The following is a 57,671-nucleotide window of genomic DNA, read 5'->3' as shown; positions in this document are numbered from 1 at the left end:
ATGGATCCAGCTTGGTTTACATCATCTCCCAAAGTAATGGATACGCCGGCCGCCGGATTGATACCAGGAGTTAATGGACTGCAAATAGGAGTTGTACAACCACTAGAAAAGGATCCAGATAATTTACATCGTATTAAGGTTAGTATCCCCGCTTTTGGAGAAGAACAAACCATTTGGGCACGGTTAACAACATTGGATGCCGGAGAAAACAGAGGTACTTTTTTTATCCCACAATCTGGTGATGAGGTAATTGTTGGTTTTTTAAATGATGACCCTAGACACGCAATTATTATGGGTTCTGTATATAGTCCTGTTAACAAACCACCAATTCCTATCGCTACCAACCCTCAATCAAAAGGAATTTTTACCCAATCAAAATATCAGGTGTTTTTAGACGAAAAAGAACAATGTATCACCATTGCTACTTCTGATAGAAATCGAATCACAATCGATGAAAAAAAAGAATCTATAGCGTTGTCAGATAGTCACGGCAATCAGATCGAATTGAGTAAGCAAGGAATAAACATACTAAGTGCAAAAGATTGTCAGATCCAATCCAAAGGCAATTTAAAAATTGAAGCTAATGGATCGGTAGAAATTAAGGGAAAGACAGTAGATATAATTTAAATACACTAAAGAGATAAGATATCATGATAGATGACAATAAATTTTTGGGTAGCGGTTGGTCGTTTCCACCGCAATTTTATAAAGGTGGGAATCAAGTTGTCGTGGTTAATGGTGAGAAGGATATAGAACAAAGCTTGTATATACTATTAACTACTTCGTTAAATGAGCGGGTCATGGAATCTGATTATGGCTGTTCGCTTAAAGAGTATGTTTTTGAGAGCATAAATCAAGGGCTTCTTACCAATATTAAGAATACAATTTCTGATGCTATTCTTAAACAAGAACCCAGAGTTAGTGTAGATGAGGTAACGTTAGACAATACAGATCCGCAAAATGGAGTAATTCATATTAAAGTGACCTATACCGTACGTATGACTAATAACAGGTTTAATATGGTATTTCCATTTTATATCAATGAAGCATTTAATTAATCATTAAAAATAAATTATATGGCTTCCGACACAATCATATTAGACGGCGATAAAGTAATATTCGACCCTATATATGGTGTAGCATCAGTAGTGGTGAAACCCGGAAAAATAAAGGCTTCAGGAAGATCTACCGTGCAAGGCAAAAAAATAGCAGTAGCGGGAGATGAAGGTAAGGTGGTAGTGTCTGGATGTACCTATATGAGTGCTGCTTTTCCGGTACCAGGAACCGGTACTTTAAAAATAGCCGCTTTAGGAGCAGATCAGTTGACAAAGAAAACAAAGAGCGGGAATAAATCAATAATGCTAAAGGGAAGTGTTTTTATAGCAAAATTCGAGGTCCAATCTCCGGCTAAATTCATTCCTCCTGCAAGTGCTCCAGTATCAGATCCCACTCCTTTTTATATGGGAACAGGAAAATTATTACCAAGTAAGGATAACGTAAAAGCAACATAGTATAACAAGTTGTAAAGAGACATGAGAAATACGATAAACACCCACCAACTCCTTTTTAGAGATGGTGCCAGCAAGCAAAATGATACAACAGAAAGATTGGATGCTTCCTATGTTCAGGTAGAAAACCGAAATATGGAGCAGTTGATTCAGGAAGCCCAACGTCTGGCTCAAGCGTTGGTTTTTGTGGATAAAAATAATCAGGCTACAGAAACCTGGGAGTCCTTTTTGATCGAAGATCCGACTATTTATTTTAAAGAGCCAGAAATCAACAAGGCTTCCTTACGAAAAAGTTGGGCGAGTCAATTAGCTGCCTATGTGGAGAACCCAGATCGTTTTCTAAAAGATCAGAAAACTCAACAAAAAGTAACAAGTCCGCATACCGTGCTTTTTTTGACTTTTTTAAAGTTGTTGCAGCATATCAAGGAACAAATCAATGGCTTAACCCAAAAACATTTAGACTTTTATTATCAAAAACGGTTGGGGTTATCTCCAAAACAAGCAGTGCCGGATATGGTCAATATTTTAATTGAACTAGCAGAGGAAGACGCACAATTGGAATTAAAAAAAGGAACCGTTTTTCTGGCTGGAGAAGATGAAGAAGGAAATGAATTACAATACACTACTACTGAAGATACTTTTATCAATCAGGCAAAGATTACACAAATAAAGAATGTGTTTGTTGACAAGCAAACATTTACAATCAAGCAGACTCATCTACATAATTTAGATACCCCAGACAAGGGGGTTTCCGTAATGATGCACATGGCATTGGGAACTCCCAATCCTGGGGATACTTTACCTGATCTCCCAGATGGATTTGAGGAAATTTCACAATTATTTCAGGAGTTGGATCAGAATGAATCAGCACAGCGCTATGTGACTGAGCAATTATTTTTGAGTATTGAAGAGTTTGAACTTATTTTTCAGAAACAAGCGCAAGATCAAAACGGAGCCCTTGTAAATTGGCAACCAGTATATACTATTTTAGAAGAAGCATATCGTCGTAAAAGTCGATCCATAAGGAGAAATCAACTTATTAAAATACATCAAGAAGAAGGTTTTGCTATAGTACTCAAAGAAGTATACGGAGATCCTAATTCTGGTGATCGTTTGCCTAGTTATCGCGGACAGGAAGCTTCTTTTGAGCGCATTTTTGAAGATTTTAAAAACGGTGATCCTGCTATAGAGCAAGGAGCTTCAGAATTTATTGAAGAAACCCTAAAACTAAAAATATCGGATTTTGCATTTATTGTAGATAAGAGTAAACAAGATATAACAAATGAAGCCTGGGAAGAAGTATATCGTCTTTTGGAGAATGCTGAAAGACAAGTACGTCAAATTGTAATCCATCCACCTTCTCAAGAAAAAATAATCAATATTTATGCTGCAGAAGCTGCAGAAGCTCTTGCTTTTAGTCAGTATAATGATAAAGAAGAAAGTAAACGATTCAAAACATTTGGTAATGCGCCACAGGAAGTAATAAATACCTTAAAATCCGCTAACCTTGGTTTTGCGGTTACCACTCCCGTACTTTTACTAAAAGAGGGCCACAGAACCATTACTCTTTTTCAACAGTTAGCAGTTGATGAGGAGCGTTTTGCCAAACTTAAAAAGCTATTTGATAAAGGTGTCATAAGCATATATTTAAGTAATAAGGATCAATGGTTTACTCCTAGGCAAGTGACTATAGAGTTAGGAGATTTTCTAAAATCACCATTGGGACAACCTTTATCCGAAGTAACTATTGAAGGTAATACGTTAACCATTACAAGCAATGCTGATGACCTTTTTGAAGATATTCAAAAAGATAAAATGGTTGTTGACACCGATGGCATTATCTATCGAATACTATCGGATATTGTAGATAAATCGATGCCATTACGCAAGATAGGTACATTAGCAGACACACCAAAATCAATAACCTTATATGAGGCATCACAAGTATTTGTAAATGCGATCAAGACAAAAATACAACTCACTCCCGAAGATCATGCAGTCACAGGGATAGAAGCAAAAGACACTACAGATTTTATTAATACTAAAACACCATCTATAGTGATGATGGTCAATCCAGAAGTTGTACATCAATTACATAAACAAACTGATACGTCTGTATATGATTGTCTAATGGATTTGGCAATCCAAAAGATAGGACTAACAGTTTCGGTTACTGGATTACAAAATATTATACTACAAAATGATCAGTCTACATTAAATCCAAAAAAGCCTTTTGAGCCTTTTGGATTTGAACCTGAAGTAAGAGATGGGCTGTACTTTACAAATGAAGAAATTGCTCAAAAAGCAATCACCAACCTACAGGTACATCCAGAATGGATCAATAAGCCTGATGACTTCGTAGCACATTATGATAACTATTGGAAAGTTGAGCAGGATACCCTCACACCTAAAAATGAACATAAAAAGGTAAAAAGTAATCTTGATTTTACCACAGATGTATTCATATATCACAACTTTAATGAACTTCCTGTAAAAGAACAGCTACCATTGTTTCCAGAAGGAGAGCTCATAAATATTGATAATATACCAGCTTTTTTACAAAAAACGCGACCAGGCTATCAATATAAACCTATTGAAATACTAGATACCGATCAACGTGAGGTTACCGATTGGCAACGCTATTTTAAAATAGAGTTAAGTGGAATTAATTTTCAACATACACTTTACAACGATTTATTTGTGAAGCAGGCCTTAACCACCACAGAAGGTATTAAAAAACTAAAGGTGACAGCACCCTATCAACCAAAGCTAAAAAGCCTAAAACTTAGTTATACAGCAGAAACTGACATCGTATTAGAAGACGGCACCACCGCTGATGATCAACAGGTATTTCATATACATCCTTTTGGATATCGAGCACAACAAGTTGATACAGGTGTAACCCTGTTACCAAAATATCAAGACAATGGTTCGCTTTTTATAGGGATTTCGCAGTGCGCTCCTCCACAAGTGATGAACATCCTCTTTCAATTAGCAGAAGGGACTGCAGATGCAGATGTTACAAAACCCACTGTTGTATGGAGTTATCTTAAAAATAATGAATGGATTACAATGGATCCTTCTACGATTATTTCGGATACTACCAATGGGTTACAGAATAGTGGAATTGTTCGTATCCGTATGCCAGAAGATGCCACCAAAGGAGGTACGATGCTTTCTGATCAATTGCATTGGTTTAAAATTAGTGTACCGAAAGATATTCAGGGTATTGCGGATACTATAGCGATAAAAACGCAGGCAGTACAAGCAGTACTTACTAGTGATCAAGTTGCTATAACACATTTTACGACTCCATTAAAAGAAGAAAGTGTCACAGAACCGCAGGAATTTATCCCGCAAATAAAATCAGTATCCCAACCCTTTACCTCTTCTCAAGGGAAACCGGCAGAAGAAGGTCCTCATTTCAACCAGCGTATCAGCCAACGGTTGCGACATAAAAATAGAGCTTTGACTATGTGGGATTATGAACATTTGGTATTGGATGCTTTCCCTGAAGTATATAAGGTAAAATGTTTACCAGCTATCAAAGAATTGGGAAAAGTTACCATTACTGTAGTTCCTGATATTAGAAAAAGTCTGCCATTTCGCCCTTTTGGTCCTAAAGTAGCTGCTAATACCTTAGCTCGGATCCAACAGTTTCTGAATAAACGTGCTCCGGATGTGGTAGAGGTGTCTGTGAGTAACCCTGTTTATTTACAAGTAGTTACTCGTTGTACAGTAAAGTTTAACTCTGGTTCGGATACGGTTTTTTATAAGGCTAAGTTAATTGAAGAGATCAAAAGATTTTTATCGCCCTGGGCATTTGATGACCCACAAGATATCCATTTGGGAGGAACCCTGGATGCTGGAGTATTGGTCAATTTCATAGCCGAAAGATCCTATGTTGATTTTGTAGCAAATCTCAAACTTTTTCAGAGTACTAGTGGTAAAGACTTTACCGATGTCACGTCTTTACCCCACCAAAAAAATGCAGTCATCCCCAATGAACCCAATATGGTTATTGTATCTGCCGCCAATCACTTTATAGATATCGCAGATGAAAATACGTATGATGAAGATGCACAAAAAGGAATCAATCATATGATTGTAGAAACAGACTTTGAAGTAGAAAAAGATTTTTAATAACAAAATAAATAACTAGGATACGGAAGTTTAAAATAAAATAGTATGGACATTAATAAAAGAAATAGAACCGAACTAAAAGAATTTTTTAACGAAGGAGACAAACCAACGGAAAAGCAATTTTCGGAATTGATCGATGCGAATATCAATCAGATGGAAGATGGTATTGCCAAAGTACCCGGTAATCCCTTGGCGATTATGGCCGAAGGGGACACAGCCGGAACACAGGAGTTATTACACTTATACACGGATTTTAAAGAAGATGCCCCTCATTGGTCAGTAAATATGCATCCAAGGATAAATCCTGAAGCACCTGATACGGCAATCCCAGGATTAAATATCAAGGATGCAGCGGGAAAAAGCAGACTCTTTATACAATCTAATAAAGGGCACTTGGGTTTAGGGACTCTGGAACCCGAATCTAAACTTACTATCCAGGGCGATAACGACACTTCTTTATTATCTGTAATTGATGCCACTCAGCAGCGTGCTAAAATTTTTGAAGTGAGCCAAAAAGAAGGAAATGGTTTAGTATCTGTACGCAATGGAAAAGCAGATGAGTCTGTACATATACAGGGTAATGATATTTCTTTTGAAGATAAAAGAGATACAGCCAATGTAAAATCCGCCAAGATCGCTTCTGAAGAGGATACCCTTAAAATTTATGGAAAATCATCAAATCAAGGAGGTACTAACAGAACTGTAGAAATTGTTGCCGATGAGATAAATATTACCGGAAATGTGTCTATGAACAATTTATCAGCTAATCCTAATTTACAAGACGATACTGAAGCTAGTGATCGTACCATTGCATCACAACGAGCAGTAAAAACATATGTAGATACGCGGTTGCCAAAAGGGCTTATATCCATGTGGTCTGGAAATGAAATTCCTGTTGGTTGGGCATTGTGTGATGGGGCGAATGGAACACCAGATCTCAAAGGAAGATTTATTGTAGGATTAAACAAAAACAGCAACGATTACAATAAAATTGGTAATACTGGAGGTGAAGAGCAGGTAATATTAACCGCAGAACAATTACCTGCTCATAAACACTCAGGAAAAACAAATAGTGCAGGTAATCATCGTCACAGGTTCACAGGTGCTGCAAAAAGGGGTGACGGAGGTGGAACCGGAAGTTCAAATGATTATTACAAGGCCTTCACCAGAGACACACAATTTGCAGGTGAACATACACATGCTTTCGAAACCAATGCTACCGGAGGAAATAAAGCTCACGAAAATAGACCCCCATATTTCGTGTTGGCTTATATCATGAAATTGTAAAGCGTATCTAAGTAAAAATATAGAAGAATTATGTCAAAACCAATCACTATACCTAAGGAAATACCACAAAACTCTGCGTTGAGCTATGATTTTTTGAGAGGAGAAGGGATCAAAACGATCCAGCAGTTAGCAGGAGATAGCTGGACGGATCATAATACACACGATCCAGGAATCACGATTCTGGAACAACTATGCTATACGATTACCGATTTGGCATATCGTTTAGACTATGATATCCAGGATATATTAGGAAATAATCATACTGCACATCAAGAGTTATATAGTCCTGCAACAATACTTAGTAATAGTGCTGTTACCTGGTCAGATCTTCGAAAAGTGATGATTGATATTAAAGGAGTCAAAAATGCCTGGATAGAAAAAATCACTCCCGAAAACGAAGCAACTATAGTTCCTAAAGGACTGTACAGTGTCATTGTCGAAAAAGATGATTTAGTAACCGTAACGAGCGATTTAAGCCAAAGGATTAAGGAACGCTTATTAGCTAGTAGAAATCTATGTGAAGATTTTGAAGACATTAGTGTATTCGACAAACAAAAAATTCAATTAACAGGTACCATCGAAATTTCAGATCAGACCGATGATATCCACAAGGTAGCAGCAGATATTTTATATAAAATACAAACAAACTTATCGCCGACAATTACCTTTTATACAATGCAAGAACTATTGGATCAAGGAAAACGTATGGATGAAATTTTTGACGGCCCTCTTCTGGAACATGGTTTTGTCAATGATGATGAGCTAGAAAAACACGGCAGAAAACTAGAAATTCATGCGTCAGATTTAATTAAGGAAATGATGGATGTACCAGGAGTGGTTACGGTTCAGGAGTTATTGATTCAATCGGGAACAAAGGACGGAAAAAATTGGGTGTTTTATCTGGATCCAACGAAAACTCCTACCCTTAACCTTCAGGACACTTTACAAAGTCTTCAATTTGTGATACGAGGACTTAAAGCTACAATTGATATTACAAAAGTAGTAGCATTGTATCATCAAAAACTAGTCGCCTCCAGAACCAAAAAGAAGTTGCAACCCGTAGAAAAAGACATTCTATTATCGGTGGGTAAAGACAGAGCACTTGCTTCTTATTATAGTTTACAAAACCAATTTCCTGTCAACTATGGGATCGGTGATTCAGGTTTACCGGATTCAGCTCCTGATCTCAGAAAATCACAGGCCAAACAACTTACTGCATATCTCACGCTTTTTGATCAGTTATTAGCCAATAATTTTGCACAGCTGGCAGAATTTCATAAGCTGATTGGATTTGGTAGTAGTGTCCATACTACCTATGCCACACAATCTTTGCTAGGTGTGGTCCCGAATTTGGAAGATGTTTTAGTGAGTAAAGAAAGTTATAAAACCTATTTGGATACCACAGCAACAGATACGGAAGAAGGTGCGCAACGTAAAAATAAATTTTTAAATCATCTGTTGGCTCGTTTTGGTGAAACTTTTAAGACTTATACGCTAGGAGAACAAAAAGAACGAAGTGAAACTAAAAATGATCAACAAAAGCTTATCGAGGATAAAGCAAAATTTTTACAAGCATATCCTGTGGTGAGTGCCGAACGAGGAAAAGGATTTGATTACAGTAAATCACATACGAAAGATGAAAATTATGCAGGACTAAAAAAACGCATTGCTCTAAAACTTGGTATTGCAGAGACAGAACGGTTTTTTATGGTAGAGCATCTGCTCTTACGTCCAAAGGCTAAAGAGAAGCATAGTTTAACAACCTATTTTCAGATTAGGAAGATTAGCAGTTTTGAAGCTGCTGATCTGGAAACGAATACCAAATGTGTTATTTCTGAACATAATTTGGTAGTGGGAGAACAAATACGAATAGCACAAAATGAAACCTATACAGGTGTTTTTACTGTGCAAAGTATAAGTGAAACAAGTTTTGAGATTAATACTCCTTTTCAAGAAACAGGAACTAATGATACCGCCAATTGGCAGCGAACTCAGCCGGATCTAAGACATCATCTTTTTTCAAAACCAATTACTGTATTTGAAGCGTCACCTAATTCAGAACATACTTTCTGCAATGTATCACATATTTTTCAAATAGGGGAAACCATCACGATTGTAGGAGCTCAGGAATATGATGGAACTCATATAGTAACGAATATCACCGATAAAGGTTTTGAAATTGCAGTGCCTTTTGATCAAAACTATTCGTCCGGACGTTTTATGCAAATAGATGAAACCGAAGATATATACTCCCTACAACTAAGTTTTGTTTTTCCCGAAGAAAAAGGAAGATATCAGGATCCGGTATTTCAAAACCATGTTGAAAATACTGTTCGAGAAGAGACACCGGTACATATTACTACCCATATACATTGGGGAACTAACCAGGAAATAGAGGCATTTACCAAAGCTTATCAGAATTTTACGACAGGTATGCAAAAACGTTAATTTATAAGTTTATGAGTCATCTCTCACATATCATCAATAAGCAAATTATCGAAATAGAAGTTTCAGATCAGACGACTACTTTATCTACACAACAAAAGATTAGCCAGTTACATACCAGCCAGCTGCTTCCAATGTTGGGCCGTATGTTTGATGTCCATTTTGGCGCTGATGATACCCATTACCAGATTGATAGATTGACAATTGATTTAGGACAAGTAGCGCTAGCGTCCATACCGAAGGTTTTTGACAAAGAATTAGCAAATGCATTGACATCCATACGAGGTACAAGTCAGATTTCAGTAACCAAAACAGTACCGATTACACCATCTGATATTACAGAAGAAAGAACACCATTTAGAGTAGTAGCCCATTATTTGGATACAGGAAGATTACCTTGGTGGTCAGCTACTCAAAAGAAATCATATTTACAAGAACAGTGGGAGCTGTTGATGCAAAACCCAACTCAGAATTTTAAGAAATTACTCTCACAGTTACATCTTAACGACACACATTTGGATCGGTATCTACACGTATTTTCTGAAGAACAGGTACTACAAACAGCACAATGGATCACAGGTGTATCAGAAAAAGAACTTTACATACTAAAAAATAAGGTAGAAGAGGAAGTTCATAAAATTGGTAAACACAATAGATCTTCTCTGTGGAAAACCGCTTTTTTACGAATCATATATAGTCCCAAATCTGCTCAGGAAACAAAATCAGAGCACTATTATATTCAGAAAACATTACAGGCATTGGGAATTAAAAGTAATAGTAACTCCAATACACCACAATACAAGTTGCTACAAAAGATACAATCCTTGCTAGAAAAGTATCAACAAATAGCACCTCATCATCAAATGCTGAAAGAGGTTACGAAACAATGTAAGAAATTATTACAAACTTCTGCGATCCATAGTGTTCCTGTTAATTTGCTTCGCAAAATCGCTGTTGTATTAGAAGGGTTACAAGAAGAAATTAAAACGTCAGGACCTCATTTCAGTGCTCAGACTGTTAGTTCAAAACTTTGGGTGTCTTTAACAACCCATATAAATACCTTAGATAAAATAGTACAACAAACAAAACCCAAGAACGATACAATACCCATTACAAAGTTACAATCTCAGTTTGAGGATACTGACTTCATCACGATCGATAATGCTGGTTTAGTCTTGTTTTGGCCGTTTTTACCACGATTTTTCGAGAATCTTGGTCTTTTAGCAGATAAAAACTTTGTAGATGAGTCAGCAAAGCATAAAGCGATTTGTGCCTTGCAATATCTATGCAATCCGGATGAATCTGAACTATTTGAAGGATCATTATCATTGCCTAAAATACTATGTGGTGTTCCCTTAACGGAGCCTGTACCACCCATTTTGTTAACTGAAGAAGAAAAACAAATCGCTGATGGTTTGTTAAAGGCTGTGATGCAACAAGGACCATATTGGAAGAATTTATCCATTACAGGATTTAGGACATCTTATCTATGTAGACAAGCTTCCTTTCGTACTCGCGATGATCATTGGTTATTACAGGTACAGAAGGAAACATATGATATCACTTTACAAAAACTCCAGTGGAGTATACAAGCCGTAAAACTTCCGTGGATGGAACGTGCCCTAATGGTAGAGTGGTTGTAAGAGTTTGTTTTTCAGGTGTTAGCATCTAGTAGAAGATTTTGAAAAAAGAATAAAACAGCATTAAGTTCATTGCTGTATGAAGAAAAAAGAATTTTTAAGAAAGTTAAGATAACCAATAAAAGCATATGGAAGTCAGTGTACTAAAAAATGAAAAAAAACCAGAAGTATCGAATGCGATAGTTTTGGAGCAGAACACCAAAGTATTAGAGGCAGAACTTTCTTGGCTCAGTCTCGTACTTCAAACCCGTTTGGAACTGCACTTTCAGCAAGAAACAGCGTATACATCAATTGAGGAATTAGTGCCGCAGAATGTATCAGATAAAGAAGGAAGCTACGCTAGTTTTATACAACAACACAAATTCAACTTCGCAGAACGATTGCTATTGGTTCTGGCTTTGGTTCCTCATATCAAGCCAGAAGTTCTGGACATATTGCTTACCAAAAATAAAGACTACGATCGCCGATATAGTGAATTTGGAGGATTGTTGTTAGAAGGGCATATAGGATTGATCCCAACAGCAGAAACAGCCATGTTCTTACTAGCTGGAGATGATCTTAACAAGCGTCTACAATACCATAGGTTGATTACCGAAGACTTTTTACCAATAGGACTAGGGATGATCAATGTGTTTCGAATTAAAGGAAATAGCCCATTACTGAGTAATATTTGGATGATCACTAATGAATATGTGGCTACTATATTAACCGGCACACCCTATCAAGCAGTTTACAGTCCTGATTTTCCTGCGCAACAGATTCATACCGAGCTATCGTGGCAGGATCTCATCGTCTCTAGATCTACAGCCCGTAGCTTGCAGGAAGTCAGGGATTGGGTGAAGTACGGGCAAACTGTTTTAGAAGCGTTAGAACTTGGTAAACGACTGAAACCAGGATATAAAAGTTTGTTTTTTGGCCCTCCAGGAACCGGTAAAAGTATGGCTGCCGCCTTATTGGGTAAAAGTACAGGCAAGCAAGTCTATAAAATTGATCTGAGTATGACCGTTTCTAAATACATTGGCGAAACCGAAAAAAACCTGGCTAAAGTATTTGATCAAGCACAACAGCACGATTGGATCTTATTTTTTGATGAGGCAGACTCCTTATTTGGGCAACGTACTCAGGTAAGCAGTGCTAACGATCGCTATGGTAATCAAGAAATAGGGTATTTATTACAGCGTATTGAGGATTTTCCTGGAGTAGTGATCTTGGCAAGTAATCTAAAAGACAATATAGATGACGCTTTTACGCGAAGATTTCAATCGATAATAGAATTTGCCATGCCAGGGGTTGAAGAACGCCATCAATTATGGCAACAATCTTTTGCCGAGAAATTACCACTGGATGCAGCAGCAGATCTATGGCATATCGCAGAAAACTATAGCATCTCTGGTGGATTGATGATGAATGTAATACGTAAATGCACACTACAGGCAGTGACTAACAAAGAAGAAACCATCACTCAACTAAGTCTGGAAACCGCCATAAGACAGGAGTTGCAAAAGGAAGGTATTTTATTGAGCTAAGTAAAAAATATAGAACCAAAAAGAAAGGATTAATATGCCACCTGAAAAAGCACCAAAAGAGTTAAAGCCAAAAAACAACAATGCACAAGAAAGTGAAGTACTCGTGGCAGAAGAAGCTGGCGAAGGAAAGGAAACGGCAAGTTTTCAGGATAATCGAGAGCAAAACAAGGTAACACTTCAAATTAAAAAAGGGATAGAAAATGGAAAGAAAAATTCTAGGTTTAAATTTTCGTCTTTCGTAGGAAGAAATAAAACAAAACAGAATAAAGAAGATGCGCCTTATTTTTATACCTGGGACGAAAAAGAAAAAAAGTTTACTCCTTCAAACAAAAAAGTAATAGATGGGAGTGAAATAGTTTTTGCAACAAAAGTAACAAGTAATAAGGATTTTGCACGAATTGGTATAAAAAATGAAGAAGAACACTTTAAATTCGGATATGTGCGTATTGCCGATTTTTCTAATACAAATTTATGGCCATGGTCTTTTGGAGAAACAGGTTTATTAAAACCAATAAACAATGAAGAACTTGAGAATTCTAAAACATACCACAAAGCTAACCACGATTGGTATCTGAATTTTGCAATATTATATGATACTTATAAATCTTTAGATAAAATAGTAGAAGGGAAAGATCAGGTGAAAGCCCAAAAAGCAAAAGAAACACAACACAGAATAGCATTAACTATCCTACAAAATTATGCTAAAACAGCTGGAGAAGGAGGAGCTACGAATAGCCGAGGTAAACAAATAACTGCTTTTAATGAAGGTCATTATTATCATAGAAATGACGGAGGAGGATTGACTAGTAAAATTAATGAGCTTTTAAAAGATAAAATAAAAATAGATAATCCCATACGAGTAATAAGCGACCCTTTTGTTAGAGAAGCGATTGCAAGAAACTTCCCAGTTCTATATACTGAAGAGTCAGCAAATTTGGAAGAAGTCAATACAACTATAGATTCTATCGATAGTTTTAAAGCCTCAATGAAAAATTTGTGTAATAATCACGCAAACAATTTTGTACTCAAAGATGACTTTGTTTTTAATTTCACTAAATACTATGAAAATATAAAAAATAATAACAATTCAGAACAAGAAGCCATAGTTGAAATTCAAGAAAGAATAGCAGAAGCTATAGAAAAATCCATTGAAGAAAATTCATATGTTAAAGAAAATTTATATAAAGATGTAAAGTATAAAAAAGAATTAATTGATGAAGTCGTAAAAAAAATTAAGTATGTAATAGTTACAGAATATGAAGGTATTCACTACCTGGTAGTACTTAAGCCAATATTTAAAGAAAAAGAGCTTTATAAAGAAATTTCACCTGACATTGGCTCTATAAAATGGATGTTAAATCATTCAGGAATGGTAATAGATCCTCTCAGTGCAAAAGAGGCTCTTTTAAAGTTAAGCTCCTTAGAAGAGGTACTTCAAGGCAATACTAATGAGAATGGAAGTAAAGCAACATTACCATTACTAACGTTAGCAACAAAAAATAGTAGTAAAGGTTCTAAACCTAAAACAGCAGAAGACACAACAAAAAAAGTAGCTCCATTTACGTTCAATGATTTTCTAAAACATACCGTATTAAAAAAGTTTAAAGCATTAGAAGAAGAGAAAGATACACTTCCCTATGTGCAAATATATGTACCTGCAACTATTGATTTATTGAATGGACTGAAGGAAAAAATAAATATCGATAAAGAATTCGCGGAAAGAGGTATCAGTAATTTATTAAAGGCTTCTTGCTTCCGAATGCTACTTGCAATGACAGATGCAATTCGTTTTAGCGATAATATGGTTCGTTTTTTAAATCATATTGAAGTAATACATAATCAGATACAAATGATATTAGCTATTACGGAGCCTTATGAGCAGAATGAAGATTTCACCGAAGCCATTCAAGGTATATTAACAGGTTTTTATATGCCAGAAGTGGATGAAGAGGAAGAGAAAGTTGTTGTAGACAAAGAAAAGAAAATAGAAGAAACGCAGCCAGAAAAAACGCAACCAGAAAAAAAACCAAAGAGAAGGGGACCTAAATTTTTTAGACAACTAGATCTAAAACTATTTTCTTCATTTTTTAAACCAAAAAAAGAGAAGCCAAAAGACATACCCAATGAAAATAATCTAATAGTAGTAGAATCGCTACCAAAAGAAAAACCAGTTAAAAAACAAAAAATAACTTTAGGAAATTTATTAAAGCAAGCAGAAATTCAGCACAAGGCTTCTGCGATGCATGCCACATCCAGTGCATTAGCAGCAGCTGAAAAAGAAAAAGGAACGAATCGCCTTAATGTGTTACTATTAGAAGGTAATTATTATGAAGCCGTTGGATATGTTGAGGATAAGGCTAAGAAAGATTTAGGTCTTGTAAAAGAAGCAAAAACATACAAGGTATCTGTTTTAAAGGGAAAAAAACTTGATAAAGTAGGAGCATCATTAGACGAAGCTATAGATGGTGAGGTTAAGGAAAAGTTTGATGTTTTTCTTTGTGATTTTCATCATAATATTTCAACAACTTTACAAGAATATAAGACCGAAAACCTCATCGCTCATGTCCGAAAATTGTTTGAAGAAGATAAAGTAGCACCTAGATTTACGGTAGCTATCGATAGCACCATAGATTTTATACGCTCTAATGATATAAAAGAATTTTTAGCAGCATTCGAAGGAGAAATTACATCCGGAAAATTAAATGTAGTGATTTACAGAAGTGCACAAAAGTTTGATATGCTGGGTTTAGATAATTACTACGGGGGGTATTCTATAACGATAAACAATCGTGAATCATATAAAGAATTTAATGAACGTATTTCAGATCTTCAAGATAATGTTCAAGGATTGGCGCATCAAGGGCTCACGCATTTAAATACGCATGCTAGTGATCATTTAGATGATTATCGCAGAGCCATTATTAAAAATAATAAAATGTTTTACGATAAATTGATGGACGCTGGTTTGGGAGAAGAAGCCAAAGATCATTTTTATATAGTTAAAAACAGTGATCCTAATATGGTTTTTATACATGTAGGAGGAGCATATGCCGATAGAATGTGTAAACGTTTGTTATCTGAATTCAAATCTGTAACTGCCCGTTCTAGTTTTGGATTTGCTACAACTAATTATTCATTTATACCTGGAGATAGAGCACGTATTACAGTAGGTTTAGATAGTGAAGAAACCATTGATCAGTATGTTGACTGTTTTGAGCTTTGGCATAAAATTGGAAAAGAATTTGAATTTTACCTTAAGTATAAAGAAAAAGTACATAAAGAATATTCTACAAGAAAAGAAGCTAGAGCAAAAAAAGCAAGTATTAGCAGGCTATCTTTTGGGAAGGTATTTTCTATTAAAGATTTAAGTGATTATCGTATAGGTCAAATATTGACGATGTTACGAGGTGAGATGAAATATAAAGTTCGTCACATAGAAGAAAAAGATAAACGTATTATAGAAAAAGCAATCACTTATGGGGACAAAGAAGTTTTGAAAACGTATAAAATAGAAAGATGCAAAAAGGGATTTATTATTAGAAAAATTAGTGACAAACATTTGATAGACAAGCATACTCCTAAAACTAGTAAGGAACCTGCTAACAACCCGAATGATGAAAAAGTTTTGGAGATACATAGATATCCGGAAGACTTCGATATTATAGGAGAATTTTATGTATCAGAAGAAACAGAAAATAGTGATTCAATTTCAGAATCTGAATTAGATAAAAACGACGTGTTTACATCAAAAGAACACAAGAAAATAGACAAAACTACCACGAGTGAACCAAAAGAATTAGACAATTTAAAAAATAATAATGCCAACGGAAAGGAAGAGATTAAAGATTTAGTGGAAAAACCGCTAACTAATAAACAAATAGCAAAAAAAATCAAAGCATATCTAAATAGTGCTAACAAAATTAAAGGTCTTTCGGAAAAAGATAAAGAAATGATTCAAAAGGTATTGAACGAGCCTCTATCACCAGAAAAAGAAGATAATAAGCAAGATTCTATTGCTAAAGAAGATGCTATAAAAAGAAAGAATAGAATTGCATATATTCAGGAGGAAAATTGGATGATTAAGGACTATGGAGCTGGTGGAGATTGTTTGTTTTTGGCTATGAATAAGTCAAAAAATACCAAAGCTGCTTTTGAACTACGCAAACGTATTACGGATTATCAGAAAGAACATGGTTTAATAAAACAAGGAGTTGTTGATGCTGAATTAACCCAAATGTTAAGGAGTAGTAGTAATCCGGATATTAAAGGATTATCTAATTTGGCAGAGAAAAGAGAAAATATACCATTAGATGCTTATTATTTGGTAGCTGCTCTACCTGGGATCTGGGCCGGAAGATCAGAGATCAGTGCATATACACTAATGGAAAATAAATCGGTAGTTTATGTAATAGAGTCAGAAGGACTGATTACTGAGTATAAAAACGGAAAAGGAAATAGTAATATAGATAGACTTCCAGATCATGTTTTCAATGATCCTAATACTATGGTGCTTTACAAAACACCTAATCATTGGCAAAGAGTTGAAGGGATAAAAAAAGGCAAAGGAAGTGATACCTATGAGTCTTTAACAACTGAGTCAATTCCTCAATCTAGTAAAGACTTAAGTAATGTCAAAACTCCTCAAATCCGTGATTATGATATTAAGTATATTGAAGATGAACTAAGGAAAGAGTTAAGAAAGGAAGAAAGTAATGTTTCAGTAGGTAATTTGGATGTGAAAAAAATCATTCAAAGCTTGAAGCTTAAAAACTTTGAAGAAAATTACGAAATTGCATGGACTGGTAATGATCGTGCTGGTAAACCTCAATACCATATTGAACGAAAATAAACAACGAAACCAACTCCAGCGCTACGAAGTTGTAAACTTCGTAGCGATAACACTGAGAAAATAAAAGTTTTTATACAGCTTAGTTAATAAGGAAGTAAGTAGCTGCGAAGTCACAGATGTTCGCAAGCGGTCTCCAAAGTCTAGACCTGTCAGGTTTTGAAAACCTGACAGGTCTAGATCATTAGTTTGTCGTAAATTTCCCTTAATTCGCCGTTTTTGTCATATCCATAAGATACGTTCTCTTTTTACATTTGAAAAAAGTAGAAATAACACAATTATGGAAGATAAAAAATCAATGTATTCGCTTAGAAAAACGATTGGAGTCCTGGGGTTAGCATTACCGATATTACTGTTAGTAGCCCATCAGGAATTACTGTCCAGCATGAGTCATTATTATTACACAGCAGGAGGCGTGTTTTTTATTTTAATACTATCCGCTTTTGGCTTGATCTTGATAAATTATAGGGGGTATCCAAAAAAAGAAGGAGAATTGTTGAGTGATCGTTTGATCACTACGATTGCAGGAATATGTATTTTGATTACTGTACTGGTTCCTACCAAATCAGAAAATCCATTAGGAACTTTATTTTTTACAGATGCTCCGTATCTATTTGGTCATCAATCTAACGGTTTGCTGGGAGCAATTCATCTACTAAGTGCAGCTTCATTTTTCTTTTTGTTAGGATATATGAGTTTTTACAAATTTGTTTTAAATCACGAAGCATCTTCGGCAAGAAACAGATTGTTCAGAAGGAGTGGTATGATCGTTTGGGCATCTGTAGCTGCGCTTATCGTGATTTTTGCCATCGAGAAATTGCTAAAAATAAATATGGATGAGATCCTTCCTGCCTATACCTTTTGGTTAGAGTGGGTAGCTGTATATGCATTTGCAGTTGCATGGTTGGTAAAAGGAAAAATTCAGAAGGATATACACGGCGTTATGAAAAAATTGACTATTCGGGATGTATAATGAAACCTTTTTAGGTTTTTAAAACGTAACAGATCTAGACCCTGAATTTGTCGCAATTTTCCCTCTATTTGGCGGTTTCGGGATAGTTTGCAGACATTCATGTTAATACCTTTGATACAATCATAATCATAAATTTAATTAGGTATGAAAGCCACTAGTATAGCTAATCACGAGAAAACTTTTTTTGACACCGGTCGGGATTCAGCTGGCAAGGAATTTGTATTAACTCCTAGTACGGTTCCAATCAAAGGAACTAATGAGACGATGCCTTATATAAGTTGTAGGCAAAAAAATGGAGATACTTCATTTTATGAGCAAGAGAAAAACACAAAAACACAGATTGTACTGCATTATACTGCTGGCTATTTAAAAGGAGATGTGGCGGCTTTGTCTAAACCGAATTATCGGGTGTCGGTACCTTTTATAATTGCTAGAAATGGTTCGATTCTTAATATGTGGTCTTCTGCGTATTGGGCATACCACTTAGGTTCTGGTGCGGTAGGAGGAAATACTAATGGTGCCAAGAGGACTATAGCGATAGAAATGTCTAACATCGGATTTTTAAAACGAATTGGAGATCAATTAGTAACCGTATATAATGATACCGATGTGTACTGTCATATCAATGAAAAACAGTTTTATACAAAACTAGATATACCATATAGGGGAGAACAATATTTTGCTACACATACCACTAAACAATATAAAAGTTTGATTCTTCTGCTACGGTATTTAACCGCTGCATATAATATACCCAAAGCAATCCTGCCAGAAGGTAAGCGGTATGATGTGTTAGCAGGAAACGAGTTGGTTAATTTTAAGGGGATTACGTCTCACGTAAACTATCGATCTTCAGGTAAATGGGATATAGGACCGGCTTTTGACTGGGAAAAAGTAATGCAAGGGCTTATATAAATTAATGAAGTCCAGTCGGAAAATTACCCTTATGTGTCGGATTTGTAATAGTAAATTATGCACCGATCGACGTAATTTTATAAACAAATGATCAAACTAATTGAAATCTATTAAAGAAATAAAAGCACAGATATGAAAAATTTACATAAGGGTATTCTTTCGTTATATATTTTCGTTTTTGTTGGCGGTTGCGGAATTTATGCGCCTAAAAATAAAGAGTTGACTTTGGTTTTATCTCAAACACAACAAACGATCACCAGTCTTGAAGAAAAGATCATCGCCTCTGAAGAAGAAACGCTAAAAGAAGCCTATAAGAAGTTGAGTGCAAAGAGTGCCGTGTTATTTCCTGTTTTAGAGAACTGTAATGATAAGTATGGACTTGCTCCAGAATACGTCACTACTTTACAAGAGACGGAAAAAACACTACGCCGTTTGGTGAAAGAATATGCGACTATGCCTAATAAAGCTTTTGTACTTGATGCTGTATACCAGGATTATGAAGCCAAGTTACAGACCATTAATAATACTGCAAAAAACGATGCAACTACAAAGATTAAGGTGATCGTTAATTCTAGTGAGGACGAAGGATTTTTCGTTTTCGGAAAGTTATCCTACGAGCAAGGACAGCGTATTAAACGTTTCCGGTTTAACCAACCTACCCAAAACGCTGTTCAGGATTTTGTACCTGGGTATTATTTGTTTTGGTTAGAAAAAGGAGATCGTGTAGGAGAGCCCGAACTCCATTTAATTATGAGTAGTAGCGGCGAAGAAGAAAAACAACTGGTATTAAAAACACCAAAATAAAGAAACAATGTTAGTTAATAAATTTAAAGAAGTCTGGAAAGAATTTACACTACTTAGTACTTGGATAGCTTCTGTAGCGGGTGCTTTTATTATACCATTGCCTTCTTGGCATGCTTCAGATGAAAACACCGCTTTTTTAATGAAATTCGGAGTGTTTATTGCAACTGCTTTAGCCGGATTTCTGATTTTATATTCATTAAAGAATAAAGTAATCAGAACCTGGATGCGATTGTCTGTAGAATTCATTATCCTTTTTATTGGTTCGTATGCAACCTACCATTTTGCAAGAGACGCTAAAACATTACCCTACCTAGAAAAAGACATTGTCATAGGACAAGAAATGATACAGGACAATCCGTTTGAAGCATTTGAAATGTCGCACGGATTTTTGCCTGCTAAGAATGAACAGATGATGATCCTACTGGGTGATCCCGAAAAAGCCTGGACTCAGGAGAGTATTATGTGGAATCGAGTAATACTTATGGTACTCTTGTTTCTATGTTACCTATTTTCAGCCGGATTTATTATTTCTTTTTGTAACTTGATGATGCTCTACAAGGATAAGTATACTATCAAAGTAGAAAAATAATAATATGAAATTGGTTATGATCTACACTTATTTTTAACCAAAATTGATCAACCTGTTTGTCAACATACTATGTAGATATCAACAATAGAAATGTCGGTTAAAAAAGTATTCTACATATCCATGTTGTCGGTAGAGAAATAAGTGTTTTTTCTTTTTTTCGTAAAAACACAATGTTTTACGATAGTAAAAATTTTCTTGTCGATTTGTAGAGAATCTCCTATCCTTCAATTGAAATATTACGATCAGTAAGAATATTGTAATAACATTTTTTTAAGCTATTCAAATGCGCAACATGTTTGTGTAAGGTTGCGTGGTCTTTATATATAGGAACAAATGCCATTGAATATTCCTAAAGCGTTCTTTTGGTTCAGCTATAACAAAAATTCTTAGACGATTATATTTTTGACTAAGAAATTAAAGATGCGGTTTTATTTGTGTTTTAATAGTAAAAATTAGCATTCTTTTGATCGCTGATTTTTCACTTTCAAGGCTTTCTCCTCCTCTTTAGGAGATTTGTTTTGCCAGGCATCTCTTACCCAGACTACTTTAGCCTAAAAAACATAAACCTCTAAATCTTTACTCATGAAAAACGATTTTAAAATTAAAAATACTTTTTTACAACTGCTATCACCTTTATAAAAGAATTACCAACTGGAGCGAGTTACATGAAACACAGATAAATGAAACTCAAAAAAGTAAATTCCCGAAATGGATTGAAAATATGATTTCAAATTATGTGCAAGAGGTCATAGCAATTTAAACAAACATGTCGGTTTTTTACCAACATTTTACGGTTTTGGCATAGTTAGTTTGTGGTGTTGCTAATACTTTTGACCTTTTAAAAAAAAGGATTTTAAAATTTTTAAGAGGTTTTGATGAACCTAAAATTCAATCCTATGTATAGAGTAAAACAACAAATGTTATGAAAACAAGACTACTTATTATCTTTACTGTACTAATTACTACAGTAAGCTTTTCACAGACCTTCACAATTGATAATCTAAATTATGAAGTAATTGATCCTAATCTAAATACTGTAAGTGTAATAGGAGGGTCTAATCTGCCTAACGATTTAGTAATTCCTGAGACTGTGATTGATCCGGCGACAAGCATTTCTTATACGGTTACTACTATTGGTAGAGAAGCTTTTAGAAATAAGGGGTTAACTAGTGTTACCCTACCTCCAACCCTTACTACTCTAGAATTTCGAGCATTTAGAGATAATAGGGGAATCAACAGTATTACAATACCAGCAAATGTAATTTCTATTGGTAACGAATCTTTTTTTAATAATTCGTTAATCCTGGTAATTTCTGAAAACAGTATTCCTCCTTCAATTGCAGGTGGTACTTTTGGAGATAGAAGCCAAATTAGCCTATTTGTTCCTTTGGGTACCGAAATTGATTATAGTAACGCTTCGTGGACCGGTTTCTCTCAAGTAAATGGTCAGCTTCCTGTTAATAGTAGTTTTATTGTAAACAATTTAAATTATAAGATAACTTCTTCAAACCCAAATACTGTAGAAGTAATTGGGGGGAGTGTTACAGGGGAGTTAATAATTCCTGATAGTGTAGTAGCTCCAGATGGTTTTAGTTATACTATTACATCTGTTGGTAACCGTGCATTCGAAAACCAAGGTATTACAGGTTTGAGTATTCCAAATACAGTAACCGAGATAAAATCTTTGGCATTTCATGAAAATCAAATTACAGAAACTACTCTTCCTAACAGTGTTACTTCAATTGGATTCAGAGCTTTTCGATTTAATCAATTGAGCAATATAAATATTCCTGATAGTGTTACCTCAATAGGTAATGGAGCTTTTGAAGGCAATCAATTAATTAATGTAGCAATTCCTGAAGGAGTTACCACCATCGAACAACATTCTTTTAGAAGCAACCAACTACAAACTGTTATTATACCCAGTACAGTCACTTCGATAGGAAATAGTGCTTTTAGAAATAATCAATTGACCATAATAACGTTGCCAGGTAACATCTTATCAATAGAAAGTTTTGCCTTCAGAGAAAATCCAAGTCTGGAGAGTATAGTTTCAGAAGCTTCTGTTCCACCAGTTATCGCAGGTGATGCGTTTGAGAATAGAAATACTATAGATCTATTTATTCCGGATAATACAGCTGGTGCTTACGAAAGTGGAGGATGGACCGGTTTTAGATCTATCAATGGATTTTTTCCTACATTACTTTGCCAAGATATCACAGTTCCATTAGGCGCTGATGGCGGGGTAACAATAATTGAGTCAGAAATAAATTTAGAATTCGAAAATAATGCCCCAACGAACGCTGCTGTATTTTCTCAGGATATTTTTGATTGTTCTAATGTAGGAGATAATGAAATAACTTTGACGGTAACCAATGTGCTTGGAAACTCTAGTAGTTGCACCGTGATAGTTACTGTTGAAGATAGGATAAATCCAACAGTAGAGTGTCGTGATATTACTATACAATTAGATAGCAATGACCAGGTATCAATATCGGTTGCGGATATAGAGTTTGAAAGCTTTGATAACTGTAACATAGATAATAAAAATATTAGTAAGGAGAGCTTTGGTATCGCAGATATAGGAGAAAATGAGGTGATTCTAACCATTACCGATCAAGTCGGAAATTCCTCTAGTTGTATTGCTTTAGTTACTGTAGTAGCGAATGATTTTCCGGTAGCAAACTGTAAGGATATTACAGTACAACTAGATGCTACTGGCCAAACCAAAATAACAAGTGCAGATATAGAGGCAGGCTCTACAGATACTGTAGGTATAGCATCAATTACGGTATCTCCAGAAACCTTCGATTGTTCGAATCTAGGTGATAACGAAGTTACACTAACGGTTACTAACACCCGCGGAAATTCCTCTACCTGTACAGCTATTGTTACCGTAGAAGATACAACCGCACCAACGATCACTTGTCCGGCAGATGTTATACAGGATTGTGCTGGCTTTATCACATATCCGTTACCTGACTTCTCAGAAGATATATGCGGATTTCTTGACGTACCTACAACAGTTGATGGTTTTAGTTTGTTAGGGAATTTTGGTAATAGCACTTATTTTATTTCGAATGTACCAATTAGCGGTACACAAGCTTTTGCAGAAGTTCAGCAAAACGGATATGAAATTATTACAATAAATAATAAAGAAGAAAATGATTTCATAAGAGCTCAAGTTTCAGCTTTGGGAGTTCAGAATGTACTTATAGGATACAATGATCTTACTACCGAAGGTGTATTCGAATGGCAAAGTGGTCAACCGGCAACCTTTACTAATTTTAATCAGGGAGAACCAAATGGTGATAACGGCCAGGATATGGTAGTACTAATTTCAAACACGGGATTATGGAATGACATACCACGCGAGGATAGCAGACCTTATATTATAGAGTATCATGACTATACTTCTGGTGAGCCCATACTGATTTCCGGAATTCCTTCGGGAGGTTTTTTTGCAGGTACCACCGTAAATACATTCTACGTAGAGGACAAAGCAGGAAATAGTACCACCTGCTCGTTTAATGTAACTATAAATGATGTAACAGGTCCAAGCCTTACTTGTAATGAGAATATTGTAGTAGAGGCAGAGTCCGATACCTGCGAAGCCAATGTAATTGTACCAATACCAACCTTTAATGATGATTGTGGAGGAATTTTGATTCCTGATACGTTTAATGTGTCGTATATCTTCAGTACGTCTTCAGAAGAGTTAGAGGACACACCAAGTACTTTACAAAATGTAATACAAAGTGATAAAGATGTGTTATTAGAGCTTACTTTTAGCGGAGATCACGATAACTCTTCAGAAAACTTTGTTTTACTAGGTCCTGATAACACGATCATTTTTGATGAAACAAATTTTAGCCCTGTGTGTGTAGTAACCGTTAAAAATATTAGAGTACCGCAAAACACTTGGAATAGTTGGGTCACTACCTTTGGGAATAATCTTGATTTTATACTTCAAAACAATTCTGTAGTTGATAAGGATCAATGTGATGATGGAAATGAAAATTTTTACAGACTACGTTTACCGGAATTTGGAAACATTTCTCTTTCAAACGACTTTACACAAACAAGGGATGCCAGTGCTTTCTATCCTGTAGGAACCACAACCGTTACCTGGACTGCTAAGGATAAATCAGGTAATAGTGCCACCTGTACACAGACCATTACAGTAAATGACACTGAAGTGCCAAACGCAGTTTGCCAGGATATAACAGCACGTTTAGATGATACCGGACAAGTGATTATCACAGCCGAAGATATTGATGCCGGAAGTACAGATAATTGTAGCATCAATTCAATATCAGTTACTCCTGATACTTTTACAAGTGACAACTTAGGTGATAATGAAGTAACTTTAACAGTCGTTGATCAAAGCGGTAATGAAGCAACTTGTACTGCTATCTTAACAGTAATAGATGATGATTTTCCAGTGGCGGTTTGCCAAAATATTACCATACAACTAGACGAAAACGGCACTGCTAGTATCACTGCACAGGATGTTGATGGAGGATCTTCTGATGCAACCGGAATAGATACATTAACAATTAGTCAAAGCAGTTTTGATTGTTCTGACATAGGTGAAAATACAGTTACCTTAACAGTGACCAATACCTTAGGCAACTCATTAAGTTGTGAGGCTATTGTGATAGTAGAAGACAGTATAGCACCGGTTATTACATGTCCGGCAGATATTATGGTTTCTAACGAAGCTAACTTGTGCGAAACTGAAATTGTGATACCTCTGTTAACAGATATCATTGATAATTGCGGTACCGCAATTATACCGGATACAGGAGTTGTATCTTATCTTTTTGATGAAGAGGACAATTTACAAGATACATCGAGTACTTTAGTTGGTGTAAGCACTACAACAGAAGATGTAGTTTTGAAGTTAAATTTTAGTGGAGATCACAATAGTTCCTCAGAAGTGTTTACGTTAGCTGGTCCTGATAATAGTATTCTTTTTAGTGATTCTGATATAGATCCGGTTTGTATAACAACAGAAGAATTTATTCTAATACCACAAGCTACCTGGAATGATTGGATCACTAATTTTGGAAGCGATCTGAGTTTTACACTTCAAAAGAATATACAAGTTGATAATGATCAATGTGATAGTAATTCAGTCAACTTCTATAGGCTTCGATTACCTCAGTTTGGAGATGTAAGTGTTATTAATGATTATACAGGTACTATTGATGCATCTGGTATCTATCCGACAGGAACCACTGAAGTTACCTGGACTGTTGAAGATATCAGTGGAAATAGCACTTCTTGTATACAAAGAGTTATTTTGGAAGCTGAAACCATTGCTCCAGAAGCTATATGTAAAGATCTCATTGTGCAGTTAGATGAAAATGATACAATAACGATAACAGCAGCAGATGTTGATAACGGGAGTACCGATAATTGCAGTGTCGCAACTATCGAGGTAACACCAAATACTTTTGGACTAACAGAAATAGGAGAAAACACAGTTGTACTTACCGTAACAGATCAAAGCGGAAATGTAGCTACTTGTAGCAGTATTGTCACTGTAGTTCCTAATGATTTTGTGGAAGCAGTTTGTAAGGATATTACCATAAGTTTGGATCAAAACGGGCAGGCGACTATTGCAGGTCAAGATGTTTTTGGTGGTAGTATTGATAGTTCGAATACGGCTGTATTTGATGTTGTACCGAACAGTTTTGATAGTTCTAATATTGGTATAAACTCCGTTATACTTACAGTAACTAATACCGACGGTAGCACTTCTACTTGTAATGCTACCGTAACGGTAATCGACGCAGCTGCTCCTACGGTAGTATGTCAGGATATCACGGTACAGCTCAATGCTAATGGACAAGTTGTAGTGCAGGCATCAGAGATCGATGGTGGATCCTCTGATGTATTTGGGATTGCCTCATTATCAATAGGGTCAGCAGTGGTAGAACCGGCAACACTACCCGGACTATATGCATTGGATCCATTTTCAACTATCAATTTGGCTCGTTATGAGTATGACCCAGTTACCGATGCAATCACGATAGCAGATAATCCTTATGGTGAGACTTCGCTAGAAACTACGGTTTCAATGGATTTTAATCCGATTGATGGTCAGGTATATCTAATCGCAGACTCTCCGACAACGGCCAATAGAGCTCTATTCTTTTATGACTTGGGGACTAACACGCTAGTAAGTGAACTTGGAGACATCAACGCAGCAAATGGAAATTCTAAAGCAAATTCGATGGTATTTGCACCGGATGGTACACTATATGTTTCTTTTGGAAATGGTGACATCAATATCTTGAACATAAATACAATGACTACAACTGCGCTTGCTTCTGCCCCAAAAAATGGTGGTGGTATTGGTTTGGGCTATGATAATGATACGGAACGTTTGATCTATACAAGTCTTAATGAAGACGAATCAGCAGTAGATATCTACGAAATTGATACTACTAGTGGTGATGTGATCTTGTTGTTTTCCTTTATTCAAGGAATTACAGGTTGCGAAGGAACCGCGCAAGCTTTAGAGTATGTTGGAAATGGAAAATTTGTAGCAAGTACGACACAAGGATGTTCAGAAATCTATACAATAGATATAAATACGCAATCTGTCGCTCCATTGTTGAGCCCGGATAGGTTTAATGGGGATATAAAAGCACTATTATACGTATCAGGAAAAGAATCGTCGACACCTGGAGCGTCCATAATATTTGATTGTACTGATATAGGTGTTAATGAAGTTGCTTTAGCAGTGACTGATAGTAATGGCAATACTGCTTCTTGTTTCACGACAGTGACCGTAGAAGATATTTCAGCTCCGCAAATAACCTGCCCTGCAGCTCAAAGCGTAGCAACAGACGAAGGGAGTACATCGTACACTTTACCCGATTATTTCGCTACTGGAGAAACTTTGGCAACTGGTACTTGTGCCAATCCACTGGTTACCTTTACTCAAGATCCAGCACCAGGCACCTTGCTAAGTGAAGGAACTACACTGGTAACGCTTTGCGCTGCAGATGCTCTTGGGGATAAGGTTTGTTGTAGTTTCGAACTTACGATAGATCCTACATTAAGTATTGATGACCTCGAGCTATTTGGAAGTATATCGATGTACCCTAACCCAGCAAATAACATAGTTCATATTTCTAACCCAAGTGAAGTAATATTGAATTCGATAACGATTTATGACGTAAATGGAAGGTTAATCATTTCTGATCAAAACAGTATATCAGACAGTGATATATCTATAAATATATCTAGATTAGAAAGTGGGCCTTATTTCGTAATTATTAAAGGAACACAAGCAAACGTTACTAAACAATTGATAAAAAAATAGAAAGTACTTATTTCTTAGATGATATGAATTAGTCGAATAAGTTATGAATTGACAATCAAGTAGATTTTGATTGAAATTGGGGATGAAGTCCTGAGTGTAATACTCAGGACTTTTTTGTTTTTATGACGATAACTGAGAAATTCATAGTCGTTGGCAATAGCGGTCATGAACAAGAATTATAACTATTAATTGTCGGGTTTTTATCAGTCTTATTCGGATTTGTAATAGTAGAATTAGCAAACCAAACATAATTTTGATAAAAAAAGAAAAGAGATTTTAATAGTCTTTTCTAGAAAAGGAATTTACCTATGAAAAGTGTTATAAAAGTTTGTGAGATAATCTCTAATAGTCCTGAAGAACTAAAGAAATATTCTATACTAACAATTTTAAGAGGCTTTATGTTTTTTAGAATAAAATAAGATTTGGACTCATGAAAAATATAAATATGAGTACGGTGTTGCAGATAGTTGCATTAGCTTTTCTAATTATCATCGGTTATATGACCTTTACTACCAGTGAGAACTGGAAAATTATTACATCAGAACTAGAGAAAGTAAATAAAGAACTTGAGATATCAAAGGATACGCTGGCTATCACAAAAAAACGGTTAGAAAGTACGCGACTGGAGTTCATACAAATGAAAGCTCAAAAGGATCTAATTATCCATAAAAGGGATTCATTACTTTTTGCATTCAAAAGAAAAAATGCCAAAGATTGGGACGAATTACAAAACATCAAAGATTCTATTGAGGTTACCAATAATGAACTAGCAAAAGATCGTCTGTTACTAGATGACCTTTTTGGCCTGAATTAATAAATGATAAGTTGTAGTTAAGATAAAATTAAAAAAAATGAAAAACATAATAATTGTAGTTTTTACATTCTTGGGTTGCGAGCTTTATTGTCAGGAAATAGATTCATTGAAAGTAATCGAAATACCAGAAAATTATGCTGATCGTAACGGAGCACCTTTTGTTGTCAAAAAAGATAGTTTATATGTGTTTAGAACACCAGATGTGTTTTTAGTCAATAAAAAATCATTTTTGGCAATTAAGAATGTATATCAAAGTACAATCAATCAGGATAGGATGACCAAAGAATTGGTAGAAAAGTACACACAGACATTACGAAGAAATATCGATTTGGAAAAGAGATTAAATATCAATTTTACTAAAAGCGACAGTTTAGACCAGATTGTATATCAAAAAACTCAAATTACCCTAAACCACACTCAAAAAGCCTTGGATTATACCATAAATAGTCTGGACAAAGCTTCGAATAGTTTAGAGTTGGTGGAGAAAGCTAGTAAACGACAGAGAAGAAAGAATGTTTTCGAAAAAGTATTGATTGGCGTTGCTGGAGTTGGAGCAGGAATTTTGGTTGGGTTTTCACTTTAAATTGTAGAAAATTGTCTATTTATTTTTCATAAATAAAAGACGGATAAATTAAAAATTATTCAAAATCCTAAGTTAAGCTGGGTTTTTAACATTTATTACTGGTTGGATTAAAAAAATGATGAGTAGTTTTATCACTGTAAAAGTCAGTTTTTAACATTACTTTTCCCTGTAATCCTAGTTTTAATGAATTTTTTTGAAGTTTCTTTTCATCTATCGTATCGACATTTATCTACCAAGAGATCAATGATTTGTGTTGTTGTGGGTGTTCTTTTCTTTATCAGTAAATCTTTTTCATATCAGAAAATAAAAAAGATTGATAGCTTAGAATTGGTTCTGGAGAGCTATACATCAAAAGATACTATACAGATAAACCTTTTGAATACAATAGGGTATGAATATTGGATTGTGGATGCCAATAAATCCATTTTTTTTGGGACAAAAGCGTTACAATTATCTAAAGAACTAGCATATATAAAAGGAGTGGCTAGAGCCAATCGTATTGTGGGTGTTGCCTACTGGGCACAAGGAAACTTAACGACAGCGTTACAATATCTCAATGATGCATATAAAGCATATCAAAGTATACAAAATAAAAAAGGACTGGCTAATACACGGTTAAATATAGGGATGATATATGCAGATCTTCAGGAATATCAGAAGGCAATGCATTATTATGAGCAAGCTATCAACGAATTTACCGCATTGGGTTTAAAAGGTAGAATTGCCACCACATTTACCAAAATCGGTACAATGCTCATTGAGCAACATAAAGATGATGAAGCGTTACAATATTTAACGGATGCATTGCAGATGCATAATGATAATGGTTTTATTTATGGTATTGCTGAAGCACATAGTAAACTGGGTACATTATATCTTCATAAAAATGAAGTAGAGCAAGCGTATTATCATATTAAAAAATCGAAAGAATTAGGTAGTAAAGTCAATGATATTGATGGATTAACTAATAACCTTATCATCCTGGGAAAAATTCTAAGGTTATCGGGTAAACTCGATGAAGCTGCCATAGAAATAAATAAAGGGCTGAAACTTGCCAAAGAAAATAACCAGAAGAAATACGAATTATTTGCTTACGAAGAATTAAAAGAATTAAAAAAACAACAATCTAAACCAGAAGAGGCTTATATTTTTTATGATAAATATATTTCCCTTAGAGACTCCCTTTTCAATCTCGAAAAATCAAAGCAAATAGCATATCTAGAATTTGAAAATGAGCTGGAAAAAAAGGATAAAGAATTGATAATGCTTAAAGCACAAGAAAAAAAAGATGATCTGATTCAACTTATTTTAATTCTTAGTGTGGCCATGTTGTTTATCTGTGGGTGCCTGATTTATATTGTTTCCAGACAACGGGCCAAAAAGAGTAATCAATTGGCTTCAAAAACACAGGAGCTATTAGCATCTGCTCACGCCCTTACACAAAAAGAATTAGAGAATTCTGAACTAAAGCAAAGAGAACTACAACAACAATTGGATTTTAAGAATAAAGAACTAAGCTCCTATACACTTAATTTTATAAAAAAGAATGAGGTCGTACAACAATTACAAAAAACAATAAAAGATATTCAAAAATCTTCTACACTAAAAAAAGATCAATTGGTAACTGACCTTAATAAGATTATTCGAAAAAATTTAAGAATTGATAAGGATTGGGAAGACTTTAGTAGATTTTTCGAAGATGCTCATCAGGGATTTTACACCAAATTGAAATCAAAGCACAATGAACTCAGCACAAATGATTTAAAAATTTGTTCTTTGGTTAGACTGAACCTTAATGTTAAAGAGATGGCCAGTATTCTTGGAATTTCTCCAGATAGCGCAAGAACTGCCAGATACCGTCTTCGTAAAAAGTTAAAACTAACTCCGGAACAGGAAATTTTCACATATCTCGCTCATCTAGAGCAGGAAAAGGAGATAGCATAAATAGAATCTTATTTTACGAAACAAAAATTTATTAAGTTGCTGGAATTTAGTATTTTATAATTTTATTGTCTACAGGTTGTTTATCCTTTTTAACAGTTTATTTTTTGTAGTATACATATTGTAGGTGTCATTTTTATGGAGATAATGTGGGCTTTATCTAATTTTACATTTGTTAGGCTTCTCTAGCATTTTGTAACACTTTTTCAACTTAAATGATATGACAAAACCAAAGACTACATATACCAAGTGCGGTGATATCAATATAGCATATCAGGTATTTGGTTCAGGATCCGTAGACCTTGTATACATTCCGGGATGGGTATCCAATATCGACTACATGTGGTCGTGCCCGGAGTTAGTAAGTTTTTTTGAAGAACTAAGTAAATTTGCAAGGGTAATTCTTTTTGATAAACGCGGAACCGGACTTTCTGATCGTGTTGTAGAGTTCGCTACGCTCGAAGAAAGAATGGAAGATATAACAGCCGTTATGGATGCTGCCGATTCCGAAAGAGCGGTACTTTTTGGGCATTCTGAGGGAGGTAGCGTATCCGCTTTGTTTAGCGCCACATATCCGGATCGTGTTATTTCTTTACTCACTTTTGGTGTTTTTGCAAGAAGGCGATATTCTGAAGATTATCCTTGGGCACCGACGGATCAAGAGCGTAAAGAGGTGTATGATATGATTGAGGATAACTGGGGTGGTGGAGAGATGAATTTAGAATCGCTTGCACCTACAAAGGCTGATGATAAAACTTTTATGGATTGGTTAGCGAGTTATTTCCGTTCTGGTGCAAGCCCAAAAGCAGCTTTGAATCTGACAAAAATGAATACGCAAGTAGACATCGTAGATATTTTAGGATCCATAAAAGTTCCAACGTTATTATTGCAACGCACAGATGATATCGATGTAAGAATCGAAGAAGGACGATTTATAGCAGCACGTATTCCGGGATCAAAACTTGTGGAACTTGAAGGTGATGATCATTTGTTTTGGGTAGGAGATACTGATGTTATTTTAGAAGAAATAAAGGCCTTTATACATACAATAAAGCCAGCACCTGTTTATGAGAAAAAACTGTTTACTGTGATGGTTGGACATATTATTTCTTCTAGTAATCATTGTTCAAAAAATCAAGAACTCATCAAAAAAAATGTACTCCAGTATCACGGAAATATTATAGAACATACCTCAGAAACCTTTATTGCTACCTTTGAAGGGCCTAGTAAGGCGGTAAATTGTGGGTCTGATTTGGTAAAAAGAATGAGAGTCAATGACACCACAATATCCATTGGTATAGATATCAAAGAATGTTATGTGGAGCATTGTATTTGCGAGCAAACTGAAGATTTTGAAATGACAATATTCCAAAGACCAGTCCCTTACCAAATTATTCTTACACAAACTGTAAAAAATTTATTGCTGGGATCTGGAGTATCTCTGGCTCCTCATAAAACCAGGTTCAAGACTGAATCCGGCGAATCGATATCGCTGTACACCGTGGTTGAAAACATAGAGCCAAATACACTTCAAAATTCAGATCAACGTAGCCTGTCGAAACATAATTCCTTTCTAGAAAAAGTACTTCAAAATATTTACAACCATTTGAGCAATGACTGCTTTAGTGTGAATACTCTCTGTAGTGAAATCGGTGTAAGTGAGCGCCAATTACAGCGAAAACTTAAAGTGATTACCAACAAATCTCCTAATCAACTGATTTCTTCTGTTCGTTTACATCACGCGAAAGAATTACTCTTAGACCAACAAAATACTGTGGCAGAAATAGCTTTTCAAACGGGATTTTCCAGTCCTTCTTATTTTTCTAAATGCTTTAAAAAAGAATTTGCAATGAGTCCTTCAGAACTTGTGGGTTAGCAATTAAATAGTATGTGTGATAGGCAATTCAATTTATAATTATTGAATTAGCTTCATAAGCATTAATAAATACCCTTGTATTGGACTTGATCCTTGATCCCTTGATCCTTGATCCTGTATTGTCTAAAGCAATTCAAGGAATGATTGTTTACTAAAAAAAGCCTCTCCATTTTCAGGAAAAGCTTCTCATTGGTTTACTACTAAACCACCCACGCAACAGGCGTGGGACAACACAACTTCGTTCATTGCAAAAAAAAGCTTCAATGTTAGTTGAAGCTTTAGCAATTTTGCGGTCTGGACGGGACTCGAACCTTGCTCAACGAGCCCAGTCGCTGTGGCATTTCTGCCAAATATCTTCTTGAACGTTGACGATTTGTGAACTAATTACCAAAAGTTATAGCTTCATTTGTTTCGTCTTGTGCAAAAATAGTAATTCTTTCCAATTATTAACATCTAATAGCAATAAAAATTAAAAAAATAGAGGAGTTTATTATCATACAATATGACCGCAGTTTAAACTCGTAAAATACTTCCATCAAAAGACTACGGCATAAAGCCAACGCTTCTTCCCCTACTCATTTATTCCGTTTCCTTTTGAGCCAAGATTTTATCTTCCGTTTAGTTTCTGCTTAAATATTGTTTAATCAAAAATTTAAGTATTATGACAACAAAAGCGAGTACCACAAAAAAGCTTAGCAGAACTAAAGTAGCTACAAAAGAAGTAAATGGAAAGAAAGTCCTAACACTTCAAGTTCAGAATTTGCCAATTAGCAAAATTAAGGCTGACCCAAAACAGCCAAGAAAGACATTTGACGAAAGTCATCTAAATCAACTTGCTGAAAGCATCAAAGAACACGGCGTATTACAGCCCATAACAGTCCGAAAGTCTGGAAATGATTTTATCATCGTGATGGGCGAACGCAGGTATCGAGCAAGCAAAATAGCGGGCAAGAAAACGATACCCTGTATTGTGAAAACGTACAAGAACAATGATGTTCTGGAAGTTCAAATCATCGAAAATCTACAAAGACAGGATGTTGAGCCTACAGAAGAAGCAGAAGCGATAGCTTATCTGAGTGAAAAATATCCACCAACTGATATTGCAAAGCGATTGGGCAGAACAGATAACTTCATAAGACAACGCCTAAAGTTGGCAGGACTGATTGAAGGATTTAAACACTTTGTCCGTAATGGCGAAATGACAATTTCATTGGGTGTCGGTGTAGCACTTTTTGAACCGGAAGAACAACAGATGATGTTGGAAACTATGGGCGAAGAATTTAGTGCCCATCAAATCAATAGGATGATAAAAAATCAGACCTATGATTTGGAAAAAGCATCTTTTGATGTAGCTGACAAAAAATTAGTACCAAAAGCTCGGTCTTGTGTAGAATGTCCCTTTAATGCAGCGAATCAAGGCAACCTGTTTAGCGATGGTAAAATGGTCTGTACAAAATCAGCTTGTTACGAAACGAAGAAAAGCAAGTCATTCTTGAACCTGATTGAGAAATCGAAGAAAGATAATATTCTTCTAATCCCAGAAATACGGAAGTATTGGGCAGACGAGGAAAACAATCAGCTCATTATTTCACAGTTAGAAAAGAACGGTTTGAAGGTTTATTTGCTGGATGATGTTGAAGTCATCAAAAATCCGATGAAGCCAACAATTGAGGACATCAAGAAAGAATACCAACATTATGATTATTCCGAAGATGAATTAAAAGCGGAATTAGACGAAGCAATCCAGAACTACGAAGAAGAATTAGATAAATACAATTCAGCCAAAGAAAATGGATTTGTGAATGGCATCGTGTTCCATCCTGAAACATACCAACACGAAGAAGTGTTTGTAAGAGTTGTTGAAAAATCGAAAAATGAATCGACAACATATTCAGCACCTTTGGAAAACAGAAAAATGGCTGATTGTACACCTGAAGAACAAATCATCAAAATCAACGAAAGGGAAATCCGCAAGAAGCAGATTGATAACAACAAGCAATTTGAAGAAGTTGTGGAAATGATTAGAGAGACCAAATACATTGATACCAAGAAAACACTTTCGGTTGATGAAATGGTCGCGTTCTCATTGACGTTATATGAAAACAATGTAGATTATGTTGGACGACAAAGATTTTTTTCAAAACTATTGGGCAATACGTCCAAGATAACAGATGTGGGAATTGTCGAGAATTTCAAAAAGAAGTTCAAAAAAGAAATCTTTCATAAGTTGATACGGTATATCCTAACAAAACAAGTCCATTTTGGCGAAAGCAATCACGTAAATAATCTAACGAACATTTCATTCTACACTGCGATGCAAGGTTATTACAAATCTAAGATTGCTGAGGTTGAGGTAACATACGCTGAAAAAAGAAACAAGCGTGAAGCACGTTTGAAAGAGCGAATAGCAGTTCTTGAAAAGAAAATTCAAGAACTCAACGAGTAGCTTTTGTTGTTTGAAGAAGGCTCGGCATTCGTGCTGGCTCTTCTTCTTTTTTATTCTAACTTTTAAAAGGGCTAAAAATAATGAGTGCATAATAATCAATCAATAGTAGAGCAAAGGTAAACTCGTAAAATACACCCATCAAAAGACTACGGCATAAAGCCAATGCTTCTTCCCCTACTCATTTATTCCGTTTCCTTTTGAGCTGAGATTTTAGCTTCCGTTTGGGTTCTGCTCAAATATTGTTTAACTAAAATTTCAGCATTATGAAACAAGTATCTCAAATTCCCAACATTGCCCTTCAAGAAGCAGAAGAACACTATCAGTCAAGTAGAGAGAATTACACCATTGAAGGTGCAGAAAGCCACCTGGCTTATTACAGAGACAAGCATCCAGTCTACTACGCTGTATTGTCACAAAATGTTTAATCTAAATTCAAAAGCTATGTATTTACAAAATTTACAGCAGGATAAAATCTTTGTTCCATCAGAAATGAAATCCTTAAAAACTTTGACACAGATGGAATCCCGACGAGGGCTTGAAAATGCCATAATTTCAAATGGGAAAATCGTAAATGTCGTATCGAACAGCTACGGACACATTCCGAATCAACTATTCTTCAAGAAAGCTGAAGAAATGTTAACAGATGCACAACTGAACTTTCATAAACGCACCATCAACAAAAATGACAGGTCGTTTATTACTGACTTTATCATCGACGATAAAAGTCACTTTACTGTAAAAAACGATAAGGACTTGATACTGCCAATGCTTCGGTTCAAAAATTCTTATGACGGTAGTGAAAAGACTTCTGGACACTTTGGTTTTTATAGACAGGTTTGTTCAAACGGACTACACGTTTCTCAGGCAGAAATTGAGTTTTCAATCAAGCATAGTAAGAATAATACACACTTGATTATGCCGAGACTGAACAACTTGTTCGATAAGTTTCTGGACAATGAATTCTATACTATAACCAAGAAATTCGATAAGATGAAAGAGTTTAAAATCATCGATACACAAGAGTTCGTAAAAGCAATTCTCGATAAGACAAAACTCTTTAAATATGAATGTAGCGACAAGAACAGCGACCCTTCGAAGAAATCTCGTGAAGTAATCGAAATCTTAAACTATGAAGCTTTGCTACTAAATGAAGAACCAAATCTTTGGTTAGGTTATAACGCCTTCAATGCAGTATTACACAATACGTTGAAAAAGAGCTTTGGCCAACAGGAACGATTGGATAAAAAGCTATTCGACGAAGTCTATGAAATGGCTTAGAATCTAAAGGTTTATCCAGTACCTTAAACTGGATTTTTTTACACAAGTAACTGGTTTGTAAAATTAAAGTTTCAATACCACTCAGCACATTCCCCTACATTCCACGCTTACCTGCCGAAAAAAGCAGGGAACCACTACATTACGTGAAAAGAGCTTCCTTATACATATCTTGGACACAATCCTCAATTTCAGCTTTCCATACCGTTAACCCTTCCCGATACTCTGGGAAGGAACACTTCATTCCTTAGCCAAAATTGTGAATCAAGTCCGCCTGAGTAAAAAATCAGATTGGACATTAAAACAATTTTTTCACAACAAATTAGGAAAATAATATTATATTATTTACTGCATAATAATTTAACAGCAAGCACTTAAATCAATGCAAGAGATGAGGGACAAAATCATCGAGAAATCAACAGAAATGTTCCTAATACGAGGTTCAAAGGGATTAACTATGGATACAATTGCTTATGAAATGGGGATTTCTAAAAAAACCATATATAAATACTTCAATACTAAGAGAGAACTTGTAGAAGCTGGGTCAGAATATTTATTTCATAAAATCACAGATGGCATTGATAAAATTATAGAATTGAATGAAAACCCAATTAAGGAAATGTTTCTTATCAGAGATTTCGTTTTTTATGTTTTGAAAAGCGAAAACACTTCACCATACCATCAATTCAAAAAATATTTTCCCGAAATATACCAATCTTTGATGACTCGCCAATTTGCTGAAATGGACAGGTGTATTACCAAAAACCTAAAGAAAGGAATGGAACAAGGATTGTATTGCAACGAAATTAATATTAAACTGATAAGCCGTTTCTTTTTTATTGGAGTAAACAATATTAAAGACCAGAACATATTCAATCTAAAACATTTTACAGCTCTTGAAATCAATGAGGCTTATTTAAACTTCTATTTAAGAGCCATCTGTACCCAAAAAGGATTAGACTATTTAAACAATCATAAAAATTTATGAAAATGATTCAAAAAAATAAAGAATTTCTAAAAGAAACAATTGAAGAAAAAATACCAATCCACAAGTTTCTTGGGTTAAAGTTATTGGTTCTTGAAAAAGGATTTGTAAAAGTAAGTGTTCCTTTTAGAGATGAAGTCGTAGGAGATATTAGAAGAAATAGATGGCACGGTGGTATCATTGCCACAATAATGGATTCTGTAGGAGGGATAGCAGGCGGCACCCATTTTACATCTTTTGAGGATAAATTAGCAACAATTGATTTAAGAATAGATTATCTAAAAGGAGCAGAAGCATTACCAATAATTGTCGAAGGAAAAATTGTTAGATTAGGCAATAGAATACTTGTAACAAAAATGAAAGCATATCAAAATGAAGAATTAATTGCTGAGGGAAAAGGTGTATATAATTTTATACGAATAGATAATTCAGATAGTAGTTACTCTTAAAATAGATGAAAAGATTGACCAATTAGAAAAACTTCTTCAAATAAGTCAAATCAACAATATAACCCACTCAGCACATTCCCCTGCATTTCGCGAAAAGCTACATTCCGGAAAAAGAGCTTCACTACACAAGTCTTGGACACAATCCCCAATTTTAGCTTTCCATTCCGCTAACCCTTTCCGCTTTGCTGAAAGGAACACTTCATTCCTTTGCCAAAATTGTGAATCAAGTCCGCTTTCTCATCGGAAAGCCATCACTTCGATTTTCTTAACAGGATTTTCGGCGCGGTCTTCTTGAGCCCTCACTCGAAAATCCTTAAAAACCGAACCGCTGCCTTACACATTTTAAGGGGTTTATAATGGATAATGCCTTTGTTGTTTTTCGGGGCGTCGAAAAACAGGCAGTACATAACCAATTCTAAATTAAACCCAGCCACTCATTTCGCTTAACTGATGGTACGCTCAAATCGCAACTGGCTTTAAAAGAATAGCTAATGCCCTAATGGAACTTGTCAAGACCATAGCAAGTTTTAGTGAAAAATAAGGTTTCTACTTCCTTGAAAACCCAAGGGTTTTACTACGTCGCAAACACACCTAATTTGTTCCCGAAAAGTCTTGACAAAACCCACTCTATCCATTGTGCGGTGCACAGAAGAAAAGAACAAACACCCCTTAAAATTTAATCTGTTTTAAATCAATAGGGGAAATATAAATCACTTAAATATTTTATTATGAGTACTATTAAAAATCACGTACAGTTAATTGGAAACGTTGGACAAGAGCCAACCATTACAAACCTTGAAAGCGGAAAAAAAGTAGCACGCTTTTCACTCGCCACCAATGAGTATTACAAAGATGCCAAAGGCGAAAAACAAACTGACACTAATTGGCATACGGTCGTTGCTTGGGGCAAGACTGCCGAAATTGTAGAGAAGTATGTTGTTAAAGGCAAAGAAGTTGGAATATCGGGAAAACTAAAGACCCGAAGCTACACAACTGATGCAGACGAACAACGCTATGTTACGGAAGTTGTAGCTGATGAAATTCTTTTACTTGGAAGCAAAGACGACAAGTAAATCTTAAAATGAAAGAGGGCGTAACAGTCGAAAGATGCGCCCTCTTTTTCATTATTCACACTTTAAATAATATGTACAATGAAAGCACAAGTTAACGAAATCAAAGAAGGATTGCAACATTTTCACGGAACGGAAATGTTCTATCAAATCCCATTATTAAGAACACGTTTTACAGACGGTTTAAAATACCTTGCTAACGTGGCAGATTGTTTTTGGCTCATTACAGACACGTCCGTAATCGCAAAAAGCCTGATGAACCGAAGCGAATTTATCACAATCGATTTTAAAAGATTGCCCGAAGAAAAACAAGATTTTTCGGGTTACGAAGCCGAGATAATTTACAGCGATGGCAATGACAATATTTTGGAAAAACAAGGGTATCGAGCAACCGATTTTCCGCTCGATGAACTTCGGTTATTTTTTGTGAATGATACGCTGATGTTACCAAGCGAATATTAAAATTTTGAAGCTATGGTATATATCAATTTTACAGACTTGAGCGAAGAAGCTCAAAATTGACTTTTGGAAAATTCCAAGGAAGATGTGAAACGAAAATTTGGGGATAGTATTCGCAAATACGTACAAGAAAATTATGGCTGTTATGAAACAATGATTGAAGAAGAAGCACTTCGGAATTTGTATTCTTACACCTATGTGTTTAACATATGAATTTCAAAATTAATTAGACGGACACCTCTAAAGTTTAGGGGTGTTTTTTTATGCGATTAATTCCATATCAAGAAAAAAACCGTATCTTTATTTCGCTGAAATTCAGCATTCAAATTAAAGTAGGGTTATCCACTTTTCGACTTTCGCCGATAGCCTTACACATCGAAAAATAACATATCGGAAAATTATTTTCCTAAAATGGCAATCGGTTTTTTCAACCGGATTGTATGGATTTTTGTCACGCTTGCGCGTGACGAAAAGGAATAGCAAGAGGGTAACACGCTGCGCGATGTTTCGGATTCCTTTTCGTTTTCAAATAGCTGATTATCAGCGATTTGAATATATTATAATTTCTTGACAATCAACGATTTGCGACAAACGGGCTGTTAACGCCCATTTTTAGGGATGATTTTGCGACAAATCGGCGAAATATGGACTCATTTATTGGAATTAGATTCAAAAAGGAAACTGCAAAACGTTTCCAAACGTTCTCACGCACTTACTTCAAATCGCACACCGAGGCGATGGCTACAATGCTCGATTTTTTCTTCTACAACGAAATCTCGCCAAAGGAAAAATTAGGACCGACTGGTCGAACTATCGAAGCCAAACTTTTAAAAAGAATCAATGCGGTTATTGCCATAATGCGAGACGTAGAAAAGACACAAACCAAACCTACGGTGGCTATGATTCAATCACTTTTTGAAACAGAAGAACCAGAAAAAAAACCGCTGATATTGGAAAAGAAATATGCGGAAGAAAAGAAAGAAGTGCGCTTTCGCGAAAAGCGAAACTTAAAGAACGAACTCTAATTTTTGAGCTATGTATATTACAATCACACCCCAAAAATTAGGGCCAAATTATTCTCAGAGTTCAGCCGATTTTGTTGGCTATTTAGAGAAAGAAAACGAAGGTTTAGAACAACAGGATATGGAACACTTTTTCAATCAATATGGCGACGAGATTTCCTCTGAAGAAGTGGTAAAAGAAATTGATGGAAACACAGCAAAATTGAAAAAGAAAGAACCTAAATTTTATTCGATAACGGTTAGTCCATCCAAATACGAATTGAGAAAATTACAGAACAATAGCCAAGATTTAAAAACATATACTCGTGAGCTAATGAAAAATTATGTTGCCAGTTTCAATCGAGAAATCAATGGGCGACTTATAACCATAGATGACATAAAGTATTACGCCAAAATTGAACATCAAAGAACTTTTAAGGGTACGGATTTTCAGATAAAAGAAAACCAACCATTTGCTTCAAAAATATTACAACTCAAAACGGATATTCGAAATATTCAAGAAGGACGAGCTGAAGGGAATATCAAAAAAGTAGAAAAGGAAATTGCCAAACTGGAACGCCAAGCGCCACATCAACAAAATGGAAAACGGATAGTTCAGGGAATGCCAAAGGCAGGAAACCAAAGCCACATTCATATCATCGTGAGCAGAAAAGATGCTTCAAATTCGGTCAGTCTTTCCCCAGGAAGTAAACACAAAGCTTCGGAAGTTGAGATGCACGGAAAAAAAATAAAGCGTGGTTTTGATAGAGATACCTTTTTCGCGAAAGCGGAAAAAACATTTGATAAGACGTTTGGATATAAGCGCAATTACGCAGAGACCTACAAAGCTAAAAAGACCTTTGTAAAGAACCCAAACCTATATTTTTCAGCCTTGATGAAGCTGCCAGCCAATGAAAAAGCATTAGCTTTTAAAATAATTACCAAATCAGGATTGCCCATAGTGCCAACCATTCCCGTAAGTCAGGCACAAATAGCACTTCGTGTTTTTAAGCGATTGAGACGTGGCGCAGAAGTGGCCATAAAATCGAGTTCCATCGGAATCTAATGATTATGCAGATAGATAATCTTATAACGATATTTTCAATTATTGGTTTGGCCAGTACCATTTTCTATGGGATGTTTCGAGTAAGCAGATTTGCTTTTCTTTTGAATGTTATACTGCTTTTTATGCTCGTATTCTATATGTCGGATGCAAATGAATTAGCATCGCTGATGCTATATCTGGTTTGTCCGCTAATATTAATTAATATAGGAATGTATGTGTTCCTGCATAAAACAGAAAGTCCAAAAAATGGCGATAGCAAATACCAAGTAAACTTTGCGACCACCAAAGGAAATTTTAAGTTGGACAACATCAAACGTGGTGCATCCATCATCGGTTCTGCGGGAAGTGGTAAGACTGAAAGTGTGGTTTATGGATTTCTAAAGCATTTTGAAAAAGAAGGCTTTTGCGGAATTATTCACGACTACAAAGATTTTGAATTGACCGAAATGGCATATCCGCTTTTCAAATGTAGCGATATCCCGTTTAAGGTCATTTCCTTTGATAAAATCATCCACAGGGTAAATCCTATCGCACCACGCTATTTAGAGAACGAGGAAAGCGTAAACGAGGTGTCAAGGGTATTGATTGAAAATCTTTTGGAACAAAGAGAATCGGGAACAACAGGAACTACAAAATTCTTCAATGATGCAGCTGAAGGTTTAATAGGTGGTTTGATTTGGAAACTGAAAACCGACTATCCTAAATACTGTACTTTACCACATTTGATAGCAATTTATCAATTGTTGGACACCGATAGCCTTATACAGTTTTTGGAAACCAACACCACATCGAGAGCAATGGCAGATGCTTTTATTAGCGGCAAGGATTCGGATAGACAGACAGCTGGTGTGAAAAGCACTTTGGCCAATGCGCTAAAACGAATTAGCACACAACGCATTTTTATGATATTATCCGCAGATGAAGTACCTCTCAATATTAATAGCGAAGATAATCCCGCAATCATTTCTGTTGTAAACAATCCAAAATATGAAACGTCCTATTCGCCAGTAATCGCTACCATTATCCACACCATTACCAAACAAATGAGCGTGCGTAATTCAAAACCATCATTCTTGCTGATGGAAGAAGCGCCCACTATTCGACTATTAAATATGCATCGTATTCCAGCAACCTTACGTAGTTATGATATTTCTACTATTTACGTGATGCAAGATAAAATCCAAAACGATATGATGTATGGCGACAAGGCAAGTAAAGCCATATTGAGTAATCTTTCCTATCAGTTTTTCGGAAAGGTTAATGACCCAGATACCGCCAAATATTACGAACGCTTTTTTGAAATTATCAAAGACCCAACCAAAAGTATTAGTCGTGGGCACAATCTGGATTTTGATACCCGAATCACGACAGGCGAAAAGGAAATCCCAAAGATTCGGGCGGACGTATTTTTCAGGTTGAAACAGGGCGAGTTTATCACTTATGCAGATAGTAAAGATAAAAAAGTGCAATTTAAATTAGCAAAAATAGAACGAGAAATTTTCAAAAAAACAAAGGAATATTCGTTGTTAGACTTAGAAGCCAATTTTGAACAGATTTATAAAGAAGCTAAATCTATTTTTGAGTAAGTGAATATATCAGTTTATGAAAAATGTTTTCGTATATAGTAAGAATATTAGCATTTTTTATCTTTGTAGTTATAAGTTGGATATAGTTATTAAAAATATCCAACCGTTACCCAACATTTGACAAAAACCAATAGTCAATAGACCTGTTCATTCTCAAAAGTAATCTCTTAAATATTAAGTTGAAAATAGATACTTTTTTTATTTGTCATAGAAAAAAATGTCCATCATTAATCCTAAACTGTCTATTTTAAGAAAGAAACCTTGGCTATAGCTTTGTAGTATTAGTAATCATTAAAAGAAAAATTATGAAATTCGCATTATTAGTAAGACTGCAAGCAAAAACAGGAAAAGAGCAAGACGTAGCAAACTTTATTACAAACGCGCTTCCTCTTGCGATTGATGAACCAGATACAATGACTTGGTATGCTATTAAAATTGACGCTTCTACTTTTGGTATCTTCGATACTTTCCCTCACGAGGAAGGAAGACAAGCACATTTAACAGGAAAAATTGCTAATGCACTTATGGCAAATGCTTCAGAATTATTAGCTGAAGATCCAACCATTGAAAAAGTGGACATATTAGCAGCAAAAACGCAAATGAGCTAATTTTAAATTTATAACTGAAGATTAAGTAACTTCACTTAATCTTCAGTTATTTAAATTATTTTTTAGAGTGATAAATAAAGCATCAACACTTATCAATGAGACCAATGGAGAACTAGCGTTTAAGCTATTTTCATTTAGTGACGATAGTAATTTTGACCATATACAAAGGCATAATTATTACTCTATTATACTTATTCTTAAAGGTGAGGCCAAGTTACAAATAGAACTCGAAAAATATACAATTGCCAATAAAACGGTTATTTGTATTTCACCATATCAGCCCTATTCCTTAAAGTCTATCAAAGCTATTTCTGGAATCGTGTTAAATTTTCATTCTGACTTCTTTTGTACTTATAAGCATCAAAACGAGATTGAAACAGAAGGCATCTTATTTCATAATATTTTTGGACCTTCCTTTTTCAATTTGCCAAATGAGCAAACACTTCTAAATATTATGACTCAAATGGAATTAGAAATTGCACAAGGCAAAATAGGACAACATGAATCCCTTGTATCTTATTTGAAGATATTTCTAATTTCAATCTTAAGGATAAAAAATTTAGATACAAATAGTGCAAAAATAGCATCTAAAGAAAATAGCAAACCTCAGATTTTACAATCGCTGATATATTCTATTGAAGCAAATTACAAGGAAAAACATACGCCCAAAGACTATTCTGAAGTTTTAAATATTTCTTCGAGTGTATTAAGTAAACTTGTTAAAGACTATTTTAACAAAACGTTAACCAAACTCATAGCACAGCGCATAGTTGTTGAAGCAAAAAGAGAACTATATCTTACATCAAAATCCGTAAAGGAAGTCGCTTTTTTACTGGGGTATGAAGATGAATATTATTTTAGCAGATTTTTTAAAAAACAAGTCGGCGTCTCCCCTAACATCTACCGTAAAACAGTCGGTTTTGCAAAGGCGGAACGTTAATCAAAAGCACATTACACCGTGGGTAATTAATTGCTGTTTAGACATTATTTACAAAAAGCAATGCATGTTCTTAATTCGGTTTTTATTTAGTAGTTTAGTTGCTTTAATGCCCAACTAAATCACATATGAGAACAGTTAGCAGTCAGTGTAACAGAAGCCACAGAAAAGTAAAAAATGAGAATCTAACTTTTTACAATATAAATCGCTTGCGATTTAATCTACAAAGATTTATATTTACATATTAATATTTGCAAAAATTAAAATTTTAATAAGATGAAGTATAATCAATTAGGAAATTCAGGGATTTTAGTTTCAGAACTGTGCTTGGGAACGATGAGTTTTGGAAGCAGTGGCTACTGGAGTGTAGTGGGGTCTCTAGATTATAAAGACAGTAAGAGATTGGTGGACATTGCTATAGATTCGGGTATCAACTATTTCGACTCGGCAGATGTGTACTCTCACGGTCAATCAGAAGAAATATTGGGAAAAGCAGTTAAAGACAAACGAAAGGACATGATCATCGCTACCAAAGTACGTGGCAGAATGAGTAAAGAAATTAATAATGTGGGGCTTTCCAGAAAACATATTATAGAGAGCTGCCACAATAGCTTAAAACGATTGGGCACAGACTATATTGACCACTACATCCTACACAGTTATGATCCCATCACTCCATTTGAAGAGACCATCTCTACCCTTGACGACCTCGTATCACAAGGAAAAATAAGATATTATGGAGTAAGTAATTTTCCAGCCTGGCAGCTAATGAAATTTATCAGTACCGCTGAAAAAAATCACTGGCAAAAACCAGTTTCATTGCAAGCCATCTATTCCCTTATTTCAAGAGATGTAGAATATGAATTGATGCCTCTTTGTTTGGATCAAAAATTGGCCTTTACCCCTTGGTCACCATTAGGTGGAGGATTTTTAACAGGTAAATACCGAAAAGACAAACCTATGCCTGAAGGAGCAAGAAGAACTAACGAAGAGCAGAATTTTATCCAAATAGACCCTGAAAAAGGTTATGCCTTGGTTGATGAGTTAGAAAAAATTGCTATTAAATATGATGCTACAGTTCCGCAAGCTGCACTCAACTACCTTTTGAGAAAAGATGGTGTAACCTCGGTACTTATTGGTGCTACCAAGCCACACCAATTAGAAGACAATATAAAAACCACTGACTGGAAAATGGAAGCTGAAGATGTAAAGAAGCTTGACGACTTAACCACACTTAACCCAATCTATCCACATTGGATGCTTCAATTTACTGCAAAGGACAGAACCAATGGCGAATTTTTCATGTAAACGTTAAAGCAACTAAATCTTATAAAGATGAAAAACACAAAAACATTCCTTTTATTTTTTCTTGCAATAACACTCAGTGCGACTTCTTTGACAGCACAAAGTAGAGACCAAGAAAAAAGTAAAATAAAAACTGAAGAGATTTCTTATAAAGACGGAGAGGTTAACCTTAAAGGTGTTGTTTATTACCCTGCAAAGCAAAAAGGCAAACAACCGGCAATTTTAGTAGTGCCAGAGTGGTGGGGTCTTAATGAATATGTAAAGAGCCGTGCCAAAATGCTGGCTGAACTTGGGTATGTAGCTTTTGCAGTAGATATGTACGGAAATGGTTTGGTGGTAGATAACCCAACCGATGCCCAGGCAAATGCCGGAAGTTTCTATAGCGACCCTAATCTGATAAAAAGTAGAATGCAGGCTGCCTACAATACCGTTACTCAACTCGAACAGGTAAATGCTGCTAAGGTAAGCTCTATTGGCTATTGCTTTGGAGGAACGGTTTCATTATTTGCGGCTAGTTTGGGGGTTCCTTTAGAAACAGTGGTGAGTTTTCACGGTGGGTTAACAGGATTTCAGGCTAGTCCTGCCATGCAAAATACCGAGGTTTTAATATGTCATGGGGCAAGTGATTCTTTTGTACCTCAAGCTGATATCGATAATTTTCATGAACAGATGAAAAAAAATAAAATAACCTATCAGTTTAAATCTTATGAAAACGCTACACACGCATTTACCAACAAAGAATCAACTGAGGTTGGAGAAAAATTCAACATCCCAATTTCCTATAATGAGGAAGCAGACAAAGCTTCTTGGAAAGACATGAAGGTATTTTTTAAGATGTATTTCCCAACAAACAAATAGAGTACTATGGATTCAGATATTTTTAAATTTGAAGTCAAAAAACTCAATGGGGAAAGTATTTCTTTAAAAGAGTTTGAAGGTAAAACTATTGTAATTGTAAACACGGCCAGCAAGTGTGGCTTAACTCCCCAATATAAGGGATTGGAATATTTGTATAAAAAACACAAAAACAAAGGATTGGTTATCTTAGGTTTTCCGTGCAACCAATTTGGTCAACAAGAAAAAGGGACAGCCGAGGAGATTAGTGAGTTTTGCGAAATTAATTATGGTGTAAGTTTCCCCATGTTTGACAAAGTGGAAGTGAACGGAACTAACGCACACCCTTTATTTAAGTATTTGAAATCCAAACTTAGAGGGGTTTTTGGCAGTAACATCAAATGGAATTTTACGAAATTTATAATTGATAAAAACGGAAATCCTGTGAAAAGATTTGCTCCTACAACTAAGCCTGAAAAAATGGAAGGTTACCTTCAAAAAATTATTTAAAAAATGAATGAAGAACCAAGTCTGGAATTAGAGAATCAATATTGTTTCCCCATTTATGCAGCTTCCAGAGTTGTAACAAAACTTTATACACCCCTTCTCAATAAGTTGGGGCTTACCTACCCGCAGTACTTAACTTTATTAGTGCTTTGGCAATACCACAACCTAACAGTCAATGAAATTGGGGATAAATTAATATTGGAGTCAAACACTTTAACTCCATTATTAAAAAGGTTGGAAAACATGGAGTTAATAACTCGGAAACGCTCCTCTATTGATGAACGTGTGGTAGAAATTAGCCTTACAAAGAAAGGCGTAGAATTAAAACAGCAGGCAAATATCATCCCAGAAAAATTGGCTTGTTCAATAGGTACTTTGGGTATAGACCAAGAAGAAATGGAAAAAATGAAACGAACCTTGCAGAAGCTCATGGCCATTTCAGTACAAAAAAATAGATAGTGAAGAATCAGTAAATTACATTCTAAAAAATTAAAATTTATGGAAATTTCAAACAATAAAAAATGGTATCATTATGTAGCTGCATTTTTTGCGGGTATGTTTCTTGCCAATGCTATTCCGCATCTGGTAAATGGGATATCCGGTGACCCATTCCCTACACCATTTGCAGACCCACCTGGAAAAGGCTTGTCTGCACCTTGGGTCAATGTATTGTGGTCATTTTTTAATATAATAGTGGGTTACTTCTTATTCCAATATGCAAAGATTACAATCAAAAATAAATTGTCATTAATCATCTTTATTATAGGAGCCTTGGTTATTTCAATCATGCTGAGCATTGTGTTCTTAGATAAAGTAAAACTTTAAATCATCAACTATGCAAAATTTTAAAAATCACACTCGTTATTATCCACTTCATCATTTTATTTTATCACCCCTAACCTTAATCGGGGTGATATTGAGTATTGTATTGTTGTTTTCTGACTATGGCCTCACTGAAAAAATATTTTTTTTGGTGGTAGCACTCAGTGTTTTTCTTACTTCATTGGTAGCACGTATGTATGCTACTAAAAATCAAGACAGAACCATAAGAGCAGAACTAAGGCTTCGCTACTATATTTTAACAGGTAAAAGATTTGAAACCTTAGAAAATAAATTAACTATGGGTCAAATAGTAGCCCTAAGATTTGCTTCAGATGAAGAGTTGCTTTCTTTGACAGAAAAAGCAGTTAATGAAAATATTAGCCCGAAAGCTATCAAAGAAAGTATTAAAAATTGGTTAGTTGATGAGCACAGAGTTTAACTACAATAGTCTAGAATGATACGAAATTATTGAAATGAATAATGGAAAAAGATTGAATTTGATGACGAGATTTTCGAAAAGAGAAGTTTAGAATATCAAATTACGGCAGAATTATAAACTGCAAATCCGATGAGTAATTTTCGGTAAAAAATATTTTATTAACGGATATCAAGTTTACAGTCAAACAGAAAAAGAACGGAAAACAGACAATCGAATAGAAAACCTAAAGTAGGAAACGAAAAGAGAAAAGGGACTTCATCAATTAGCCATCCAGATTGAGACGAAATTGTTAGAAAAAGGAGTGAAAATATTGGTAAATTGAACGCAGGAAAAGTGAAGATTATCAAACGTCAATTAATAAATTGAAAAAAAATTGGCTAAGTATGATTGCGAAACGTTTTGGAGTTTCTGATATGCAAATCCACAGAATAAAGACGGGCGAAAATTGGAGTTCTATAACCGAATAAAAAAAGTAGGGTAACAAAGAACTGGGTTAAAAGTTCAATTAAATTCATATATAATTCTACATTTGAATGTCTCAAGATTAAAGAAAAAAACGATGCTAATATTTTCAATACTGATTCTTTGTATCATGTTGCTTTTTCAAGCAGGTAAATTTTCTTTTTTTTAAGAGTGAGGTAAATAAAGAACGTTTGATTGCTATAATTGCAATAGCATTTTCCTTATAGGTGTTTTTTTGAATAAGAAAAGTTTTCAAGTAAATATTATTGGTCACGACAATATTATTGACAATTAGAAAATAAAAGAACTGAAAATTTCGAATAAAGAGTACGATGTTTTAATTGCTTTAAGTGAAGATTTAACCAACAAGCAAATTGCTGATAAATTGTTTATTTAAGAAAGTACAGCAAAAAAACATGTGTCTAAAGTTTATTCAAAGCTTAAAGATGGGAATGATAAAAAAGTGTAGTTTGAATTGTTAAAAATTGAGAGACAGCTTCCGCTGGAATCGTATAAATTTTCTCAGGCAGATTTATCGGCTAATTTTGAAAGGGTATACGATGAGGGTCTGTAAATTAAACTCTGTCCGTTGTTTCAATTCCTTTGGGTCTAGCCCCAAAGGAATTGGCGTTTAATGCCAGTGGTATCCTATCTCCAAATTTAATATAAAGTTGTTGAACGGTCAGGCTCCAATTATGCAAGGGGCTTGTCCATTTCTTCTCGATATTCTTTGTAGCGAGGTAGACCAGTTTGAGCAGGGCCATATCGCTTGTGAAGGCCCCCTTGGTCTTGGTGACCTTGCGCACTTGACGGTGGAAGCCTTCAACGGCATTGGTGGTGTAGATGATTTTCCTGATCGGTTCGGTGTACTGGAAGTACTGTGATAACTGTTCCCAGTTCCGTTGCCAACTCTCGATCACCACAGGGTATTTGTCGCCCCATTTTTCCTCTAGATCCAATAATCTGTCTTCTGCTACTTCCTTGCTGGTGGCGCGGTAGACCAGTTTTAGGTCGCGTATGAACTCCTTTTGGTCCTTGGAGGCAATGTATTTGAGCGAATTGCGTATTTGGTGTACGATACAGAGCTGCACCTGTGCCTTGGGGAACACGCTCAATATCGCATCGGTAAAGCCTCTAAGATTATCGGTACACGCAATCATTATATCCTTCAGGCCTCGGTTGTTCAGGTCGGTGAGTACCTGCAACCAAAAGTTGGCACCCTCGCTCTCGGAGATGTACATGCCCAATATCTCTTTACATCCTTCCTTGTTGATGCCAAGGATGTTGTAAAGAGCCTTATGGATGATCTTACCGTCCACTTTTACTTTATAGTGCATCGCATCCAGCCACACGATACAATAGAGTGGTTCCAATGGGCGGTTCTGCCACGCTTTTACATCGGGTATGATCTTATCGGTTATCTGGCCCAGAACGGTATGGGAAATATCGGTATCGTACATTTCCCTGATATGCGAGGAGATGTCCCGGTAGCTCATGCCGAGGCCGTAAAGTCCTATTATCTTGTCCGAAAGGTTGTCCGCCAGAATGGTCTGGCGTTTTTTTACCAGTTCGGGCTCGAAGCTGCTCTGCCTGTCCTGGGGAGTTTCGATATCGAAAGTGCCGAAACCGCTCTTGATGGTCTTCTTTCCCTTGCCGTTGCGCTTATTGCCGATACTGCGCTCGGATTCGTCGAGATGGCCTTCCATCTCCGCCTCAAGGGCCTTTTCAATGACATTTTTCAGCATCGGGGCGAATGCGCCGTCCTTGCCGAACAGGTTCTTGCCCGACATGAACTGGTCAAGCACCTTTTTATCGAATTCTGTTTGTTCTTCTTTTCTCATGATTCTGTCTGAATAAAATTAATGTTTAAATTTATTTCAGACAGAGTTCAGTTTACACCCTCTACGATGAAGTGAGTTCTCTATTTAAATCCTGGGACTATCCAAACATTTTTAATTAAAAAGGCTCAAAAAGTCTTCTTTTCGTCGCACCGCAATGGGTACCTGATTGTTGTTGGCCATTGTAATGTGCGCTTGCTTGCCTTTGTGAAAGGCTTTCACCATTTCCATATTTATAAGATGCGATTTGTGGCATTTAAAGAACCGCTTGTCATCCAAAAGATTCTCGTAGAACTTAATTGGTTTGCTGACGAGATACTTTCTGTCTTTAGTATAGATATGCGTGTAATTGCCATCGGCCTTAAAATGGACTATATCAGCAACCGCCGTGGTTTCAAAACCCTCTACGGATGCAATGGTCAATCGCTTGGGCTGTTCTTGCTTTATGTTTTCCAATAAATGTCTTAAATGACTGTTCTGTACTTTTGGTTGAATTTCTTCAGTCAGACGTTTGATAGTTTCATTGAATTCATCAAAATCTATGGGCTTCATCAAATAGTCGAAGGCACTGAACTTAAAAGCCTTAATCGCATAGTTGTCAAAAGCTGTGGTAAAAACAGTTTTAAAAGAAATATGTTTTAGCTGTCGTAAAAAGTCAAAGCCTGTTTTATCATCAATTTCAATATCCAAAAAAACCAAGTCTAAAGGTTTGGTTTCCGCGATTTTTAGTGCATCATCAACGGTATTACAGGTTGCAACAATATTAAAAATACCAGGCTTTCTATCAATTAGGTGTAAGAGCCTATTGATACAATGTTTTTCATCATCTACAATTAAGGTGTTAAACATAGCAATGTTAAATTAAAATTGGTTAAATATAGAAAAGTAAGATAGTAAAATATTGCTACCCATAACCAAGCTAAGAACTATGCAATTTCCAAAGGCAGCGTCACAGTCACTTTTGTGCCCACCTCTTTATCTTCAATGTGCACCGAACCGTTAGTTCCTTTTGTTTTAGTCAGTATCGCTATTCTATTTTGGGTGATGGAAACACCCATAGAACTTTTTTTATACTGACTTGGTTTTGTTTTACTTGCCGTGCGACCACTACCGTTGTCCTCTACCGCACATATCAATTCGTTGTGTTGCGATGAAAATGATATGTGGATTTTGCCACCTTTTTTTGTTTTAGTTAACCCGTGAACAATGCTATTTTCTACAAATGGTTGCAGCAACATCGGTGGTAACAATACTTCATCTGTATCGAGGTTATCGGAAACTGTAATATCAAACTCAAAGGCCTTTTCAAAACGCTTCTGCTCAATGGCTAAATAGGTGCTGAGCAACTCAATATCCTCTTCCAAAGTGATAAGCTGCTTATCCGAATTTTCAAGGGTCATTCGCATTAAGCGAGCAAACATTCCGAGGTAATCACTAGCTGCTAGAGTTTCGTTATTCAAAATATAGTCACCAATCGAATTGAGACTGTTGAAAATGAAATGCGGATTCATCTGCGCGCGTAGTGCTTTTAGTTCCACTTCCGCCACATTGGCATTGAACTCAGCCTCTTTTTTGGCCGTATCCGATTTCTGCTTACGTCTGTAAAATACAAATGCCAGTAATGAAGCCAAAACGATAGCACCACCACTTACCAACAATACGTTTTTAATGTTTCGTTGACGTTCCGCTTCCGCGAAAGCGAGTGCTTCCCGTTTATCTGCTTCGTACTGAATTTCTTTTCTCGATATTTCTACCTTTCGGTCAGCGCTAACTAAGCTATCATTGAGAATATTGGCAGCCTTATAATTTTTCAAAGCCTTTTGATAGTCACCTTTCTTTTCCTGGATAGTCGCCAAGGTTTGCAGTGACTTGGTTTCAGTATATAAATTGTTTAAGGATTTTATTGCGTTCAGGCTTTCTGTGGCATAATATTCCGCATTATCCAAATCGTTGCTGTGCATATAAGCTTCGGCGGCGTTTACATAGGCTGGTACTCGTACCATTTCAAGGTCGAGTGAATCAATCATTCGTAAACTTCTTGAAGTATAAGTCAGCCCTTCATTTAGTCTTCCAGCCTGAGCTTGAACCAATCCAAGATTACTGCTAACATTTGCAATTTGTAATATATCACCTGTTTGCTCTGCTTCTTTAATGGAAGCTTTAAAATAGTATACTGCGGAATCTGTCTGCTGACGTAGTCCAAAGATGTTCCCAATATTTGAAAGCGTATTGCTCTTTCTTTGTGGGAATTTTAGCAATTTTCGAAAAATCGGTAAGGCTTGGTCAAAATCCTCTTGTTCATAGTGTATCAACCCCATATTGGTCAACAGCGAGACTTGATAGCGGTTCAAGGATGGGTCTTCTTCCGAGACGCTATATGCCGCTTGATAGTAATCTAATGCTCTTAAAGGGTCGGATAAAAAGTAGTGATAGACTACACCAACATTGTTATTTGCAAGTAAAATACCCTTTGTGTATTTTAACTCTTCTGCCAAGGATAACGTTTTTTGTGTGTAAGAAAGCCAAGTAGTATCGGCAGGTGTCAACAGCATTTTTTTTGCCGCATAGTTCTGTCTAAGATTGACCAAAACAGTATCTATGCCCTTATAGTTTTCAACGAGCCGTTGTATTGAATCAGCCTCTTTCTGTTGCGAATAACCTAAATTACAAAGGCATACTAAAATAAGGGTAAATCGTATTCTCATTAAAATTTGGTTTGGTATCGTAAAATAACCATTTAAAAACGGTAATACAATTTACAGCAGACGTTAAGCCCTTGAATAGCTACGATAATACATTTTCTATGGATTTTACAATGATAAAAGTGCATCTTTAACTTTGACAAAAATAAAAGTCTATGAAACGTCTTATTCCCATTCTATTCTCAATTTTACTGGTCGCCTGTAGTAGCGACGATGATTCAGACTCAAATGATGATGATAACGCTGTATTGACCGATTCGTTCATCACGGCGAAAATAAACGGAAATGATTTTGAGGCAGTACCTGTCGATAGAGGTGTGCCAACTATTTCGGCAGAACTTGTTCAAAATGAAGCTTTTTTTACATTTACCGTTGCTGGTATTGACCTAGGTGCGGAAATTACTCAAGGAGAAGCTATTGCTTTTTCCCTAGCGGGAACAAGTTTTGACCTTGTTACAGAAGGCGTTCAGATTAACAATCCGATAACCAACCCATTGGCATTACAATTTGCAGGAGGGTATTCATCCAATGGAACTGAGGGTGAAAATTTTGATTTTGATACGGACGGTAGCTCGGGATTTTTAAGAATCGATATGATTGATAGACAGGAAGGGATAATATCTGGGGCGTTTGAATTTGAAGTGGAAAATTCGGATACTGGCGAAGTATTTCAAATCACTAATGGCATTTTCAATAATATTAGTTATGTTGTCAATTAATTTTTTTGTGTCCAATGTACTTAATTCAAATTTAAACCTACACCGATAACTTTATTTCATCTATGCTGACCAAAAGAGTTTTATGCTTGTTCATTTTTACTTTTAGTACCGTCTTATCGACTGCCCAGAATTGTAATAATTTGGTAGAATGGATGAACTTAGTAAAACAAGAATATCCGGAAGCTAATTCTTTGCGATATGTGAACCGCGTAAAGATGCAAAAACTCGCCACCAACTATTTCTCAAAGGCTTACTTTGAACCTTATCGCGGAAAAGCCTACGCACAGCTTTCCCAAAAGACGTTGGTCAAGGATTTTAGAAAAATTCAAGTCTGCTTTGCTAAGGGTAATTATAGAAGTGACCCACACTACAATTGGGCGTTCCAAAATATCATTTACAATAACTATTTAACATACGGTAATCCAAATTTTGTCAATCAAATAGCGACGGTCGACGCCAAACGTGACGAACTTAAAAATGAATTGAATAGAGCGTCAAAGAGTAGTATTTCTAAAACGGAATTACAACGGTTAAAGCAGCGATTGGTAACTGATTATGCCGTGCTGCTCGATAGCGAGTTAAAACAAGCCAGTAATGAAATCGATGCGTTTATTGCCATCAAAGCAGATGAACAACTCAATGAAATTTTCACTTCTATCGAGAAATTAACCAATGAAAAACAGTCGCTTTCCGGACTTACAGCGTTAAAAAAACAAGCAGCGCAATTGTTGCCCGAAGCATCTAAGCCAAAACAAAACGAGTTTCAATCGCAATTCAATGCTAAGTCAAAGGCTATATTACAAAATGCCATAGATTCAGATTTGAGCTCAGTCAATCAGAATTCTAGTATTGCCCAAATCAACCAAAAAATAGTTCATTTTAAGCAGGACTACGGGTCGTTCCCTAATAATATTGAAGTAAGAAAAGGTGAGGAAAAGCTGGTTTCACAAAAAGAGAAATTGGTCAATGCTCAAATCAACACCATAGAAGGTCAAATCGCTCAAGCAGATAATACCAGTTTCCCACGTTTAAAAAATAAATATATGAGCTATCTGCCACAACAATCCAGTAAATATCAAAAACTGAATTCACTGTTTGCCTCACGAAAAAAGCAACTGGTGGAACAACAAAGGTTGGCAAAACAGCAGAAGAAACTCGATGGAAGTAAAGAGCGCATCGCCTTCTTAGAAGCCAATGGCAAAGACGAGGGTTCGATGCAGTTTAAAACTTTGGGACTGAACAATGCCTCATTTTTTGATTATATCTACCGTGGTCATTTTGAGAATATTGAATTGGATGTGAATGATAGTCATTTCTTGATGATTCTTAGTGGATACTTGAACACCTTTGGCAGTCTTTGTCCAGATCAGCTTCCAGAGGACAAAGTAGAGATTATGACGGAGGAATGCTCTCGCGAAAATGTAACTACTAATGGCTACGGTGTTGAAGTTAATAGGTATTGTATCGCTTGGCGAACCGTGGGTACAGGTATCTTTGCAGACCCTAAACTATACTCGGCAAAGATGCGTTTGGTAGCGCAGCAGGATCAAAACGCATTGCGAACGGTTATTGACATGTACACCAATCCCAATGCCTTGGGCAATTCAGTTGACCAGATTCATAAAGCCAAGGCATTGCAGAGCGATATGTCCAATTTTTTTCGCTTTAATGCTTGTGATTCCAAAAGTGTAGCGCAGTTTGCTACAAATCTTTTAGCCTTCGCCAATCAAAAGCAACCCGTGCGTTTAAAAGGAATGAGTATGTATGAAAAAATCAAGATTTTAGGTGGCCCAGCCGGTGACCAGAATTATACTAAACTGCTTAATGACATAGTTAGTAATCAATCCAGAACTTGGGCAATGAACAAGTATACTACCAATAGTATCAGTAACGTTCGCGAGTTTAAGTCGGCAGACCAAACCCAAATAGTCACATTAAAAGCCAATTATAGTTTTAGCAGTTTGTTAGGAAAACAAACAGGTGGTGTAGTCGTTAAATTTAAAAATGGATTACCAGATTGTATTTACTTTTCAGACTATCCAGAGGCTTGTAAAAAACCAAACAGCTCATTAGTAGCCAAATATGTTATGGGTAAGTATAGTAAGTAGTTGAAGTGATACCGTGAGGAGTCAAAAAGGCGCTTCAGTTACAATTGATAACACAGTGGATATACCCTTTACTATTCAACAATTAAGAACAGTTCTTTTGATAAATATAAATGCTAACTATCCCAATTTATCCTTTAATGGGTGATTAGTATGGTATCCTTCACCATTCGCTTTTCATTTCTGGAAATGAAATAACTAAGCTTTGAAAACTTCCACAGGTATTAAAGCAATTTTCTCACGCTGATTTGGATGCTAATTATGAAAGTGTTTATGAAGAAGCACAGTCAATTTTTAAAAATTAAACCAGAACAACTGTAATTATCAAGTCGTTATTTTAACCTACTTTGTAACCAAAGCCAGACTCTATTGAAAGATACTGCCCAAACGGAGCAAGAATTTTCAAAGCGTGTTCAGGAATCACAAGGAATTATACATAAAGTAAGTAGGATGTATTGTGATAACGAAGAACATCGAAAAGACTTGTTTCAAGAAATATTGATACAACTATGGAAATCCTATAAGTCATTTCGAGGGGATTCCAAATTTTCTACATGGATGTATCGTGTAGCTATAAATGTTGCCATTCAGGATTTACGAAAGACCAAAAAGAAACAACAACTTTTTTTTCAAACCAATCAATTTAAAGATATATCTGAAGAAAAGAATATTGATATTCAAGATGAAAAATTCAAATTGATGCATGCAGCCATCGCTGATTTAAACAAAGTCGAAAAGGCTATTGTTATGCTACACTTAGATGAAAAATCTAATGAAGAAATAGCCGATATTATTGGGATTACACAAAACTATGTCCGTGTGAA

Annotated in this window: 44 protein-coding genes (2 of these 44 running past the window's edge); 41 read left to right on the top strand and 3 right to left on the bottom strand. The window is 35.7% G+C overall.

The genetic code is table 11. The annotated features are described in order from the left end of the window. The 38 genes from vgrG to ACWGOQ_RS04660 all read left to right on the top strand — a co-directional run. Positions 1–627, top strand: partial view of a type VI secretion system tip protein VgrG gene (vgrG, locus tag ACWGOQ_RS04845; RefSeq protein ID WP_452056257.1) — the 3' end only. Its footprint begins 1,023 nt before the window's first position; 627 of the gene's 1,650 nt are visible here — the last part of the coding sequence; its start codon lies beyond the left edge, outside the window; it ends in the stop codon at positions 625–627. Positions 628–650: 23 nt separating this feature from the next. Next, positions 651–1,058 carry a gp25 family contractile injection system sheath assembly initiator gene (locus tag ACWGOQ_RS04840; RefSeq protein WP_452056258.1) on the top strand — a complete coding sequence of 136 codons (408 nt, stop codon included), beginning with the start codon at positions 651–653 and terminating at the stop codon, positions 1,056–1,058. A gap of 18 nt (positions 1,059–1,076) precedes the next feature. Next, entirely contained in the window at positions 1,077–1,511 is a 435-nt protein-coding gene (locus ACWGOQ_RS04835) for a contractile injection system spike tip protein (RefSeq protein WP_452056259.1), read from the top strand. Between the two features lie 21 nt (positions 1,512–1,532). After that, on the top strand, positions 1,533–5,651 hold the full coding sequence (locus ACWGOQ_RS04830) for a baseplate J/gp47 family protein (protein WP_452056260.1): 4,119 nt from the start codon (positions 1,533–1,535) through the stop codon (positions 5,649–5,651). A gap of 45 nt (positions 5,652–5,696) precedes the next feature. After that, positions 5,697–6,938, top strand: coding sequence for a phage baseplate protein (locus ACWGOQ_RS04825; protein WP_452056261.1), 1,242 nt, complete (start codon positions 5,697–5,699; stop codon positions 6,936–6,938). A 30-nt stretch (positions 6,939–6,968) separates the two neighbouring features. Further along, complete coding sequence (locus tag ACWGOQ_RS04820; RefSeq protein ID WP_452056262.1) at positions 6,969–9,386, top strand: contractile injection system baseplate wedge protein; 2,418 nt, start codon at positions 6,969–6,971, stop codon at positions 9,384–9,386. Between the two features lie 11 nt (positions 9,387–9,397). Further along, positions 9,398–11,026: a contractile injection system tape measure protein gene (locus ACWGOQ_RS04815; protein ID WP_452056263.1), complete on the top strand. Its 1,629-nt coding sequence runs from the start codon at positions 9,398–9,400 to the stop codon at positions 11,024–11,026. Positions 11,027–11,151: 125 nt separating this feature from the next. Further along, positions 11,152–12,549 carry an ATP-binding protein gene (locus ACWGOQ_RS04810; protein WP_452056264.1) on the top strand — a complete coding sequence of 466 codons (1,398 nt, stop codon included), beginning with the start codon at positions 11,152–11,154 and terminating at the stop codon, positions 12,547–12,549. A 34-nt stretch (positions 12,550–12,583) separates the two neighbouring features. Further along, entirely contained in the window at positions 12,584–17,398 is a 4,815-nt protein-coding gene (locus tag ACWGOQ_RS04805; protein WP_452056265.1) for a hypothetical protein, read from the top strand. A 277-nt stretch (positions 17,399–17,675) separates the two neighbouring features. Further along, positions 17,676–18,368 carry a hypothetical protein gene (locus ACWGOQ_RS04800; RefSeq protein ID WP_452056266.1) on the top strand — a complete coding sequence of 231 codons (693 nt, stop codon included), beginning with the start codon at positions 17,676–17,678 and terminating at the stop codon, positions 18,366–18,368. A 144-nt stretch (positions 18,369–18,512) separates the two neighbouring features. After that, positions 18,513–19,283 (top strand): N-acetylmuramoyl-L-alanine amidase, encoded by a 771-nt coding sequence (locus ACWGOQ_RS04795; protein ID WP_452056267.1) that lies wholly within the window; start codon positions 18,513–18,515, stop codon positions 19,281–19,283. A 132-nt stretch (positions 19,284–19,415) separates the two neighbouring features. Further along, complete coding sequence (locus ACWGOQ_RS04790; protein ID WP_452056268.1) at positions 19,416–20,087, top strand: substrate-binding domain-containing protein; 672 nt, start codon at positions 19,416–19,418, stop codon at positions 20,085–20,087. A 7-nt stretch (positions 20,088–20,094) separates the two neighbouring features. Continuing rightward, positions 20,095–20,676 carry a hypothetical protein gene (locus ACWGOQ_RS04785; protein ID WP_452056269.1) on the top strand — a complete coding sequence of 194 codons (582 nt, stop codon included), beginning with the start codon at positions 20,095–20,097 and terminating at the stop codon, positions 20,674–20,676. A 922-nt stretch (positions 20,677–21,598) separates the two neighbouring features. Beyond that, positions 21,599–28,018, top strand: coding sequence for a leucine-rich repeat protein (locus ACWGOQ_RS04780; RefSeq protein WP_452056270.1), 6,420 nt, complete (start codon positions 21,599–21,601; stop codon positions 28,016–28,018). Positions 28,019–28,448: 430 nt separating this feature from the next. After that, a complete protein-coding gene (locus ACWGOQ_RS04775; RefSeq protein WP_452056271.1) occupies positions 28,449–28,832 on the top strand; it encodes a hypothetical protein in 384 nt (127 codons plus the stop codon). 37 nt (positions 28,833–28,869) lie between these two features. Further along, entirely contained in the window at positions 28,870–29,415 is a 546-nt protein-coding gene (locus tag ACWGOQ_RS04770; protein WP_452056272.1) for a hypothetical protein, read from the top strand. A 183-nt stretch (positions 29,416–29,598) separates the two neighbouring features. Further along, positions 29,599–31,359, top strand: a complete 1,761-nt coding sequence (locus ACWGOQ_RS04765) for a tetratricopeptide repeat protein (protein ID WP_452056273.1) — start codon at positions 29,599–29,601, stop codon at positions 31,357–31,359. A gap of 217 nt (positions 31,360–31,576) precedes the next feature. After that, complete coding sequence (locus ACWGOQ_RS04760; protein WP_452056274.1) at positions 31,577–33,232, top strand: alpha/beta fold hydrolase; 1,656 nt, start codon at positions 31,577–31,579, stop codon at positions 33,230–33,232. Positions 33,233–33,893: 661 nt separating this feature from the next. Further along, positions 33,894–35,678 carry a ParB/RepB/Spo0J family partition protein gene (locus ACWGOQ_RS04755; RefSeq protein ID WP_452056275.1) on the top strand — a complete coding sequence of 595 codons (1,785 nt, stop codon included), beginning with the start codon at positions 33,894–33,896 and terminating at the stop codon, positions 35,676–35,678. A 263-nt stretch (positions 35,679–35,941) separates the two neighbouring features. Continuing rightward, a complete protein-coding gene (locus ACWGOQ_RS04750) occupies positions 35,942–36,103 on the top strand; it encodes a hypothetical protein (RefSeq protein ID WP_380032774.1) in 162 nt (53 codons plus the stop codon). Positions 36,104–36,119: 16 nt separating this feature from the next. After that, the gene (locus tag ACWGOQ_RS04745; protein WP_380032776.1) at positions 36,120–36,956 is read left to right on the top strand and encodes a DUF932 domain-containing protein; all 837 of its coding nucleotides are present in this window, start codon (positions 36,120–36,122) and stop codon (positions 36,954–36,956) included. Between the two features lie 388 nt (positions 36,957–37,344). After that, positions 37,345–37,941: a TetR/AcrR family transcriptional regulator gene (locus ACWGOQ_RS04740; RefSeq protein WP_380032984.1), complete on the top strand. Its 597-nt coding sequence runs from the start codon at positions 37,345–37,347 to the stop codon at positions 37,939–37,941. A 2-nt stretch (positions 37,942–37,943) separates the two neighbouring features. Further along, entirely contained in the window at positions 37,944–38,387 is a 444-nt protein-coding gene (locus ACWGOQ_RS04735; protein WP_452056276.1) for a hotdog fold thioesterase, read from the top strand. Positions 38,388–39,115: 728 nt separating this feature from the next. Then, a complete protein-coding gene (locus ACWGOQ_RS04730) occupies positions 39,116–39,460 on the top strand; it encodes a single-stranded DNA-binding protein (RefSeq protein ID WP_380032780.1) in 345 nt (114 codons plus the stop codon). Between the two features lie 78 nt (positions 39,461–39,538). Further along, positions 39,539–39,919 (top strand): DUF6876 family protein, encoded by a 381-nt coding sequence (locus ACWGOQ_RS04725; protein WP_380032782.1) that lies wholly within the window; start codon positions 39,539–39,541, stop codon positions 39,917–39,919. Between the two features lie 63 nt (positions 39,920–39,982). Continuing rightward, positions 39,983–40,129: a hypothetical protein gene (locus ACWGOQ_RS04720; RefSeq protein WP_452056277.1), complete on the top strand. Its 147-nt coding sequence runs from the start codon at positions 39,983–39,985 to the stop codon at positions 40,127–40,129. A 431-nt stretch (positions 40,130–40,560) separates the two neighbouring features. After that, on the top strand, positions 40,561–40,941 hold the full coding sequence (locus tag ACWGOQ_RS04715) for a BfmA/BtgA family mobilization protein (protein WP_380032784.1): 381 nt from the start codon (positions 40,561–40,563) through the stop codon (positions 40,939–40,941). Between the two features lie 10 nt (positions 40,942–40,951). Continuing rightward, positions 40,952–41,983 (top strand): MobB family relaxase, encoded by a 1,032-nt coding sequence (mobB, locus tag ACWGOQ_RS04710; RefSeq protein ID WP_380032786.1) that lies wholly within the window; start codon positions 40,952–40,954, stop codon positions 41,981–41,983. 5 nt (positions 41,984–41,988) lie between these two features. Beyond that, a complete protein-coding gene (locus ACWGOQ_RS04705; RefSeq protein WP_452056278.1) occupies positions 41,989–43,569 on the top strand; it encodes a type IV secretory system conjugative DNA transfer family protein in 1,581 nt (526 codons plus the stop codon). A gap of 305 nt (positions 43,570–43,874) precedes the next feature. After that, on the top strand, positions 43,875–44,177 hold the full coding sequence (locus ACWGOQ_RS04700) for a putative quinol monooxygenase (protein WP_452056279.1): 303 nt from the start codon (positions 43,875–43,877) through the stop codon (positions 44,175–44,177). Between the two features lie 67 nt (positions 44,178–44,244). Continuing rightward, complete coding sequence (locus tag ACWGOQ_RS04695; protein WP_452056280.1) at positions 44,245–45,117, top strand: helix-turn-helix domain-containing protein; 873 nt, start codon at positions 44,245–44,247, stop codon at positions 45,115–45,117. 273 nt (positions 45,118–45,390) lie between these two features. Next, positions 45,391–46,422, top strand: a complete 1,032-nt coding sequence (locus ACWGOQ_RS04690; RefSeq protein WP_094996588.1) for an aldo/keto reductase — start codon at positions 45,391–45,393, stop codon at positions 46,420–46,422. A 27-nt stretch (positions 46,423–46,449) separates the two neighbouring features. Further along, entirely contained in the window at positions 46,450–47,277 is an 828-nt protein-coding gene (locus tag ACWGOQ_RS04685) for a dienelactone hydrolase family protein (protein ID WP_452056281.1), read from the top strand. Between the two features lie 6 nt (positions 47,278–47,283). Beyond that, on the top strand, positions 47,284–47,763 hold the full coding sequence (locus ACWGOQ_RS04680) for a glutathione peroxidase (protein WP_452056282.1): 480 nt from the start codon (positions 47,284–47,286) through the stop codon (positions 47,761–47,763). A 3-nt stretch (positions 47,764–47,766) separates the two neighbouring features. Beyond that, complete coding sequence (locus ACWGOQ_RS04675) at positions 47,767–48,219, top strand: MarR family winged helix-turn-helix transcriptional regulator (protein WP_452056283.1); 453 nt, start codon at positions 47,767–47,769, stop codon at positions 48,217–48,219. 39 nt (positions 48,220–48,258) lie between these two features. Further along, a complete protein-coding gene (locus ACWGOQ_RS04670) occupies positions 48,259–48,585 on the top strand; it encodes a hypothetical protein (protein ID WP_452056284.1) in 327 nt (108 codons plus the stop codon). Positions 48,586–48,595: 10 nt separating this feature from the next. Continuing rightward, positions 48,596–49,021, top strand: a complete 426-nt coding sequence (locus tag ACWGOQ_RS04665; RefSeq protein WP_452056285.1) for a DUF6526 family protein — start codon at positions 48,596–48,598, stop codon at positions 49,019–49,021. Positions 49,022–49,781: 760 nt separating this feature from the next. Next, on the top strand, positions 49,782–49,880 hold the full coding sequence (locus ACWGOQ_RS04660; RefSeq protein WP_458202509.1) for a LuxR C-terminal-related transcriptional regulator: 99 nt from the start codon (positions 49,782–49,784) through the stop codon (positions 49,878–49,880). A gap of 178 nt (positions 49,881–50,058) precedes the next feature. Here ACWGOQ_RS04660 and ACWGOQ_RS04655 read toward each other — a convergent pair whose 3' ends face one another. The 3 genes from ACWGOQ_RS04655 to ACWGOQ_RS04645 form a co-directional block, all read right to left on the bottom strand. After that, positions 50,059–51,324 carry an IS256 family transposase gene (locus tag ACWGOQ_RS04655; RefSeq protein WP_452056286.1) on the bottom strand — a complete coding sequence of 422 codons (1,266 nt, stop codon included), beginning with the start codon at positions 51,322–51,324 and terminating at the stop codon, positions 50,059–50,061. A gap of 111 nt (positions 51,325–51,435) precedes the next feature. Beyond that, positions 51,436–52,170, bottom strand: coding sequence for a LytR/AlgR family response regulator transcription factor (locus ACWGOQ_RS04650; RefSeq protein ID WP_452056287.1), 735 nt, complete (start codon positions 52,168–52,170; stop codon positions 51,436–51,438). 77 nt (positions 52,171–52,247) lie between these two features. Then, a complete protein-coding gene (locus ACWGOQ_RS04645) occupies positions 52,248–54,026 on the bottom strand; it encodes a histidine kinase (RefSeq protein WP_452056288.1) in 1,779 nt (592 codons plus the stop codon). Positions 54,027–54,178: 152 nt separating this feature from the next. On the opposite strand from ACWGOQ_RS04645, the gene ACWGOQ_RS04640 reads away from it, so the two are divergent. The 3 genes from ACWGOQ_RS04640 to ACWGOQ_RS04630 form a co-directional block, all read left to right on the top strand. Then, the gene (locus ACWGOQ_RS04640) at positions 54,179–54,742 is read left to right on the top strand and encodes a hypothetical protein (RefSeq protein ID WP_452056289.1); all 564 of its coding nucleotides are present in this window, start codon (positions 54,179–54,181) and stop codon (positions 54,740–54,742) included. A 215-nt stretch (positions 54,743–54,957) separates the two neighbouring features. Then, entirely contained in the window at positions 54,958–56,850 is a 1,893-nt protein-coding gene (locus ACWGOQ_RS04635; RefSeq protein WP_458202385.1) for a GumC domain-containing protein, read from the top strand. Between the two features lie 366 nt (positions 56,851–57,216). Next, positions 57,217–57,671, top strand: partial view of an RNA polymerase sigma factor gene (locus tag ACWGOQ_RS04630; RefSeq protein ID WP_452056291.1) — the 5' portion only. The gene runs 49 nt beyond the window's last position; only the first 455 of its 504 coding nucleotides appear in the window; its start codon is at positions 57,217–57,219; the stop codon falls past the right edge of the window.

This window comes from Aquimarina ulvae, assembly GCF_053613295.3.
This window is presented reverse-complemented; position numbering and strand designations above follow the sequence as displayed.

Bases quoted from the DNA above. Each gene is read 5' to 3' on its own strand.
- ACWGOQ_RS04830 (WP_452056260.1), top strand. From the start codon at position 1,533: ATGAGAAATACGATAAACACCCACCAACTCCTTTTTAGAGATGGTGCC.
- ACWGOQ_RS04750 (WP_380032774.1), top strand. From the start codon at position 35,942: ATGAAACAAGTATCTCAAATTCCCAACATTGCCCTTCAAGAAGCAGAA.
- ACWGOQ_RS04785 (WP_452056269.1), top strand. From the start codon at position 20,095: ATGTTAGTTAATAAATTTAAAGAAGTCTGGAAAGAATTTACACTACTT.
- ACWGOQ_RS04725 (WP_380032782.1), top strand. From the start codon at position 39,539: ATGAAAGCACAAGTTAACGAAATCAAAGAAGGATTGCAACATTTTCAC.
- ACWGOQ_RS04640 (WP_452056289.1), top strand. From the start codon at position 54,179: ATGAAACGTCTTATTCCCATTCTATTCTCAATTTTACTGGTCGCCTGT.
- ACWGOQ_RS04765 (WP_452056273.1), top strand. From the start codon at position 29,599: ATGAATTTTTTTGAAGTTTCTTTTCATCTATCGTATCGACATTTATCT.
- ACWGOQ_RS04790 (WP_452056268.1), top strand. From the start codon at position 19,416: ATGAAAAATTTACATAAGGGTATTCTTTCGTTATATATTTTCGTTTTT.
- ACWGOQ_RS04835 (WP_452056259.1), top strand. From the start codon at position 1,077: ATGGCTTCCGACACAATCATATTAGACGGCGATAAAGTAATATTCGAC.
- ACWGOQ_RS04770 (WP_452056272.1), top strand. From the start codon at position 28,870: ATGAAAAACATAATAATTGTAGTTTTTACATTCTTGGGTTGCGAGCTT.
- ACWGOQ_RS04635 (WP_458202385.1), top strand. From the start codon at position 54,958: ATGCAAAAACTCGCCACCAACTATTTCTCAAAGGCTTACTTTGAACCT.
- ACWGOQ_RS04740 (WP_380032984.1), top strand. From the start codon at position 37,345: ATGAGGGACAAAATCATCGAGAAATCAACAGAAATGTTCCTAATACGA.
- ACWGOQ_RS04735 (WP_452056276.1), top strand. From the start codon at position 37,944: ATGATTCAAAAAAATAAAGAATTTCTAAAAGAAACAATTGAAGAAAAA.
- ACWGOQ_RS04800 (WP_452056266.1), top strand. From the start codon at position 17,676: ATGGAAGATAAAAAATCAATGTATTCGCTTAGAAAAACGATTGGAGTC.
- ACWGOQ_RS04780 (WP_452056270.1), top strand. From the start codon at position 21,599: ATGAAAACAAGACTACTTATTATCTTTACTGTACTAATTACTACAGTA.
- ACWGOQ_RS04760 (WP_452056274.1), top strand. From the start codon at position 31,577: ATGACAAAACCAAAGACTACATATACCAAGTGCGGTGATATCAATATA.
- ACWGOQ_RS04715 (WP_380032784.1), top strand. From the start codon at position 40,561: ATGGACTCATTTATTGGAATTAGATTCAAAAAGGAAACTGCAAAACGT.
- ACWGOQ_RS04650 (WP_452056287.1), bottom strand. From the start codon at position 52,170: ATGTTTAACACCTTAATTGTAGATGATGAAAAACATTGTATCAATAGG.
- ACWGOQ_RS04755 (WP_452056275.1), top strand. From the start codon at position 33,894: ATGACAACAAAAGCGAGTACCACAAAAAAGCTTAGCAGAACTAAAGTA.
- ACWGOQ_RS04705 (WP_452056278.1), top strand. From the start codon at position 41,989: ATGCAGATAGATAATCTTATAACGATATTTTCAATTATTGGTTTGGCC.
- ACWGOQ_RS04680 (WP_452056282.1), top strand. From the start codon at position 47,284: ATGGATTCAGATATTTTTAAATTTGAAGTCAAAAAACTCAATGGGGAA.
- ACWGOQ_RS04775 (WP_452056271.1), top strand. From the start codon at position 28,449: ATGAAAAATATAAATATGAGTACGGTGTTGCAGATAGTTGCATTAGCT.
- ACWGOQ_RS04690 (WP_094996588.1), top strand. From the start codon at position 45,391: ATGAAGTATAATCAATTAGGAAATTCAGGGATTTTAGTTTCAGAACTG.
- ACWGOQ_RS04645 (WP_452056288.1), bottom strand. From the start codon at position 54,026: ATGAGAATACGATTTACCCTTATTTTAGTATGCCTTTGTAATTTAGGT.
- ACWGOQ_RS04665 (WP_452056285.1), top strand. From the start codon at position 48,596: ATGCAAAATTTTAAAAATCACACTCGTTATTATCCACTTCATCATTTT.
- ACWGOQ_RS04820 (WP_452056262.1), top strand. From the start codon at position 6,969: ATGTCAAAACCAATCACTATACCTAAGGAAATACCACAAAACTCTGCG.
- ACWGOQ_RS04730 (WP_380032780.1), top strand. From the start codon at position 39,116: ATGAGTACTATTAAAAATCACGTACAGTTAATTGGAAACGTTGGACAA.
- ACWGOQ_RS04840 (WP_452056258.1), top strand. From the start codon at position 651: ATGATAGATGACAATAAATTTTTGGGTAGCGGTTGGTCGTTTCCACCG.
- ACWGOQ_RS04655 (WP_452056286.1), bottom strand. From the start codon at position 51,324: ATGAGAAAAGAAGAACAAACAGAATTCGATAAAAAGGTGCTTGACCAG.
- ACWGOQ_RS04810 (WP_452056264.1), top strand. From the start codon at position 11,152: ATGGAAGTCAGTGTACTAAAAAATGAAAAAAAACCAGAAGTATCGAAT.
- ACWGOQ_RS04805 (WP_452056265.1), top strand. From the start codon at position 12,584: ATGCCACCTGAAAAAGCACCAAAAGAGTTAAAGCCAAAAAACAACAAT.
- ACWGOQ_RS04815 (WP_452056263.1), top strand. From the start codon at position 9,398: ATGAGTCATCTCTCACATATCATCAATAAGCAAATTATCGAAATAGAA.
- ACWGOQ_RS04745 (WP_380032776.1), top strand. From the start codon at position 36,120: ATGTATTTACAAAATTTACAGCAGGATAAAATCTTTGTTCCATCAGAA.
- ACWGOQ_RS04685 (WP_452056281.1), top strand. From the start codon at position 46,450: ATGAAAAACACAAAAACATTCCTTTTATTTTTTCTTGCAATAACACTC.
- ACWGOQ_RS04825 (WP_452056261.1), top strand. From the start codon at position 5,697: ATGGACATTAATAAAAGAAATAGAACCGAACTAAAAGAATTTTTTAAC.
- ACWGOQ_RS04795 (WP_452056267.1), top strand. From the start codon at position 18,513: ATGAAAGCCACTAGTATAGCTAATCACGAGAAAACTTTTTTTGACACC.
- ACWGOQ_RS04700 (WP_452056279.1), top strand. From the start codon at position 43,875: ATGAAATTCGCATTATTAGTAAGACTGCAAGCAAAAACAGGAAAAGAG.
- ACWGOQ_RS04670 (WP_452056284.1), top strand. From the start codon at position 48,259: ATGGAAATTTCAAACAATAAAAAATGGTATCATTATGTAGCTGCATTT.
- ACWGOQ_RS04675 (WP_452056283.1), top strand. From the start codon at position 47,767: ATGAATGAAGAACCAAGTCTGGAATTAGAGAATCAATATTGTTTCCCC.
- mobB (WP_380032786.1), top strand. From the start codon at position 40,952: ATGTATATTACAATCACACCCCAAAAATTAGGGCCAAATTATTCTCAG.